Raw genomic sequence first — 53979 nt, 5'->3', positions numbered from 1 at the left:
AGCGTTGTGAGGCGTTGAGCTAACTTGTACTAATGACCCGTGAGGCTTAACCATACAACCCAGATGGGTTTTACTGATACTTAGTATTAGAATAGAGCACTTAGATAGTGTGATAACTCAACAAAGCGAGTCTGAAAGACGACTGCATTAGCTTTCTGAATTAACTAAATTTTGGTTATTAAGACGCAGGAAATTGTTAGGCTAACAAAGCCGTGACGAGCGAAGCGCGGAGTGTAGTTTACTACATGAGCACTAGAGCGAGGAGACAATGCCGTTAGACGGATAATTAACCAGTCTTTAGACAAAATTTGCCTGGAAACCATAGAGCTGTGGTCCCACCTGATCCCATTCCGAACTCAGAAGTGAAACACAGTATCGCCGATGGTAGTGTGGGGTCTCCCCATGTGAGAGTAGGTCATTTCCAGGCGCCTAATTATCTCGAAAGAGAAGCTCAAAAGAGCAAGTCTTATAGTGCTGACACACTAGCGACTTAAAAAGCATTTAGCATCCTGCGTAAGCAACTTGCTAAAGGAGCGGTAGTTCAGTTGGTTAGAATACCGGCCTGTCACGCCGGGGGTCGCGGGTTCGAGTCCCGTCCGCTCCGCCAACTTAAGATGAAGGCCTTTGCAGTAATGCAAAGGCCTTTTTCGTATTTGAAATTTGAAAATCTAATCAGCGTGGTAATGCCGTTTGCTGCACTATATGTACCGCAGAGGGCTTGTCATGCCTCACCTCCCGCGATTACTTGTATCAGCTTAAGCAATGACAAAAAGCCTCGTCATTTAGAGGAAGCTTTTTGTTGTATAGAACTTGATATCAATCATTTAACTGATCTCGATATGGGATACTGCTTTGTGCTCCATGACGGGTAACTGCAATCGATGAGGCTTTATTTGCAAAAATGACCGCCTCTTGCAGACTTTTTCCTTCATCTAAAGCCACCATCATAGCACCATTAAATGTATCACCTGCTGCGACAGTGTCGATAGCTGTAACGATTGGAGCGGGTATGATTTTGCCTTCGCCTTTACCTTGTTCGCTAACATAAGCCCCTTTGCTGCCAAGGGTAATAACAACACTATTGACACCTTGTTGATGAAAATAGTCTGCTGCTTTAGAGGCACTTAATTGATCGTTAACTTCGACTCCTGTTAATGCCAATGCTTCTGTCTCATTTGGCGTGATAATGTCTACTAAGTTAAGTATTTCTTTACTTAATGCTGTTGCTGGAGCTGGGTTTAGTATGGTTGTACAGTCATATTGTCTGGCAAGTTGCAGTGCCGATTGAACACTGTCTAAGGTGGTTTCGAGTTGGATTAACATGTAATTCGCTTGCTCAAATTTAGCATGCTGTTGCTGAAAATGCTCTGAGCCGAGGCAGGTGTTTGCACCAGGGACGATTCCGATACTGTTTTCACCTTGTTGATCAACAAAAATCATTGCGGTTCCGGTGCTTTGATTTGCTATTTGATAGCACCCAGATATATCGATATCGTCTTCTGACCAAGCTTTGCGCATCATATCAGCATTATTGTCATCTCCTAACGCAGCGATGAAGCAAACGGTTTGCTGTGGATTTCTTAAGCGTGCCGTAGCCACTGCCTGATTTGCTCCCTTACCACCCAGTTCAAGGCGATATTGTTGACACAATAAGGTTTCACCGGCTTGAGGAAGATTTTCAAACGTTAATACATGATCGGCATTAGCGCTGCCAACGATGAGTAAAGTACTCATGTTTCTCCTTTATTGTTTGTCGTTAGATCCATCGGCATAAAATAGATGAGTTAGTAATCGTTTAGACGCTCTACGATAAAGTCGACAAACCCTTCACGGTTTATAGTAAACAGCACTTTGGCATTGTGTGGTTTTCCAGTTAATTGATAACGATCCACAACAGTCATTCCTTGCGTGTGCTCACCTTTTGTTTCAATGCCAACCCAGCAATCAACGGTGGTAAATAATGACGGGTTTAATAACCAGGCAATAGTACAAGGGTCATGCAGTGGCGCACCAGTAAAGCCCCATTTAGGATCTCGATGATAAATCATAAAGAAGTCGAGCAGTTCGGCAACGCATAGGGCAATAGGATTGCTGATAGCCCTTATGCGCTCGATATCTTCATCCATGATTTGCGCTTGATGAGTCACATCAAGCCCGCACATTACGATAGGTATACCCGATTTAAACACCATGTCAGCCGCTTCTGGGTCGACAAAAATATTAAATTCAGCCGCTGGGGTCCAATTGCCGACACCAGCAGCACCTCCCATCATTACGATGCTGTCAATATTATGGTGAAGCTCAGGGTGCGTTGCTAAAAAAAGTGCGATATTGGTTAATGGACCTGTGGGGACAAGTGTTACTGGTTGTGGACTGTTTTTTACTTTTTGTGCCATTAATTCAATGGCTGTTTGGTCGACTGGTGCAAATGCAGGGTCGGGTAACTTAGGGCCATCAAGACCTGATTCACCATGGACGTTATCTGCAATAATTAAATCGCGCGCTAAAGGTTTAGGTGCTCCTGCGGCAACGGGTATATCATGTCGACCAAGTAATGTGAGCACGCGTAAAGCATTATTTAAGGTTTTATCAGGAGTTTGATTGCCTGCACTTGTTGTTACGGCAAGCACATCTAGCTTATTTGAGCTTAATGCTAAAATAAGAGAGATGGCATCATCATGGCCTGGATCGCAATCTAATATGACAGGGCGTTTCATTGGTAATATCCTTATTTCTGCAAGAGTGTTAAATGTACCACTCTGACTGGTGTCGGTTTAATGCCTAATGGCCAAAGTGTGATCGAAAATACGCCGCAGTTTAGCTAGGTAAAAGTCATTGACATAAGGCGTCTGAGGTTGGCGAGTGTTTCAAGCTAAGTGAGCATTATTAATGTTATGAAATGTGTCGGCATGGTGTTGTTTTATTTATATAAGATTTAGTTATTATAAGCAGGATTTTTTATGGATTGTCGCTTAGGCTGCGGCGCATGTTGTATTGCACCTTCAATCACTAGCCCTATTCCTGGAATGCCAAATGGTAAGCCGGCTGGTGAGCGTTGCATTCAATTGAATGACGACAATTTATGTATGATCTTTGGTCAGCCAGATAGGCCTGATGTTTGTAGTGGATTTGCAGCAAGTATCGATGTTTGTGGCACAACAAATGAACAAGCTTTATGGTTGATCACTGATTTAGAGTCTTCAACATGTTAATCTTTGCCTATTATTTATTTTGAGTGATTAAAACCATGCAACTGACACGATATACAGATTTTGGTATTCGTATTTTAATGTATCTTGCAGTGCAACCTGAACGAGAAAGTTTGTTTCGGATTGCAGAGGTCACCTGCGTATTTGATTTGTCGTCTAATCACGTTGCAAAAATTATTCATCAGCTAGGAAGGCTGGGCTACTTACAAACTGTTCGGGGGAAAAACGGTGGCTTTAGACTGGCCAAAACAGCGGCTGAATTGAATTTAGGTCAGTTGGTACGTAATTTAGAGCATTCGCTCGCGCCGATTGACTGCGAGTCGCCCTATTGCCGTTTTACCCCTATTTGCAAGTTAAAAGGTGTGTTAGCTCAAGCTGTTGCGGCATACCTTGCTGTACTTGATAACTATACGCTAGCAGATATTGTTGATAACAAAGAAGATATTCTTGCAACCTTGCCTGATTTATCTATTTCAGTGTTGCAGTTGGATTAGTGTGACTTGAGGTGGCAAGATGAATGTCATCAAACAATTGAGACGCTTGTACTAACACAATACCGTTGTCTGCTAAACGATCTAGGTTGGCGTGTAAATAGCGTATTGTTTCAGGATATGGATGCGCTATAGCAACCAGTTTTTTCTGTTGTTTAGCTTTTTTGATCATTGCAGTAAATTGCTTTTCTAACCCGTGCTGGCTTACATCATTATCTAAGAACACTTCCCGTCTCAACAATGGCACACCTAATTTATTGGCCGTATCACTTGCCTTGGTGTATTTAGTGGTGACACTGTCAACAAAAAACAATTGTTGCTGCTTTAGGCTTTGCATAACCCAAAGCATCGGGTCGTCCATTTGTGTTAACAGACTGCCCATATGATTGTTAGCACCTTTAGCAAAAGGAATACTTTTAAACGCAGATTGCAGTTGTTGTTTTATTTGCGACTCACTCATGTCGTTGGTTAATCCACCAGGACCTAACGCTTTGCCGTTTAATGCCTGCATAGGAAGATGCAACATAATTTCGTGGCCTTTTTTATACCCATCATTAGCCAGTTTTTGGCCCAGTGGAGTATGGGGTAATACTGACAACGTAATGTTTTGAGGGAGTGTTAATGCGGCTTCGTCGGTTAGCCTGTAACCAATATCGTCGATAATAATGGCCAGTTTGGCGGCGTTTGCAGGTAAAATGATGCACAAGCAAACTAAGATGATGATTACGTTTCGCACGAGTTAAGTTTATCTTTTTATGATTTATCGTTTTAATTTAGTTGGCTCGATTATAGCCAATATCGACGTTATAAATACAGTGCTAGTCGGCACTCAATTTAACGGCAGTAATACGCTGGGTCGACGGCTTTTCCCTTGTTACGTATTTCAAAATAAAGCCCAGGTTCACTCTGTCCTCCAGAGCTACCAACAAGAGCTATTGAATCTCCACTTTTAACCATATCTCCTGGTTCTTTAAGCAGGGTTTGCGCATGGCCATATAAACTCATGTAGCCTTTGCCATGGTCAATAACTAATACCATACCAAACCCACGTAGCCAGTCAGCATAAATGACTTTACCTGATGCCACAGCATGAATGTTTTGTCCTTCCGGCGCTGCTAACACACTGCCTTTCCAGACGATTTGCCCTGATCGGCTACTGCCAAAGCGTTTACTCATACGGCCTTTAGTAGGCCATTTTAACTTGCCGCGTTGATTAGCTAAACCGTCCATTGTTGGGTTAGCCTGTGACGCTACCATGGCTTGTTGCACGATTCGTTTTAAGCTGGCTTCTTCAATTTGAAGCTGTTCTAGCTCAGCCCCTTTGCTTGATAACGTTCGTTGAAGCTGTGTTAGGGTTTGTTTACGTTGGCCTTGTTCTTTAGACAGTTGTTGTGCCTGCTTTTTTTGTTCAATCACTAACGCATTGAGTTTTTGTTGTGAAGCCACTTGCTGTTGTTTCACTTTGTCTAAATCAATACTGGTTTGTTTTAACTGTTTAATGGCTTTAATACGGGCATTATTCAAAAATTGGTAGTAGGCCAACATGCGCTCGACGGTTGCCGGGTTTTGTTGGTTTAGCATCATTTTTGTATAGTCATGATTACCGGCAAGGTATGCGCTAGATAATTGTTTTGATAAAGTTTCTTGTTGAGTGCTTTTGAGGCTTGCGAGCTCGACTTGTTGTTTGTCCAATTCGCGTAATTTTGTGTTAACCGCAGCGAGTGAGGCTTGCGATTGATTGACTTTTTGGGCGGCTTTAGCAATGGCTTGCTCATCACTTTTTAACAGTGCAACCAGCTTCTCTCGTTGTTTGGCGGTATCTTTAAGCGAATTTTGCTGCTGGTTTATTTGTGCTTGAATAGACTTTAATGCCGATTGACGAGAAGCCAAATCAGCGCTGTTTGCCATAAATGAAAGGATTAGAAAGCCAGCAACAATGCTGGCTTTAACAAATAAACGAGTCATCACGAGTTAATGTTTACTCTTTAAGGTCAATGATACAGCGTCCACTCATTTCTTTCGGGATGCTTTGGCCCATCAAGGTTAACATAGTTGGCGCGATATCGCTCAAGCGTCCACCATCTTTTATTGTGGCGTCACGGCCAACATAAATAAATGGTACTAGTTCGCTGGTGTGTGCGGTATGAGCTTGCCCTGTTGATGGGTCGGTCATTTGTTCAGCGTTACCGTGGTCAGCAGTAATTAAACATTCACCGCCCACTTTAGCTAACGCCTCAACCACTCGGCCAATACAGGCATCAACGGCTTCACAGGCTTTAACTGCCGCATCAAAATTACCTGTGTGGCCAACCATGTCGCCATTAGGGTAGTTACAAATAATCACATCGTACTGACTTGATTCAATCGCTTCGACTAGCTTGTCAGTGAGTTCTGTTGAGCTCATTTCTGGTTGTAAGTCGTAAGTTGCAACTTTAGGTGATTGAATTAAAATGCGATCTTCACCTTCGAATGGCTCTTCTTTACCGCCATTAAAAAAGAACGTGACGTGAGCATATTTTTCAGTTTCTGAAATGCGCAACTGAGTTTTACCCTGGTTTTGCAGCGTTTCACCAAAGGTGTTCACTAGGTCTTCAGACGGGTAAGCTACTGCTGCATTGATGTCTGCTGCATATTCGGTGAGCATTACAAAATCGATTTTTGGGGTTTTATTACGAACAAAACCGTCAAAATCGGGGTTAACAAAACAGCGCGTAATTTGACGAGCACGGTCGGCACGGAAGTTCATAAAAATGAGTGCATCGTTATCGTTTAATTCAGCGGCTTGGCCTTGGCTATCAACAATGGTTGATGCCGACACAAATTCGTCGTTTTCGTCACGGGCATAAGCGGCTTCTAGTGCTTCAGGTGCACTGCTATAGCTAAATTTTCCTTTGCCTTGCGTGATGAGTTCGTATGCTTGTGATACACGATCCCAGCGGTTATCACGGTCCATTGCAAAGTAGCGACCGATAATTGATGCGGTACGACCATGCCCTAGTGACGCAAACAGTTCATCAAAATGCACTAAGCTGTTTTTAGCACTGCGTGGCGGAGTATCGCGCCCGTCTAAAAATGCGTGTAAGTACACTTTAGTTGCGCCACGTTCAACGGCCATACGGCACATGGCTTCAATGTGCTCTTCGTGGCTGTGTACGCCACCTGGAGACAATAGCCCCATAATGTGGACAGCACTGTTGTTAGCAATGGCTTTGTCTACTGCATTACACAGTGCATGGTTTTTTTCAAACTCATGATCGTCAATGGCTTTGCTAATACGAGTCAGTTCTTGATACACAATACGGCCAGAACCGATATTAATATGGCCAACTTCAGAGTTACCCATTTGGCCGTCTGGTAAACCCACATCAATACCAGAACCTGAAATTAAGCTGTGAGGATATTGGGCATTTAGCTTATCTAGCACGGGAGTGTTTGCATGGAAAACCGCATTGTCTTGCGGATCTTCACGGTAACCCCAGCCATCGAGGATAAGTAATGCTAAAGGACGTTTTTTAGTCATTTGCAAGTACCTTTTAAGTTAAAAATAGAAGTGTTATAAAATTTCAATTGTATGAATATTACTACTTATCGATAGCATGCAAAAGGCATATAACTTTCAAGATGCAACTAAAGCATTCATTAAAGCGGTGTGGGTCACGAATAAACACGTTATTTAAGTGTTTCACTAATGAAAACTACCTAGCAAAACGATATACTCGTTGGCATCTCATCTTAGTCATTTTCAGAGAAATCAGTAATTATGCAAGAGTACATGGAATTTTTTAAAGCTAATCCTATGTTAAGTTTAGCGTGGGTCGGTTTGTTTGTGGCGCTAGTAGTGAGTGTCATTAAGTCGAGCACATCAAAAGTTAAAAACGTCGGTAATCAAGAGTTAACGATTATGGTTAACAAGCAAGATGCCAAAGTGATTGATGTTCGCGGTAAAGAAGAATTTAAGAAAGGTCATATTGTAGATGCGCTAAATGTAACCTTGTCTGAAATTAAAAATAATCAAGTATCAAGCCTTGAAAAGTATAAAAACAGCCCCATTATAATAGTATGTAACTCAGGTATGACATCGTCACAAGCTGCTCAACTCCTTATTAAACAAGGTTTTGAAAACGTGTTTAACCTTAAAGGTGGCATGGGTGAATGGCAGGGTGCCAATTTACCCGTAGTTAAAAGTAAGCGTTAATACATCGCTTTACATATGCAGTGTTAACAAATTGGGTATGCGTTAATACTGCTTATAAACCAGATTTTGTTGAAGAGTTTAACAAAGTCAACTTTACGGGATAGCACTAATAATGGGTCACATGATTGTTATTAGTTGCGAAAGCCCAACACAATTAGCTGCACAGAAAAGCTAAATAACACATATATAGGTAGGAAATTATGGCTGAAGTCGCAAACAACGAAGCACAAGCACCACAGTTCAACATTCAGCGTATTTATACAAAGGATTTGTCTTTTGAAACGCCAAACAGCCCTTCTGTTTTTCAAAAAGAATGGAACCCAGAAGTAAAATTAGACCTAGACACTCGCAGCAATAAATTGTCTGACGACACGTTTGAAGTGATTCTATCACTGACTGTTACGGCTAAAAATGGCGAAGAAACAGCATTCTTATGTGAAGTACAGCAAGCAGGTATTTTCTCCATTTCGGGTTTAACCGAGCCACAACTAGCACACTCTTTAGGTGCATACTGCCCTAACGTGTTGTTCCCATACGCACGTGAATTAGTGGGTAATTTAGTTGGCCGTGGTACGTTCCCACAATTAAACCTAGCGCCAGTAAACTTTGATGCCCTATTTGCTCAGTATGTTCAACAGCGTCAAGCTGCTGCAGCTGAAGAAGCAACAGCATAATTTATGAGTAACACTGCCGAAATTACGGTATTGGGGGCGGGGTCTTATGGCACCGCCCTTGCTATTTCTTTGGCCAGTAACGGCCATAAGACGTTGCTTTGGGGACATGATCCTAAAAGCATGCAAGTATTAGCAGATAACCGTAGCAACGAACGATTTCTACCGGGTATTGCGTTTCCTGATTGTTTAGCAATCGAACCTGATTTAGGCAAAGCGCTCGCAGCAAGTAAAAATATCTTAGTGGTCGTGCCAAGCCATGTGTTTGGTGATGTACTTAAACAGGCTAAGCCATTATTACGCGAAGATGCACGTATTGTGTGGGCTACAAAAGGGCTAGAGCCTGAAACTGGCCGCCTACTACAAGATGTTGCCCGTGAGCAGTTGGGTGAGCAATACCCATTAGCGGTATTGTCTGGGCCTACGTTTGCAAAAGAGCTTGCAGCAGGTTTACCCACAGCTATTTCGGTTGCAGGTACCTGCCCACAGTTCACTCACGATTTAGTTGAATTACTTCACAGTCCAAAGCGTTTACGTGTTTATGCGAATGACGACTTTACAGGTATTCAGCTTGGCGGCGCAGTGAAAAACGTGATTGCCATTGGTGCAGGCATGTCAGACGGTATCGGCTTTGGTGCTAATGCTCGTACCGCATTAATTACCCGTGGGCTCGTTGAATTAAGCCGTTTAGGTGAAGCGCTAGGTGCTGATGCGTCTACCTTTATGGGGATGGCTGGTTTAGGTGACTTGGTACTAACATGTACTGACAACCAGTCGCGCAATCGCCGTTTTGGTTTGGCATTAGGCCAGGGTAAAGATGTGATGACGGCGCAAGACGAGATCGGTCAAGTCGTTGAAGGTTATCGCAATACTAAAGAAGTGTTTACTTTAGCCAAACGTCTAGGGGTAGAAATGCCCATTACCGAGCAAATCTATCAAGTGCTTTATCAAGGAAAAGCGCCAGTTGAAGCCGCAAAAGAGTTACTCAGTCGAGATAAAAAGTCAGAGACACTCAAAAAATAGTATGACAACACGATTTATATAACCGTGAATACATAATCAAAAGGATGCTAAAATAGCGTCCTTTTTTGCATTTATGCGCAACGTAAATCATCAATTCAAATTGTGTGGAGTAAAGCGTGAAACATCATGACGTAATCATCATCGGCGCAGGCGCGGCAGGGTTAATGTGTGCTGCCACTGCGGGTTATCGCGGTCGTGATGTGTTAGTACTCGACAATGCCAAACAGGCTGGCCGAAAAATTTTGATCAGCGGCGGCGGGCGCTGTAACTTCACCAATCAAAAGGTTGAGCCGCATCAGTTTATTTGCGGTAATCCACACTTTGTAAAATCGGCATTAGCACGTTATCGCCCCAGTGACTTTATTGAGTTGGTCGAGCGCCATGGTATTGAATACCACGAGCGCGATCATGGTCAGTTATTTTGTAATGATTCCGCCAAAGACATTGTCACCATGTTAATGACCGAGTGCGAATGGGCAGGCGTTAAGGTGAAGCTGCGTACTGACATTTTATCGGTTAATAAAGTCGACAACGGCTTTGTGTTAACGACCAGTAATGGTGATCTAAGCTGCCAGTCTTTAGTGGTGGCCACCGGCGGATTATCTATGCCCAAATTGGGGGCCACGCCATACGGTTATAAACTTGCCGAACAATTTGGTTTAACCGTGTTACCGACCAGTGCTGGGCTAGTGCCTTTTACTTGGCATGCAGAGCAAAAAGCGCGCTTTGAAGCCTTGTCGGGTATTGCTGTGCCTGCAACTATTACCGCACAAGATGGCACCCAGTTTAGCGAAGCACTATTATTTACCCATCGTGGACTGTCTGGCCCAGCCATACTGCAAATTTCAAACTATTGGCGAGCTGGCGAAGCAATATCAATTAATTTATTGCCAGGCGAAGACGCGTTAGAAAAAATCGAACTTGCACTTAAAAATCACCCTAAACAAAGCTTACGCAACACCCTTAGTCATTGGTTGCCAAAACGTCTAGTCGAAGCCTTATTTGAAGAAGCGCAATTAGATAAAGCCTTAAATCAACTTGGCCACGGCGAGCGTGAACAACTCGCCCAACGTTTAAATCACTGGTCAATTATTATGAATGGTACAGAGGGGTATCGTACCGCAGAAGTGACCTTAGGTGGGGTTGATACTAATGAGTTGTCATCAAAAACCATGGAAGCCAAAAACGTTCCTGGGCTGTACTTTATTGGTGAGGTTATGGACGTAAGTGGCTGGTTAGGCGGGTTTAATTTTCAGTGGGCCTGGGCATCTGGTGTTGCCGCCGGGTTGGCAGTTTAATTGAAATGATGAAATTAAAACGAAGACTATTTGAACTCAACGAAGACAATCTTTTTGTGAAACTGTTTAATTTCAATCGATGGACTCTTTAGAAAGTAAGGTAGTAAAGCGAGACATTCAAGACTTAAATGCTTGCGAGGGACCAATGTTTGATCATATTTTTGAAGTTATAGATGAGGATAAAGCGATTTTTCTCAAAGATAGCTCAGATATGTGTACCGTTATGAGGGAAATATTGACAGCAAATAAGATATCGAATTCTGCCGAGCATAAGCTAGCTTTGAAACGGATAAAGTAATGCAGAACTTGATACAGAGTTGAGAAATGAGCTAGATGATTCAGGTGGAATTGTTTGCCAGTATGAAGAGCAATTCTTGAACTAGTTGTGCTTTTAATTCAATGTGAGCTTCCTACAACAATGACTTGATATGTTGATTGAATTTATTTTGTGTTGCTTCAAGCCGTGTAACTATAGTGTCGAATGGATCTGGCTCGGTAAAAAACATGCCTCCAGCAACAGCCTCGGCATGATCATGTCTAATACCCTTTAACCTTTTAACTTTTGGGATCAGTTTTAGTTTGCCTTGAAGTATCTCTTCGTAGTCAACCCCAAGGCTGGCCCAACGGTGCTTTTTCATTTCAATAACGGCAAGCATGGCTTCAGAGGTATTTAGGGGATCGTCAAACTTCATATTTAAAAGGCAATCGACATCGTACCAATGTCGAGCGAGTCTATTTGGGTTGAGGGCTTTTTCTTGGGTTGAAAATTGGTGTAATGCCGTTAATTTCTCCCAGAGAATAAAATCCCTCTGATATGCCATTACGCTAGCTTTTGGTAGTGCTAGTGATGTGAAATCAGGAATGCTGTTCATATAGCAATCAATATCGATGATTTCAGTTGGCTTGCCTCTGTTCCTTCCGCCAAATTCCAATAATATATGATCAAGCTGGTAGTCATTATCGCTGTGGGTTACACGTGGGAAATGGATATCAATTTTTTCACCATGAGAGTCAGGTTCAAGCTCGGCAGTCAGCCCTTCTATGTTGTACTGCACAAGACGATGATTCAGCTTGTCAACTAAGTCGTTGCTCCACTGCATAAGACGTTTCTGTTGCTCATCTCTAAACTTCTTATTTTGGCTATTGCTCTGAATGCTCTTTTGCCATGCTGCAAGCTCAACATCTTCTGACAATCCAGACAGATCGGCCCAATGAATAGATAAATCAATATCTTCGGAGAAACGCTCAATAGCACCCCAGCATTTACTGAGTGCTGTTCCACCTTTAAATGCTACCGAGCAGTCACCGAGTAACTTTTCGTCGTATAGTAGGCGAAGAATTTCAGTAACCCAGATATCTTTTTCCAAAAAGTTAGCCACTAAACCATGCTCATGTTGTTGGGCGGCATATGAAAATATGTTTGCAAGGTCTTCATGTTTAGATTTATCGGCGTACAGGTCAAAAATATTCATGATTGAAGACTGTTTTCTAGCTGATTTAATTTAGATTTCCATATTACTAATTCTGGACTATTACTCAACTTTCTAATAACCCTAACAGCTTCTTTTTCTTGTAAATTTAAGCGTTTTATAGCCATCAGCAAGGTAGATACTGGGGTGTGTTCAGGCGAAAGGGAAAGTAACCCTCTAAATAAGGCTCCCTCAGGTTTGTTTATCCACTGCAACTTGGTTTCAGTCGTGTGTTTTACTTGGACAACTTCATTGCCAACATGAAACTCACGAGATGGTCCCGTTGTCCAATATACGGTTTTAACAGGTGCCTGAGTTTGCAAACCGAGCCGATAAGCCACTTCTAGCCCTTGAGGGGTTATTTTATACTTGTTACTCCGTGCCCATGTCTTCGCTACTTCTTCAGCTTTTGCTATAATTTTAATCGAAGGGATACTGGCTAAGGGTTTTGGACGAGAATAAATGCCTTTTGCTAAACGAGCAACTTGGCCTTCCTTGGTTAATCGGCTCATAGCCTTTTGAACAGATGTCGTAGTGCCTAGAGAGTAAAAACTCTCTATGGAAAATGGAACTCCTCGTTTCATTCGAGATAATCTATTGGCAACTAACGCTGAAACAGACACTGTTAACATCCTGACAAAATGTGATGTGTGTGATTTAATTGTACCTTAGTTAGAATAAGGTTTGTAGCTATATTTGTGTCAGGATTAATAAAGTTACAATGGGGTTGTATGCTAAGGGTTGTGTCTTCAAATGCTGAACTAGAAATCATAGATAAAAGACTTTCTGAACTAGAAAGTGAGCGACAAATCTTGCTCGCAAGACGCTCATTTTTGCTGAACTCTAATCTTACGGTGTTACGCTTAAACACTGCTCAGAAGATAGATATCTATATGGGACTTTTTCGTGGACGAAAAGATATTTATGCTAATCGCTGGCAAAGTAAGGAAGGACGTTGCGGCTACTCGGTTAGTTGCCATAATGAATGGCAACAAGGCATATGTTTTAAACCGAAAGTAAAATGTACAGAATGTGTTAATCAAGCATTTAAGTTGTTAGACCGAAGCGCCATATACGGCCACCTTTCAGGCAAACATACTATAGGCTTATATCCACTTTTAGAGGATAATTCTTGTTGGTTGCTTGCTGCTGATTTTGATAAGTCAGATTGGCAAGTTGCTGTACAAGCTTTTAGAAAAGCGTGTAATGAACTGAATATTCCTTGTAGTGTGGAGCGTTCGCGCTCCGGTAATGGAGCCCATATCTGGGTGTTTTTTGAGTCTCCAGTATTAGCTAAAGAAGCCAGGCTGTTAGGTTTTATCTTGCTCGATAAAGCAATGGAGTTTCATGCAGGTCTATCATTCGAGTCTTATGACCGACTGTTTCCTAATCAGGATCTTCTGCCCATAGGAGGCTTTGGAAACTTAATTGCACTTCCTTTGCAACATGCTCCTCGTCAGCAAGGTAACAGCGTATTTATTGACGAAAATTTATCCCCTTACTCTGATCAGTGGGGTTACTTATCATCGGTTAAAAAGCTTGCGAGGCAACAATTAGAAATTATTCTTAGTTATCAATCACAAGATGTGAAGCAAGATACAGAAAGAAAGCCTTGGGAGCTAAACTACGCCAGAGACTATGAAGTCATTACAGGCTGTCCTGAAAAGTTAACTCTAGTTCTGGCCAGTCGTTTATACCTTAGTATAAGTGCCTTACCGCAGGCGTTGTTGGCAAGGTTAAAGCGAATTGCTAGTTTTTCTAACCCAGTATTCTTTAAAACTCAGGCGTTACGTTTTTCAACCAATGGGATCCCGCACTTTATTTGCTTGGCGGAGGTTGATAATGGCTACCTAGCTTTACCTCGTGGTTGCTTTGATGAAGTATCTAGTCTGTTGGAAAGCAATGGGATTGAGATCGAGTTGGAGGATAAGCGCAAGCAGGGGACTCGTTTAAAAGGGTTAATGTTCAAAGGTGAGTTGAGGAAAGATCAAAAGAAAGCTGTAGCGGTATTGGCAAAGCATGATACTGGTGTGTTACATGCGCCGACGGCATTTGGCAAAACAGTCGCAGCAATTGGCCTGATCCATCGGCGTAAAGTTAATACTCTGATTTTGGTTCATAGTCGCCAGTTATTGGATCAATGGAAAGAGCGTTTAACTGCATTTCTTGATGGTTGCGATGTGGGGTTAATAGGTGGTGGTAAACGAAAGCCTACAGGGCAAGTAGATATTGCCACTTATCAAAGTCTGATTAATCGAAAAGATAACAGTGTCGCTCCGCTGTTGTATGACTATGGCCAAGTTATCATTGATGAATGCCATCATATTTCTGCACCCAACTACGAAAGGTTGTTGAATGAAGTTCATGCAAAATACATCTTGGGGATCACTGCTACTCCAGATCGTCAGGATGGTCATCAACCGATAATATTTATGCAAGCAGGGCCAATAAGGCATGTCGTGGCTAATGAAGGTAATAAGTTTATTCAGCAAGTTAAGCTCTCTAGACTACAATTTGAACTTCCATTAGAGTTGCGAGGTGAGGAAGGTCGATCGCACATAGCGGATGTTTATCGCTGGTTAATGAATGATGATAAGAGAAACGCCCTTATTATTTCTGATATCTTATCGGTTGTTGCACAACAAAGGCATCCTATAATTCTAACTGAGCGCAGAGAACATGCTGAATTGTTAGGCGAGTTATTGTTAGAAAATGGGATTAGCTTTGTGCTTCTGCGAGGTGCGATGAGCGCTAAAGAGCGAGCGCTTTCAATGGCGGCCTTGGATGATACTCAAGTCATAGTGGCGACAGGAAAATATATTGGTGAGGGTTTCGATTTACCAAAGTTAGATACTTTATTTCTTGTCTTACCTATCTCTTGGAAAGGCTCACTAGTGCAGTATGTTGGTCGAATACAAAGACAGTTTGAAGGAAAAGATAAAGTGATAGTGTTTGACTATCTCGACTCTGCTTTGCCAATGCTGCAAAGAATGTATCAAAAGAGAGCTAAAGGCTACGCTGCTATGGGGTACACTATTACCGAAAAAGCTGAAGAGTTATTGCAAGCTCAATTGGACTTAGATACATAAAGTATTGGGCACTTTTCCCATGGCCATAGGAACTTCACTGGCAGATATGACCCTTGCAACCTGTCTACTCAATGAGTCATTTCTACGCAATGAGTCATTTGGGGTTGTTTAGCTTTTAGGAAGGTAAACACCAATTGATAATCTAAATCAATGCGTTACAAATGTCTTCGTTTTAATTCCATCTTGGGGGCGAAAAGTGCCCCCATGCTATGTGGGTTACAGCTCAGCTTTGTCTTCGTTTTAAATACACGGATACGTAATTGTAAGCATGGAACTCAACGAAGACAATCTTTTTGTGAAACTGCTTAAAAATAATCTATAGCATTGATTATTAAGCTTAAAAGATTGTCTTCGCGCTATTGTATATTAAGCATGTTATGGTTTATGACGTTTGAACAAAACGGCTGGGTTGTTTCTAAGTAACAGTAATACAAAGAGCAGTAATAACAAGTTAATGCCTACGCTACCGCCACTTGAGCCACCTTCAGCACCACTGCCATTAACTTCTACTTCGAGATAAAACTTAAGTACGCCACCCTTACCATCGTTGGCTGTAACGCCTATGGAGTATTTTCCCGTTTGGGCTGAGATGATTTGCAACAAACCATAATCATCTCCTTTAGAATTTGGGGGAAGGTTGGTATATGTATAACTTATAGGGCTATCGTAATCGGGGTCCCATACCAAATCATTTAAGAATAATTCGTATGAACCACCTTTTTTCAAATATTCTTTGCTAAGTGGGCTAATTAATTCAGGCGCATCATTGATATTGATAAAATCGATGGCGAAATTGGTGAGCAACTTTGTTCCTGAATAGACTTGAACCCTAGACCTGTCTATTTTTTCATAGTTACCAGCACTGGATAGAACAAATATGTCTTTTTTCCCTGGCTTTCCTGTTATTTTTTCACCATCAAACGTTAATGGTGCTGGCAGCCCTTTTATTGTCAATAGACTTGGGTTGGTATAATAGTTTTTGAGGTTGATTTCACTGTACTGATCTTGTGTCCATTGAAAACTAAAACTATTTAGAGAGTCTAATTTCGTAATTGGTAATGTGTTAGCCAACTGAAAAGATTGAATTACTTTGTCATTCCGACCTATGCTTAATCCATATTCTGCATCGATAAGAATACAGTCATCTATCGTAAGTAAATTTCGGGTCTGATCTGTAAAATGTAACGATAACTTTTCTTTACTGTAAATGATGGCCCTACATTGAGGCCCTAACCCATAATCTGTATCAGCTACAAATTGCACTGATAAATTGGTATCCTCTACACCACTCCCAGGAGCGGTCCCTGAGTCTAACCACTGATCGTTTTCATAAATGTAATGTTTGTCTGGGTATAAATTTACATTACCAGAGTAGATAAATAATTCTGATTTAGCACTGAGTGCAGTAATCCCTTTCAATCTAACATTACTTGGTAAACTAATATCATTTAGTAAAAAAATATTACCGAATTCATCGAAGCGGATTATGTATGCCTTAGCTACGCCTGTGTTGCTATCAGATATTTCAAACAGAAATTGATTAAAACCAGCTAGGAAATAAGTTCGGTAAAAAGGTGATGTTGTGAAATTTGATAAGTCAGGTAATTCACCTTGAACATCTTGGCAAGTGATGTCTGTAACATTCACGGTGCAGTGTGTCGCGATGATGGTATTTTGAGAATATATAAAGCTAAATATAGTGTTTTCAGATGATTGAGTAACATTGATATACCCCCCCATACCAGGGAAAAGCTCTACTTCTTTGACCAGTTTAAACCCATCATTTAAATCAATACTTGAAAGATAATTACTGGAGTCGAGGTTGTTTTGATTACTGATAATTAATTTATCGTCAATTTTTGCGATAATCTTGAAGTTAATGTATTCATTATCCGCGAAATCGAGTACGACTTTTTGATTGAATTCAAGTAAATGCGATGTTGGCTCATATTGCCAAATATAAAGTGTCTGTACAGTGTCTGAGTCGAGATTATTGCCAATTAAGTAAAGCGTATTTGTTGATTTATCAAAGTGATATGTTCTTACGCTGTCAGGGTATAGCTCTTGTTGTTCTTCCCTGTAATCAAGCGTTTGCAAGATGTTAAAGGCATCTTCTGCGGTACTTGAGAAACACATAAAGCTCATGCCGGCTAGGATTAACCCTCGACAAAAAACCACAAACTTATTCATTGAAAATCCGTTATCCAATAGTTATTTGCCGTAATCTATCCGACATCTATAAATGTTTCAAGTATGTTAACAAGCACGCCATATAATGAGCCTTTTGTTTTTTAATTGAATGTTTAAGGCTTAGACTTGTATATGTAAAAAAACGTATATACAATGTTTTTACACATTCAGTCGAGTCCATTATCTATGAAAAAGAAAAGCGTCTTGTTTTTATGCACAGGGAATTCTGCTCGCTCACAAATGGCTGAAGCATTATTAAGAAGTAAAGCCGCCGAGCAATTTGATGTTTTTAGTGCTGGAACTGAACCGGAGCCCGTTGATGTTAGGGCTCTTGAAGCAATCGAGCGGTTTGGTGTCGACACGAGTCACTTAGTCTCTAAACATGTACAAACGTTTGATGGGCAACAGTTTGACTACGTGATTACGCTTTGCGATAAAGCCAATACAGAATGCCGAAGTTTTCCTGGTGCCGGCAAGCAGCTGGCCTGGGATTTCCCTGATCCTAAAACCCGCAAAGGTAATCATCCTTTTTCTAGCACCTTAACCGAGTTAAACAATCGCTTATCGATGTTTTTGCTGGTGGAAAATAAGGTATCAGCCCCTGCAGCCTTAGAAGTAACTGCTGAAGAGGAGCGGCTCGCCGAAGAAGCATTAACAGATGTCGATCCCATCGCATTTTATAAATGCTTAACCGACGATATCCGCCTAAAAACTTTAATGCTTACTCATTACCATGGTGAGCTATGTGTGTGTGAGTTAATGCAAGCGCTTGATGAAGAAAGCCAACCTAAGGTGTCGCGTAATTTAGCCTTACTGAGAAAAGCCAATATTCTCAGTGATAGAAAGCATGGCCAATGGGTGTTTTACCGCATTAATTCCGCCTTGCCATTGTGGATTAAGTCGGTTATTGCACAAACAACAGAAAACAACATTACATTCATTTTACCGGACCTTGACCGTCTCAACAGCATGAAAAACAGACCCGACAAAGTGAGTTTTTGCCGTTAGATAGTGCCGTATTTCAATATAAGATTTGGGAGTTAATCATGTCGCCGCACCCGTTTGATAGTTTGCCATTAGACCCGCTCAATGAACATAGCGCTAAATTAATATTTACCCCGTGCCCAGGCACCAAAGAGCAAGGATTAGCCGAGTCGTTAAGCACATTAAAAGCGGCTGGTACGCAAATGTTACTGACCCTGATGTTTGACGACGAAATGGCACGTAATGATGTGAGTGATATGGCCGCGCAGTGCGCGAGTCAACACATCACTTGGGTGCAATTGCCTATTTTAGATGACGCCGCACCAGGGGCCGAATTTGAAGCCAGCTGGTTAGCCAATAAGGCACAAATTATAGCTGTACTTGATCGTCAGGGCACAATTGCAGTGCATTGCAAGGGCGGGTCTGGGCGCACAGGGTTAGTAATTGGACTCATTTTAGCCAGTTTGGGTTGGCCAAAGGACAAGGTTGTCACTGCGGTGCAAGCATTGCGACCTAAAGCATTAGCGCACCCTGTACAGCGTGAATATTTTGATGGCTTTACTGTGTGATCTTGTTGATTAAAGCAAGCCAATTAGCTTGCATAAGCAACACAACATTATTTAGGACAATATTATGACGATTAAAATAGGTATTAACGGCTTTGGCCGCATGGGACGTTTATCAATGCGCGCAGCATTTGATTGGGACGACGTAGAAATTGTTCACATTAACGATCCTGCGGGCGATGCTGCTACGTTAGCCCACTTAATGACCTTCGACTCAGTCCATGGCCGTTGGCATCACGAGGCGACACACCAAGGCGATGCGATTGTGATTAATGGCAAAGCTATTCCATGTACTCAAAACAAAGCCACTCAAGATACCGATTGGTCACACTGCGATGTGGTGATTGAAGCGTCGGGCAAAATTAAAACCAAGGCTTTGTTGCAAGCATACTTAGATCAAGGTGTTAAGCGTGTTGTGGTCACCGCACCCGTAAAAGAAGAGGGCGTGCTCAATATTGTGATGGGCGTGAACGACTATCTCTATGATAAAGCGATTCACCCGATTGTGACTGCAGCGTCTTGTACCACCAACTGTTTAGCGCCAGTGGTCAAAGTGATCCACGAAAAAATCGGCATTAAACATGGTTCGATGACCACAATCCACGACATCACTAACACTCAAACCATTTTAGATGCACCGCACAAAGATTTACGCCGCGCACGTGCTTGCGGCATTAGTTTAATTCCCACCACAACGGGGTCAGCTACCGCGATTACTCATATTTTTCCTGAGCTTAAAGGTAAGCTAAATGGTCATGCTATTCGTGTACCGTTAGCCAATGCTTCAATTACCGATTGCGTATTTGAAGTGGCTCGCGGCACCACAGTAGAAGAAGTGAATCAACTGCTTAAGCAAGCCGCAGATACTGAGCTTAAAGGCATTATGGGCTACGAAGAGCGCCCACTGGTGTCGGTGGATTATAAAACCGATCCGCGTTCAAGCATTATTGATGCTTTGTCGACCATGGTGGTTAACGACACCCAGGTGAAGCTATACGTGTGGTACGACAATGAATGGGGATACGCTAACCGTACCGCAGAGCTTGCCCGCAAAGTCGGCCTAGCAGATAAGGAATAACCCACTATGGGGCTGTTATCACTGAGCGCATTGCCGCCACAAATTAAACAATACCTGATTATTACCGGTAATTATTGGGCGTTTACCTTAACCGACGGCGCACTGCGTATGCTGGTGGTGTTGTACTTTCATCAGCTTGGTTACAGCCCGCTTAACATTGCCATGCTGTTTTTGTTTTATGAAATCTTTGGTGTGGTGACCAACCTCGTTGGCGGCTGGTTAGGTGCAAGGCTGGGGCTAAATAACACCATGAATATTGGCCTTGGGCTGCAAATTGTCGCCCTTGCCATGTTAACCGTGCCAGCAGATATGCTGACGGTAGTGTATGTGATGGCGGCGCAAGCCTTGTCTGGTATTGCCAAAGATCTTAATAAAATGAGCGCCAAAAGCGCCATTAAAATGCTGGTGCCAAGTGATGCTCAGGGTAAGTTGTATCAGTGGGTGGCGATTCTTACTGGGTCTAAAAATGCCTTAAAAGGGGTTGGTTTCTTTTTAGGTGGCTTATTGCTCACGCTACTTGAGTTTCGCGGCGCCGTGATCGCAATGGCAGTCATGTTGACTATTGTGTGGCTCATGAGTTTGCTCAGCTTAAAGGCCGATTTAGGTAAAGCTAAAAACAAGCCTAAATTTACTGACATCTTCTCTAAAAGCCCGGCGATTAACATGTTGTCGGCGGCGCGAATGTTTTTGTTTGGTGCTCGCGACGTGTGGTTTGTGGTGGCATTGCCAGTGTTTTTAGCGGTCACGTTTCAGTGGGACCATTGGTGGGTTGGCGGCTTTATGGCCAGCTGGGTAATTGGCTATGGTATTGTGCAATCATTTGCGCCGTATTTTACCGGTAAAAAACAAGGCAAAGTTCCTAGCGGACAGGCCGCGTTTATGTGGGCTGGGTACTTGTTACTCATTCCTGCAGCGATTGCATTAGCACTGCATTTTGACTTTTATATCCAGCAATCATTAATTGCCAGTTTATTGTTATTTGGTGCGGTATTTGCGATTAACTCATCGCTGCACAGTTACCTTATTGTGAGTTATGCCGGCAATGATGGTGTGTCACTCGATGTTGGCTTTTACTACATGGCCAATGCCATGGGGCGCTTAATTGGTACTGTGTTATCGGGGTGGGTATATCAGCAATATGGCCTTGAGGCATGTTTATGGATCTCAAGCGCATTTGTGACATTAGCGGCGGTGATATCACTTAAATTGCCAAAATAAAGCGGCACAAAATCGTAAAGCTTAATCAACCTCAGCTCTGGATAACAAACGCCTTTCAAGCAGTCCTTTGCCTTCCTCACTGCGTTGAATTAACTTGCAATAGGCTAGCTATTGACGCGTTAATTCGCCTTGTTAGCAAAACAAATCACAAGCTTGACAGTTGATTTTAGTCAATCTATTGATTTATATCGTTATCAATACATCTCTTATCCAGAGTTGAGGTTAATCATTAAAAGGGTTGTCATTGTTGGCAGCCTTTTTTTTACCTTAGGCTTTGCGCCTGAAACTCTTACCGAATAGTCGGTAAAAATTTCTTATGTCGCATTGGCTTTATGGTTTTGGTTTTAACTAAAAAAGTTTTTATTTGATTAATATCAATAGATTAAAGTAATTTTTTAAAGTTGGCACGATGCTGGCTTTAGTTAATATAACCTGAGTTTGGGATAAGGGATGAACTTATGATATTTAAAATCAACATGTTACCTTTTATCACTTTCAAGCTTGTCATTTGTTCTGCTAACAAGGCTAATTGACGCAGTTAACAGGGCAAAGGACTGTTTGAAAGGCGTTTATTATCCCGAACTCAGGTTAATTACATTTGATGACAAGTACACAAAACACAGACACACCCAAACAAAGCATGTACGGATACCGTCTATTTATATTCAGTACATTGAAGACAAACCGTAAACCAAGGAGGTTTTTATGTTGGGCTGGACATTAATGTTTTTAGTGATAGCCGTTATTGCAGGTTTATTTGGATTTACCGGTATTGCAGGGGCAGCAGCGGGGATCGCTAAAATTATTTTCTTTATCTTTATTGTGTTGTTGCTGATTTCACTGGTGTCGAATGCATTGCGTGGTAAGTCACCTCGATAAATTAATCTAAAAAAATAATCACGGCACATTGATTCATTAAGCGTATGTCACGCTAATTGGCATGTTAACCGTAATGAGCTTTTTACCATGATCAGGAGATGAATTATGAAATTATTAAAATTAATCACAATGGCAAGTTTAATGGTTCTACTTACAGCAGGCTTGTCTGCATGTTCAGATAACAAAGCCGAAAATGCAGGTGAGAAGGTCGATGAGATGATCCAAGATGCGGGTAATGCTGTTGAGGATGCCTGTGAAGATGTTAAAGAAGGCATGAAAGCAGAAGACCCTGACTGTTAATGATATTACGGCACTCATGCACTTGGCATGAGTGCCGCTTTGGTTATTTTACTTCAGGAGGACCAATTATGCCGATCCAAATCCACATTAAATATTATTACACCCTTGGGGCTTTTATCGCGTTGTGTTTGTGCATAGCCATACCCAATGTCGTGCTACAAGTGGCGTTTGGCTGGGTGGCATTGTCATTAGGTTTAGTAAGCTCAGCTTACTGGTTTAATAGCGCAGGGGTTTTTCGTAAAAGTCAGGATGGCAGTATCCCTTGGTATATTAGCTGGAGTTTTGTGCCGTTTTTAATGGGCTGTCAAGCGTATAACGCGTGGGCAAGAAAGCACGATAAAGTGCCTGCTATTCAACAAATCGATAAACAATTGTATTTAGCGTGTCGCTTGTTTCCAAATGACGTTGAACAACTTAAGCGTGAAAAAATCGGGGCTATTTTAGATGTTACCGCTGAGTTTGATGCACTTGAATGGACCTTAGTCGATGAGAATATCGAGTATTTAAATATTCCAGTATTAGACCATAGCGTACCCACGGTGGCGCAAGTTAATCAGGCGGTAAACTGGCTACATAATCAGGTGCGCAAAGGTAATAATGTGGTAGTGCATTGTGCCTTAGGTCGAGGTCGCTCGGTGCTTATGTTGGCCGCTTATTTAGTGTGCCGCGATAAACAGCGCCAGTTTAGCGATGTGCTTAAAAGCATTAATGATATTCGTCAAACTGCCAGGTTAAATAAATGGCAGTTAACGGGCGTTGAAACCATGTATCAACAACAGCAAATTACTATCCATAAGCAAGCCTGGTTAATTGTGAATCCGGTATCGGGTGGCGGTAAATGGAGTGATGAAGCCGATCATATTAAACAAACCTTATCGCGGTATTTTCAGCTTAAAGTGTTATATACCGCCAAAGATAAGTCTGCGGTGCAGTTGGCCGAGCAAGCTAAAGCGCAAGGCGCCGATGTCATGATTGCCTGCGGCGGCGACGGCACGGTTAACGAGGTTGCCTCGGTGTTGGTTGGCAGCGATATTTATTTAGGCATTATCCCCATGGGCACAACTAATGCGTTAAGTCATACCTTATTTGGTGCGACGAGTAAGTTAATCCCTGTGTCGCAGGCGTTAGATATTTTAATTCAAGGCCACCATCAACGTATTGATACCGCAATGTGTAACGACACCATTATGTTGCTGCTGGTGGGGTTGGGGTTTGAGCATAAAATGATCCAAAAAGCCGATCGTGACACCAAAAATGACATGGGTCAGTTAGCGTATTTAACCGGCTTATGGGAAGCCATCGATGAAAATCAATCGTTATCGATTTGCATGCAATTAGATGATGGTGAAACCCACAAGGTCGATACCACCAGTTTAGTGATTGCCAATGCCGCGCCATTTACCAGTGTGTTAGCCCAGGGTAATGGTGAGCCGATTATTAATGATGGCTTACTTGATATCACCTGGATTGACGCAAGTGACTCATCTTCACCGCCATTACTGAGCATGACCGAGTTATTGATTGCAGGCTTAACAGGCGGCCGAGATCAAAACGCTGCAAACAGTGCGATTCATCATCAGCAGGCCAAAAAAGTCTATTTAACAACGGATAAGCAGTGCCAGTATGTGATTGATGGCGAGTTGTTTGAGGCTGACGATATGCGTATTGAGGTGAAACCCAAGTCGTTGTCTGTGATGATTCCACAGAGGTAATCTTTTTTACAGGCTCGAATAGTCTGGCCTAATTAGTATTGATTCAGCTTAATCTATACCAATGATTCATCGGTATTAATTGCCTGCCGCAGGCTGCGTGCAGATGATTAAGCGAGACGCCACAAGCACATCCATGTGGGCTTAACCAAAACATCCATGTTTTGGACACTCGCTGACTCATCTGCACCTGTCATTATCTCTCTTCGATTTAGCCTCTTTGTTGTCTGAAGGTAAGCTAAAAGCACAGATTAAAAGCTTTTGGTGGAACATTTAAGGTATTGAATTTGATGTAAATGTTTTTAAATGATTTGTGTGATGATTCCACAGAGGTAATCTTTTTTACAGGCTCAAATAGTCTGGCCTAATTAGTATTGATTCAGCTTAATCTATACCAATGAATCATCGGTATTAATTGCCTGCCGCAGGCTGCGTGCAGATGATTAAGCGAGACGCCACAAGCACATCCATGTGGGCTTAACCAAAACATCCATGTTTTGGACACTCGCTGACTCATCTGCACCTGTCATTATCTCTCTTCGATTTAGCCTCTTTGTTGTCTGAAGGTAAGCTAAAAGCACAGATTAAAAGCTTTTGGTGGAATATTTAAGGTATTGAATTTGCAGTAAATGTTTTTAAATGATTTGTGTGATGATTCCACAGAGGTAATCTTTTTTACAGGCTCGAATAGTCTGGCCTAATTAGTATTGATTCAGCTTAATCTATACCAATGATTCATCGGTATTAATTGCCTGCCGCAGGCTGCGTGCAGATGATTAAGCGAGACGCCACAAGCACATCCATGTGGGCTTAACCAAAACATCCATGTTTTGGACACTCGCTGACTCATCTGCACCTGTCATTATCTCTCTTCGATTTAGCCTCTTTGTTGTCTGAAGGTAAGCTAAAAGCACAGATTAAAAGCTTTTGGTGGAACATTTAAGGTATTGAATTTGCTGTAAATATTTTTAAATGATTTATGTGGTGATTCTGCTTTATTAAAGTTGACCCTGACCCAACTAAATTGAAGGCATGGTTATTTCTAACTTTGCTTTCATCAATATCTCAGATTCAATCTCATTATGTAACCATAGTGCTTTCGGTCACTTATTCATCATCTTGATTCAACTCCATTCTTTAAAATCTGCAGATTAAGTCAATATCTATAGGGTCATCATGGATATTTGCGAGCTGACCGTCCGACCCATGGACGGGTCGGCCGAGCTACATGGATGTACTTGCTGCGTGTCAGTGAGTGAATGCCATGATGAAACCATTACAGTAAACGTTACAGATACATTCTTTGTTGTGGGGCGAAGCGCCGCGACGTTAGTGGCCGCAGGCCATAGGTACAAAACAACAAACACCTGGATCCCGGCTCAAAAGCATTGCCGGGAAGACGATATTGGTGCGTCCCGGCTCAAAGCACTGCTGGGATGAAGATATTGGTGTGTCCCGGCTCAAAAGCATTGCCGGGATGCTTTGGTTAGTGGGTTCCAACGCAGAAGCACTGCTGGGATGATGAGCTTCTTAATCTTCTGAGCTGGTTTGATCTTCGTATTTACTCAATTTGTTGTACAAGGTTTTGACACTAATGCCGAGCTGCTTGGCTGTGTCATTTTTATTGCCGTCGGATTGTTCCAGAGCCTGATAAATGGCGACTTTTTCAAGTTCATCTAAGCGCATGCCGGTGGGGATTTGTACATCGTCTTCTGTTTGGTCGCTCGATGGTTCTAGCGAGCTAATATTGATATGGCTTACATCAATCACATTGTCGGCGAGAATATAAGCGCGTTCGATAGCATGTTTTAACTCTCGCACATTGCCTGGCCACTTTTGTTGTTGAATAAGCGCCAAGGCATCGTCGCTAAAGGTTTTGCTGAGCTTTTCTGCCGAGTTACGATATGCCAAAAAGTGCTGAGCTAAGCCGCTAATGTCATTGCCTCTGTCACGTAATGGCGGTACGCGGATTGGGAAGTGGGCTAAACGAAAGTATAAATCTTCACGAAAATGACCATTTTCAATCGCCATCGCAGGATCGCGGTTGGTGGCCGCCACAATACGCACATTGGCTTTTTTTACCTGTGGGCTACCGACTTGTCGATACTCGTTATTTTCGAGCACCCTTAATAATTTAACTTGATGCTCAAGTGGCATTTCGGTTACTTCGTCTAAAAACAGAGTTCCACCTTCAGCTTGTTCAAACACGCCAGCGTGCTCTCGGTGTGCCCCTGTAAATGCCCCTTTAACATGACCAAACAACTCGCTGTCGACTAATTCTGGGCTTAATGCGCCGCAGTTGATGGCAATAAAAGGCTCGTTTACTCTGTCGCTGGCTAAGTGAATTGTATTTGCGACCAACTCTTTACCGGCGCCGCTCTCACCAATAATTAATACGTTGCTGTCTGTTACTGCCACTTTACGGACGGTTCTGTATAGCTTGTGCATGGCGCGCGATGACCCCACCAATAAACCATATTGATCTAGCTCGCTTGAAAATGGCTGATTTCTTTTGCCTGAGTTGACCACTAAGTCTTGGGCAAAATCTTGTAGGGTGTCGTCAATCAGCGTCATATCGTAAGGCTGGCGAAAATGATAACCCGCGCCTGTGGCCATCAGCTTATCGAGATTAGGGTTGGGTTTGCCTTCGCTTAAAAAGATAAATTCGATATCTGCCATCAGCTCACTGTTGGCAATATCAACATAATCTTGTTGGCTTAGATTGGCGAGTTCGATAATGGCCACATCGACGGCGTTGTCTTCAAGTTGAGCCAGCCAAGGTTGATCGACGCTACTGGCGATTTTATTGAAATGTTGGCACCCAGGCACCTGTAAGAGCTGAGATTGTGTTTGCGGTTGGCGCAAATGGTAAAACAGTACTGGACGACCCATGCCGATATTACTCCCTGTCTATTAATACTCAATGTCAGTCAATGGTGTAAGTTTGACAATCAAAGGCGGTAATTTTTTCCTGTTCGGCGTTTGTCCCGAGAATGAACGATTAGCATAACAATTTAAAATCAACAGTTTAATTAAATTTTGTCAATGTGTATGAATTATGCAAGCCACCATAATGACTCAATATTACATTCATTAGCAAGTCATCAAGCAGGCTAACAAATTCTGTTAGTTGATGATAAGGAGATAGAGCCTTGAATATAAAGCGATCACATGAAGTCACTCACGATGGCAGCGACTTATGGTTATTAAATGAAGCGATTGATTTATGCCAGGCAGGACAACAATTTTATAGCCAGGCTACAAAAGGGGCTGACGACTATAATATCAAACGTATTTTTAGTCATATGGCAGAGGTTAGAAAAACGATTTTAAGCCGGTTAGCAGCACTGTTTAAACAGGTTGAACCGCGATATCCGCAAACAATTGAGCGTATTGAGACATTAAGACCGTCGCTGAGCCCCTATTATGCCGAAGCAGAAAAAGCCATAGGGCAAAAGCGAGTTGCTAAAGCCATTAAGGTGCTGATTACCGCTGAGCAATACGTGCTAAGCAGGCTCAAACTTGCCGCTAAGCGTGCATCTAGCCAGCTTGTGACCCGCCAACTAGCCGAGGGTATCGCATCGTTGCAAATCAGTTGCGACAGCATGAAAAACTTATCGCTTAATAAGCAGGGCTAATCACAGTGAAAAATTTACATTAGGCCGGTAAAAAAGTCCGACGTTAAGCTGTAATCACCAATGGGTTTTAAGTGGGTATTTTAATAAGCTAATTTAAAACAGGTAGTTATAAAAGTTGGCATGATTGGCGCATTACCTAACTATGTAAAACAGCATTAACACTAACAATGGAGAGTATTTTTATGAAAAAGACCACATTATCAGTATTAACAAGCATCGTTCTTGGTTCAATGGCATTCAGTGCAAACGCAGCTCAAGATTGGCAGGATGATGCAAAAGATGCATGGATTGATGGTAAAGCTGAAACCACGTTATTGTTAAACACTAACCTTAACTCTTTTGATATTAATACCGACGTAACAGACGGTAACGTCACCTTAACCGGTAAAGTAAACAGCAGTGTTGATAAAGCGCTGGCTGCAGAATTAGTCAAAAGTGTTGACGGCGTTAACGAGGTTAATAACGAATTAACTGTGATGACGCAGCATCATGAGAAAGATCATGACAGCGAAACATTCGCCGATACGTTAACCGACTCAAAAGTGGCGACAGTGGTGAAAACCCGCTTATTATTTTCAACTGATATCTCGGGTACCGAAATTGATGTTGATGTTGAAAATGGCGTCGTGACCCTAGAAGGTACGGTATCAAGTGACGCTGAGCGTGATTTAGCCCTAACCATTGCTAAAAATACCGACGACGTTAAAAAGGTTGTCGATGAGTTACGCATTATTGGGTAATCGTGATTGATTAGCTTATTATTAACCAGCCTTCGGGCTGGTTTTTTTATGGGTCACATTTATTGGGGAGTCTGGTATGCATGATAACGACATAAGCCGCGATGATTTGGCGGTATCATCGAGGTATTTTCCCGTTTTAGTTGTGTCAGTGAGTGTGTTGTTAAGCGGATGCAGTAGCGTGTTATGCCAGGCTCAAACAGATAGAGCCGCCGATCCTTTACGCCAATATGACCAACAAAAACAATGTGAGCAATTGGTTAATCAGCATATCGATGATGAACGTCGTCAACAGCGTGCAGACACCCAACAACGGCTCGATGAGTCTATTAAGCAAAACACCAGCTAATATTCTTCCCGCGGCTCAGTTTGTCACTTGTTGTGAATGGCCTGTTGTGAATGTCTAGTTGTTACTAATGGGCTGACTTTTTATCTAACTGCTGTTTACTTAGCTTGTCCTTAAGTTCATTTCCTTTTGCGCTGGCCTCACCAGTTTTGCAGCCTTTATCGCACTTATACTTGCAGCGAGCTCCAATGTTAGCAATAAACTGGAAACAAATAGACGACTGGTCTATTTTTGGTTATCGTAACGGCCAACAGGGAGAGCTTATGAACAAAAATACCAGCAGTAAACAGTCGATTTGCGCCGTCGGTGAAAAGCTATTTGCTTTACACGGATACAGCGCCGTGGGGATTAAACTGATATTGGATGAAGTGGGCATTCCTAAAGGCTCGTTTTATCATTATTTTGCCAGTAAAGAAGCGTTTGCCGCCGAAGTCGCACAATACTATTTTGACCAACGTATCGCGCCGATTGCCATGGAGCCTCAGGCAAACTTTAAAACTAACGTTACAGCGGTATTGAGTGGCTACCATCAACTGATTGACTTTTTATTTAGCGACAATCAGCCCCGTGGCTGCTTAATGGGCAACTTGATGGTTGAAGTGAATCCGCAGATGGTGATTTTGCACCAGACACTGAATCGCCTTTTTGACCAGTGGTTGAGTCAGTTTAATGCGCTTATTGAGCAAGGGCAGCAGCAAGGATTTATTAAAACAGAATTGAGCGCGAGCGTGTTATCGAACATTTTTTGGTCAAATTGGCAAGGGACTATGTTACGCTGTCAAATTAAAGCAGATAAAACCGCAGCAAAACGCGCCATTGTGCAATGCATGCAACTGATCACCCGCTAAATTAAGCTTTATCGCATTACTCAGTGGCTTATGACGTATTTTGATTGTGTATTTATCTAAAGGTCTTTATATTTCGGTGATTTTTTTCGGGTCTTGGAGTGGGTCGAATTGGCTAAAAGAATATTATTTGCTTGTTTAGTGGTGTTGTTGTCTGCGTGTGCGTCTAATCCGCCTGTGGTGGTTGCACCTAAACCTGTGGTGGTGCCACCTATGCTTAAGCCAGAGCCGCCTAAGTGGAGTGAGTCAAACTTACTCAGTTTTCATGATCAATGGAAAGGCACACCGTATCGCTTAGGTGGTTTGAGCCGTAATGGCATTGATTGCTCGGGTTTTGTTTACTTAGCTTACCTTGATATTGTGGGTGAAAAATTACCACGCTCGGTTAATGCACAGCGCACTTTAGGTAAAGATGTTCCAAGGCATCAGCTTGATATCGGTGATTTGGTGTTTTTTAAAACCGGTAGAACAACCCGTCATGTAGGGATTTACATGGGCCAGGATAAGTTTTTACATGCATCTACCAAAAAAGGCGTGAAAATTTCTAGTTTAAATAATGTGTACTGGAAACCCCGTTATTGGTTTGCTAAACGTTTAACCAAACCAACAGAACAGCAAAATATGTCGCTGGCCAGTTTAGTTGATTACGCGAAGCAATATAATCTACAAGATTAATCGTTAATATTTGCCTATTTCGTGCCCTGCGTTTTATTTGGGCACGTTTTATCCCCTTTGTGACTTTGCCTAGATTGTTTTCAATGTCGGGCATCGGTATATTCATGTTATCTACTGCTCACAGAGCGCGGTAACGCATTAAACGGACCCACATGTCAGACTCTAAACATTGGACCTTAAAAAGTATCGCTAAAGAATTAGGCGTATCGAATGCAACTGTGTCTAATGCGTTTAATCGCCCAGACCAGCTGTCGGAAAAGCGCCGTAAAGAAATTTTAGAAGCGTGTAACGTACTCGGTTATTTTGGCCCAAACAAAGCTGCACAGTCTTTAAGACGCGGTAAATTTGATACGGTAGCATTGGTGCTGTCAGACAGTATTGAATATATGGTGTCAGATCCTGTTGCAAGTCGATTTATGAAAGGCGTCGCGGCCGTTTTTGAGCAGCATAAACTCAATTTATTGTTGTTTTCAGGCAGTGCTGAGAGTGTGAATAGCATCAATGATTTTGTTGATGGTTTTATATGCTATGGTCGCCCACGAAATCGTTTACTGGCCGAACAGTTTAAAAAAATTCGTAAAAAAGTGGTTACTGTCGACTTTAATATTCACCGAAGCGCGTCTGTGAGTATTGATAATAAAGCCGGTGCCTATGAGGTTGCAAAACTGGCAATTAAGTCGCCAAATGACCATGTTGCCATTCTTGGGTTACGCTTGCTAGACACCCATTTAACCTGTCGTGTGTATGATATTCACTCGATGGAAATCGACACATCTGTTGCGCATCAACGCCTGCAAGGGTACTTAGATGCCATCAGTGATACGGGGGTCACGTTAGGTGATGATCGTATTTGGAACATCCCTGAAAGTAACTCAAACCTTGCCAGTATTGCAGCTAAAGAGGCGTTAAATAGCGTGCCTCGTCCTAATGTATTTTTGTGCATGAGTGACCTCATTGCACTGAGTTTGATGCGCGAAGCCCTTCAACAAGGATTAAGGATCCCTGAGGATATTCGAGTTGTCGGCTTTGATGGTATTGATGAGGCTGCACGAATGCTGCCGACTTTGACGACGGTATACCAACATTCTGAACAAAAAGGCCGTAAAGCAGCAGAGATGTTTATTGCAGATGCCCATCATGCTGAAGTGCTAGGTTATGAGTTGTCGCGAGGTGGCAGTTGTTAGAAAGTGTTAATGCGGTATTTCAGCTGAATTTCAAGCAACAATAAGGCGCATATTATCGGCGCCTTATTGTTATTAACCCGTATGGTTACAGCTTGTGTTTGGCAAGTAACTCAGTAAGTACGATACGTTGAGATTGCTGTTTATTGGTGACACTTATTTGAGCATCTTTAATTGCAAAATCAACGATTAAATTTGCAGTGTCATCGCCATTTTTCCAGGTTAGATGTAACTGCTGGTTGTCATAGCTCATACTAAACTCACCATTAAATGCCTGTTGAGTATTGCGAAGCTTAATCAGTTCGCATAATGCTTTGACCACAGGTTTTTGCATAGATGTTTGAATATCACTCACATGCAAATAAGGGCGGTTAATATCGCGTCCTACTTGAGTCTTGTTGAGTAATTCCATTGCGTTGGTTTCGGCCAGTAAACCTGTGTAATACACCTGCGGTATGCCTGGAGCAAAAAACTGAATACTGCGTGCAATTAAGTAATCTACATCATTTTGAGCAAGGGCATCGTAATAAGTACAATTTACTTGGTAAAGGTCTACGTTGCTTGCTGCAGCGCCAGTTGCCTGTAAGCTTTCACCTTTACTGTTGCGGTGAATTTGATTAACAAGGTTGTCAATTTCGGCTGGCGTTAATAAACCAGCTTTATTGCCAACAGGCCCTGCATCGATAATACCAATGCCATCGTGAGTATCTAGCACGGTAACGCAGTTGCGAGGAGCAATTGATAACCAGTGAGTTAAGGCGCTCGCATCTTTGCTAAACAAACTGTGTAAAATTAATGGCGGCAGTGCAAAGTCATACACCATATCAACCCGCTTAGCGATGTCGATTTGTGTCATGTAGTGCGAGTGAATTTCTGCCAATGTGGTCATGCCGAGGCTGTTGGCTTTTTTTGCTAATTCATCTACAAAGGCAAAAGATTCATCAATCATAAAGCAGCTAGTGCCCGGTTTTTTTATTGCATAGCCCGCAGCGTCAAGTCTGATGAGGTCGACTTTACTTTCGTGAAAGCGATTCAGTACGTTATTTAGATGAGCTTGTCCGGCTGCGGTGTGAACATTAATGTCGATTTGATTTGACGTGAAAGTCGTCCAAAACTCGACTTCAGTTCCGTCGGCTAATGTGTAAGTGGTAAAGCAGCTACCTGGGCGAGGGCGATAGATTTTGGCCTGATCTTCTGCACTTAGCCCATTTGGGAATACGCTTTCTTTGGTTAAAAACAGATCCCAATATGGAGATTGTTTACCCTTGGCAAGCACATCTTGAAACTCTGTCGATTCGGCAGACATATGGTTAACGATTAAGTCAGCCATAATGTCGTATTGCTGGCCAATTTGTTTTACGTCGTTCCAATCACCTAAGCGTTCATCCACTTTGCCGTGATCGATTGGGTCAAATCCGGCATCGCTACCATCTATAGGGTAGTAAAAAGGCAATAGATGTACGCCACCAAAAAGATCATGCAGTTCTGTGTCTAGAACCTGTTTGAGTCCTTTTAAATCTGAGTGAGCTATACGATCTACGTATGTAATCAGCTGAACATTATTTTTCATTTTGGCGACTCTTAAAATAGATTTCTAAAAAAACTTAATCGATTAAGTTGTATATTTAACCAAGATGAAACATTATTCAAGGGCTTTGTTTAAAAATTGAGTTCGTTTTCTGTGGGAGAAGACGAATGTGAGCGTAAAAATCGACTCATAAACCACAAAGAAAAGCATATAAAAAGAAGGTGGATGGTATGGTTAGTCATTTGAATACAAATGAAAATAGCGGTAATGCACGGATTAGAATGCTGACATATTTGATGTTTTTTATGTTTGCAATGACCTCTGATGCAGTTGGGGTGATTATCCCAGAATTAATTACAACGTTTGATTTATCAATGTCACAAGCAAGCGCTTTTCATTACATGCCAATGTTATTTATTGCATTGAGTGGACTATTTTTAGGTTTTTTAGCCGATAAGCTAGGTCGTAAAACCACAATCTTAATCGGATTGTTATTGTTTGCCGCTGCGAGCTTTATGTTTGCATTGGGTGAGTCGTTTTACTACTTCCTGTTTTTACTCGCCTTAGTGGGGATTGCTATTGGTGTATTTAAAACAGGGGCGCTGGGGCTGATTGGCGATATTTCGACGAGTTCAAAACAGCACTCAAGTACCATGAATACCGTTGAAGGCTTCTTTGGTGTGGGGGCAATGGTTGGCCCTGCCATTGTGAGTTACTTGCTTGTTACTGGCGTGTCGTGGAAGTACCTTTACTTTGGTGCTGGGGTCTTTTGCTTAGTATTGTGCTGGTTAGCATATCGAGCGCCATACCCACAGATTAAGCGAACATCGACCCAAGAAATTAACTTAGCCAGCACCTTTAGGATGATGAAAAACCCCTATGCATTAGGGTATTCGTTAGCCATAGGACTGTATGTTGCAACTGAAGTGGCCATTTATGTATGGATGCCGACACTCCTGCTAAATTACGAGGGGAATTTAGTCTTGGTTGCCACTTATGCACTCACCATCTTTTTTACCTTACGTGCAATTGGGCGCTTTTTGGGCGGCTGGATACTGAATCGGTTTAGTTGGCAGCAAGTGATGTTTTGGTTCAGCTTGGCGATTAGTCTGTGTTACCTAGGTGCAATGTTGTATGGCATATCTGCCGCAGTCATCTTATTGCCATTGTCGGGCTTATTTATGTCGATGATATACCCAACGCTAAACTCTAAGGGCATAAGTTGCTTCCCTGTTGAACAGCACGGGTCTGTTGCTGGCGTTATTTTGTTTTTTACTGCGTTATCGGCGGCGTTAGGACCGCTATTGATGGGGTTTGTAGGTGATATGTTTGGCCATGTTAAATATGGTTTTTACCTGGCGACAGGTTTTGCCTTTTTATTATGTTTTATGGCGGTTTATAACCTGCTACGCGATCCATCAGGGCACCTGCTCACAGCCAATGTTGAATAATTAACCACATTGTTAAAATTATATTTAATTTAATAAACATTTACTTAAGTCATTTTTGTTAAATTTTGCTTAACTTTGAACATAAATTGTACTTGCAATTATTTAATTAGTTGCTAACTTGTAACTTAATCGATTAAGTTGGGTTTTTATTTACGCGTTAGCTTAAGTGAAACCTCACGTTGATGTTGGGCTTAAACATGGGATTTAAGTCTGTGTGCAACACAACTGATTGGCCTCAATAAAGTGAATAATTTAATTCAAAACACATTTCACAATTTTGGCGTTGATGAGCTTAACTCGATTGAGATGAAAAATAATAACGATGCTGTAATGGGGATGTTCAGCAGCATCAATACTCTTTATGTGGGGACATAAAAATGATAAACAGCACATCGAAAAAGTTTGTACTTAGTACGCTTGCAATGATGGTTAGCTCAAGCCTATGGGCCGCTGACACAGAAACAACCGACACGCAAAAAGATGCTATTGGCCTTGAACGTATTACCGTCACTGGGGTTGCACGCGGTACTCGCGTAATGGACTCGAGTGTGTCTGTCAGTAGCTTATCTCCAGACGATTTGGCGGTCAGCTCGCCACGCTCATCTGCTGAAGCATTTCGAATTATTCCGGGGATGAAAGTCGAGTCAACGGGTGGTGAAGGCAATGCAAACATCGCAGTGCGTGGTTTACCTGTGGCTTCAGGTGGTGCTAAGTTTTTACAAATTCAAGAAGATGGTTTACCCATTTTACAGTTTGGCGATATCGCCTTTGGTAACGCAGACATCTTTTTACGTATTGATTCGACAACGCAAACTATCGAATCAATACGTGGTGGTTCAGCATCAACCGCGGCCAGTAACGCGCCTGGCGGTATTATCAACGTCATCAGCAAAACCGGTACTAGCGATGCGGGCAGTGTGTCATCTACTGTGGGTGTCGATTACGACACGCTGCGTACCGATTTTGAATATGGCGCAAGCATTAACGATTCAATGCGTTTCCATATTGGTGGGTTTGTTAGAACCGGTGATGGCCCTCGCGAAGCAGGCTACACAGCCAACAAAGGTGGCCAGGTTAAAGCTAATATTACAAAAGAGTTTGACAGTGGCTATGTGCGTTTGTACTTCAAGCATTTAAACGATAAGAGCATTGGTTATTTACCTATGCCTATGTACTCAGACGGCAGCTCAATTGCGGGTTTTGATGCAAAATCTGACACTGTCCATTCTGCCAATTTGTTATCAACATTGCGCTTAGATGCCGACGGCAATATCAGCCGCGGTGACATGCGCGACGGCATGAACCCTGTTGTTAACTCTGTGGGTTTAGAGGCGTCATTTGATTTAGGTGAAGATTGGTTAGTTGAAAACCGTTTCCGAGTGTCTGATGTGAGCGGCAACTTTATGTCGTTGATCCCTGCTGAGGTGGGCAGTAGCTCAAGCATAGCAGACAGTATTGGGGGGGCAGGTTCACAATTACTTTATGCCAACGGCGCCAATGCTGGTGAGGTTTTTCAAAGCGACTTAGCGATGCGAATTCATAGCTTTGACGTGACCATGAACGACTTTGGTTCGATTGTAAATGACATGAAGTTAACCAAAACGTTTGACGACTCAAACGTGACATTTGGTTTTTATACCGCCACTCAAAACATCAATATGACGTGGATGTGGAACTCATACTTAATGGAAGTGAAGGGCGATAATGCTGCGCTTCTTGATGTGGTTGCTGCAGACGGTACGTCGTATTCTGATAACGGTTTATACGCTTACGGCGTGCCATATTGGGGTAATTGCTGCCAACGTAATTACGATTCAGACTACACCATTAAAGCACCGTACATTGCGGCGTCGACTAAGTTTGGCGATTTATCATTAGACGGTAGCGTGCGTTATGACTCAGGTGATGCCAGTGGTTATTATGCCGGTAATGTGCAATCTCAAGTTGATATGAACCGTGACGGTACCATTTCACAGCCAGAATTGAGCGTGTCGTCGATTGATAATGCTAACCCACAACTAGTGAATTACGACTGGGGTTATGCCTCATATTCATTAGGTGCAAACTACCAAATTTCTGACGATTTAGCAGCATTTGCTCGCATCAGTCATGGTGGTCGTGCCAATGCTGACCGCTTACTATTTGGTAAAGTGCGTGCCGATGGCTCGGTGGCAGATGAAGATTCTGTCGACGAAGTGGATCAGTATGAGATGGGTGTTAAATATCGCTATGACAGCTTGTCATTGTTTGCAACAGGGTTTTACTCAGAAACTGAAGAGCAAAACTTTGAAGCCACTAGCCAAAACTTTTTTGACCGTAAATATGAGGCAAAAGGGATTGAGTTAGAAGGGGCTTACTATGTAGGTGACTTTGATTTTCGCGGTAACGTGACCTGGACAGATGCCGAGATTGTTAAAGATGCGCTTAACCCAGATGTCATTGGTAACACACCTCGTCGTCAGGCTGATTTTATTTACTCGCTAATGGGTCGTTATAACTTTGATAAAGGCTCTGTTGGTGTCAATTTAATTGGTACTACCGACACCTACGCACAGGATAATAACGACTTAGAATTTGACGGTTACACTCAGGTTAATGCATTTGCGTCATACCAGTTAACTGACGCATTATCGTTAGCATTAAACGTAAACAACTTGTTTGACACCGTTGGTATTACTGAAGCTGAAGAGGGGTCTATTCCTGATAACAACATTATCAGAGCACGAACCATTAATGGCCGCACTACCACAGCGACAGTTAAATATGAGTTTTAAGTGCTGACTTAGTCTGCACAATAGTTAAGACGCTCCCCGTTGACAAGCCCATGAAAGTGGGCTTTTTTTTGGAAAAAAATATGACGACATTATTGAGTTTTGGTGAAGTATTGGTTGATTTACTTCCTGTAGATAATCTTGGTTTAACCCATCAACCGATTGCCGGTGGTGCGCCGGCAAATGTGGCAGTGGGCTATGCCAAATTAGGCAGTCGAAGCTACTTTGCTGGTGGCATCAGTGCTGATGAATATGGCGTCATGTTAACGCGAGAGCTGGCAGAACAAGGTGTCGATGTTAGCCATTTGGGGTTAATTCCCAATGCACCCACTGCCACTGTACTGGTAAGTTTAGATGCTTGTGGCGAACGTTCATTTAGTTTTAATCGTAAAGATACGGCAGATATGCTTTTTAGCTCGGCTAACTTTGATGCAATAAATTGGTCTGCCGTGGATATATTCCATTTATGCTCAAATACCTTCACTGAAACGGATATTTTTAACAGCAGTTTATATGGCCTACAACAAGCTTATGCTCAGCAAAAACTGATTAGTTTTGATGTTAATTTACGCTTATCTTTATGGGATGATGTAAGCCTGTTATCACGCCGTGTTGAGCAATGTTTGCCTTATACACACGTACTTAAAATGAGCCGTGATGAAGCTGAGTTTTTGGCCAGTGATCGTGGTGTTGCTGTTGAAGAGTATTTGCAGTTTTGTTTAGCACAAGGTGTCGCATTGGTGTTGATCACTAATGGTGCTGAGCCGGTACACTGTTTTAGCAAGACATTTTCTTTTGAAGTGGCGGTTCCGCAAATTAAGCCTGTTGATACAACCGCTGCCGGTGACAGTTTTGTTGCTGGTTTTTTATGGCAGCTTGGCCAATGTTTTGAGCATGAAAATGCTCAAGAGTATCACACCTTGATTGACGTGTTATCTGATCAGCTGTCGGTGCAGCAAGCGGTTAAGTTTGCGATAAAATGCGGTGCAATGACGTGCAGTGTTAAGGGCGCGTTTCCTGCGTTACCGAGTTTGGCACAAGTGTTTGCAGTTAATGAGTAACATGCAAATAAAAAAAAGAGGCAAACCTGGTGGCTTACCTCTTTTTGTTGTTAGCTTAATGGCTTAGCTAACGATTATGCTGCTACTGTTTTAGCGCGTTTTGCTAATGCGTAGTAAAACAGTGGTGTGAGCAGTAGACCAAATATAGTCACACCAATCATACCGGCAAACACTGCTACACCAATGGCTTGACGCATTTCTGCCCCCGGGCCACTTGAGAATACCATTGGCACCACGCCCATAATAAAGGCAATAGACGTCATTAAAATGGGGCGTAAACGTAAGCGGCCCGCTTCAAGAATGGCTTCTAACGGCTCCATGCCTTTATCTTGCAGTTCTTTAGCAAACTCAACAATCAAGATGGCGTTTTTGGTCGCCAGTCCCACCAGAACAATGAGTCCGATTTGGGTAAAGATGTTGTTGTCGCCACCGTAAATCAGTACACCACTGATTGCCGACAGAATCGTCATCGGAATAATCAAGATAATCGCTAACGGTAAACTTAAGCTTTCATACTGCGCGGCGAGTACCATAAACACTAATAAAATGATTAATGGGAAAATATACACGCCTGCGTTACCGGCCAATATTTGCTGGTAAGTAATTTCGGTCCACTCGTAAGTCATACCGTTTGGTAAGGTTTCGGCCAGGATTTTTTCAATCGCAGCTTGTGCCTCGCCACTACTAAACCCAGGTGCTGCACCGCCATTAAGCTCGGCGGTGGTAAAGCCGTTGTAGTGCATCACACGGTCTGGACCTGCCACATTGGCCACGTTAATAAATGAGCCAATAGGCACCATTTCACCTTGGTTGTTGCGCACCTTGAGTTGAGCTATTTGCTCTGGTGTTTGTCTAAACTGCTCGTCTGCTTGCACGTTAACCTGGTATGTGCGACCAAACTGGTTAAAGTCGTTGGCGTAAACCGACCCCATGTAACCTTGTAGCGTGGCAAACAATTCGTCTAACGACACGGCTTGTTGTTTGGCTTTGGTGCGGTCAACTTCTACTTCAAGTTGTGGCACGTTAACCTGATAGCTTGAGAACACACCGGCTAACTCTGGTGTTCCCCAGGCTTTTTGCATGACCTGCATGGTGACTTTATATAACTCATCGTAACCGTGGTTTCCTCGGTCTTGAATTTGTAATCTAAAGCCGCCAATGGTCCCTAAACCTTGTACCGGTGGCGGTGGGAAAATGGCAATAAATGCACCATCAATAGCGGCAAACTTTTGGTTTAACGCGGCTGCAATGGCCCCTGCAGAAAGCGATGGGTCTTTACGGTCGGCAAAGTCATCTAGCGGGGTAAACAAAATGGCGCTGTTAGTGCTGTTAGTAAAGCCGTTAATGCTTAAGCCAGGAAACGCCACAGCATGTGCAACGCCGGGTTGGTCTAGCGCAATGGATGACATTTGCTTCACGATGACTTCGGTGCGATCAAGCGATGCTGCATCGGGTAGTTGTGCAAAGGCAATTAAGTACTGTTTGTCTTGCCCTGGTACGTAACCTGTTGGCGTACTGGCAAATTGTAAACCTGTTACCCCGACTAAGCCGACATACAACACACCCACAACAGCACCAAAACGAATCACTTTTTTAACGACCCAGCCGTAACCGTCAGACAGTTTTGCAAAAAAACGGTTAAACGGGGCAAATAACCAACCGCCAAGCATTTTGTCCATACCACGGGTAAGGAAGTCTTGCTTGTCGTGATGACTTTTAAGTAACAATGCCGATAACGCAGGGCTTAAAGTCAACGAGTTTATCGCCGAAATAAAGGTCGAAATGGTAATGGTTAAGGCAAACTGCTTATAAAACTGGCCGGTTAAACCAGACATAAATGCCGTTGGAATAAATACCGCAGCCAGTACTAACGTGGTGGCAATAATGGGGCCGGTCACTTCTTTCATGGCTTTTTGCGTTGCCTCAAGAGGTGATAAGCCTTCTTCGATATTACGCTCAACGTTTTCCACCACGACAATGGCGTCGTCGACCACAATACCAATCGCCAGTACCAGACCAAATAACGACAAGGCATTAAGCGAGAAGCCCATCAAGTGCATAAAGGCAAAGGTCCCCACTAACGACACAGGTACCGCCACTAATGGAATGATTGAGGCGCGCCAGGTTTGTAAAAACAGCACCACGACCAATACCACCAGTAAAACGGCTTCTAGCAAGGTTTTTACTACCGCTTCAATCGAGCCGCGTACGAATACCGTTGGGTCATAAACGATGTCGTAAGTTAAGCCTTCTGGGAAGGTGGCTGATATTTCTTTCATTTTGGCGCGAACGTCGTCAGAAATCTGAATCGCGTTAGAGCCAGATGCCTGAAACACCGGCAATGCTGCAGCATCTTTATTGTCTAGCATTGAGCGTAGTGCATAAGTGGATGCGCCTAGTTCAACACGTGCTACATCTTTTAAGCGGGTGATTTGGCCTTGAGAGCCCACTTTAACGATGATGTTTTCAAACTCTTCAACGTTGGCCAAACGGCCTTTTACATTGATAAGTAATTGGAACTCACTTTCGCCACTAGGCTGCGCGCCTAGGCTACCTGCGGCGGCTTGTTGGTTTTGCTCACGAATGGCAGCAACCACATCACTAGGTGATAAACCAATTGCAGCGACTTTATTTGGGTCTAACCACACACGCATGCTGTAGTCGCCGGCGCCAAATACTCGCACCGCGCCCACGCCTTCAATACGGGCAAGTTCGTCTTTAACCTTTAACACCGCATAGTTAGACAGGTACAGCATGTCATAACGATTGTCGGGCGAGGTTAAATGCACCACCATGGTTAAGTCTGGTGATGATTTTTCGGTAACAACACCTAAGCGCTGTACTTCTTCTGGTAAGCGTGGTTTTGCACGTTCAACTCGGCTTTGTACCTGGGTTTGTGCTAAATCAACATCGGTACCAATGGCAAAGGTGACGGTTAATGTCATGCGGCCATCAGAAGTGGCTTGAGATGACATGTAAAGCATGTTCTCAACGCCGTTGATCTCTTGTTCCAATGGTGATGCGACTGTTTCAGCGATAACTTTTGGGTTGGCGCCAGGGTAATTGGCGGTAACCACGACCGTTGGTGGCACCACTTCTGGGTATTCGGTGATCGGTAATTGCCAAACAGCTAATGCGCCCGCGATAAAAAACAATAGCGACAGCACTGCGGCAAAAATCGGTCTTTTAATAAAAAATTGCGACAACATGATGGGGGTGTTCCTTAGCCTTGGGTTGCTTCATCAGCAATTTGTGCTGTAAGCGGCTGATTATCAATTAGTAACTGTGCTTGGTGCAGCGCTTCTATTTGACTGCTATCGGCCATATCGGTCAATTTAGGGGTAATGGTGACGTTAGGACGCACTTTTTGCAGGCTGTTAACCACAATTTTATCGTCTGGTTGTAAGCCGGCAGTAATAATGCGTAACCCGTGAATTTTTTCGCCTAAGGTCACACCGCGGTATTCAAGGGTGTTTTGCTCGTTTACCACTAAAACGTACTTGTTGCTTAGGTCGGTAAAAATGGCTTTGTCGTCAACCAAAATACCTTGGTAAGACGCGCTGCCCGCAATGCTAATACGTGCAAATAAGCCAGGCATTAAGATGTTGTTTGAGTTTGCAAAGGTGGCTCGTACGCGAATAGTGCCGGTTTGTTGGTTAACGGCATTATCAACAAAGTCGATCACCCCCTGGTGGGTAAACTCAGTTTCATTGGCGAGCGCCATTAATACAGTGTTGTTGCCTGAGCGTGGGTCCTGGCGCTTGTTTTCACCCGATAGCGAGGCATATTTAAGATAGGTTTGCTCGTCGATATCAAAGTAAGCATGCATATTTGCCGTTGATACCAAGCTGGTTAGCTGGGTTTGTCCCGCTGTTACATAGTTGCCTGCAGTTTCAATAGCATAAGATACGCGGCCAGTAATGGGCGCGGTAACCTGGGCGTATTCAAGGTTTAATTTTGCGCTGGTTAATGCCGCCTTTACCGATGCCACAGCAGCAGCGGTTTGGTGCATAGTGCTACGGCGAGTGTCAATAAGCTCTTCAGACACGGCTTGTTGGCTAAATAATTTATTGGCACGCTCAAAATCGTTTTTCGCCAGTTCATGGGCCGATTTTGCACTGGTTAGCTCAGCTTGAAGACGCTCGACTTCAGCGGTAAAGACTTTTGCGTCAATGGTAAACAGCACATCGCCTTTGTTTACAAGTGCGCCTTCTGTAAAGTTTACTGACTCAATGTAACCCGAAACGCGCGGTACCAGGGTGACTTCTTCTGGAGCTTGTAAGCGTCCGGTAAATTGATCCCATTCGGTAATGCGCTCGTGCAATACGTTAGCAACATTCACTTCTGGGGCAGCAGGCGCAGTACCAGCTTGTTGTGCTGCAGGTTGTTGCCCACAAGCCACTAGCAGTACTGCCGTTAGGCTTACTAACAAAGTAGATTGAATTGATTTAAACATAGTCATGTTGCTGTCCTCTAATCAATAGCATTTACATTATTTAACGGGCTATTGGTTGCGTTACTTTTTGTCTGTGGCTAGAGTTTTGTACCGATTGGTAAAAATTGTTCTGTACCGAACGGTAATATATAGATTAAAATAGCCCTGTCAATGAATTTTGTACCGATAGGTAATAAATTGTTTTGACAGCGGGTTCAATTCGCAAGATGATGTCTTATCGGCAGGTGTCAATGGCTGATAACCTTACGATAATGCGGTTAACTAGCACATTATTAGGCCTTTAAATGGTTGAATTTTGTGCTAAAATAGGCGGGCGATTTAACATAAAGTGACAGTTAAGCTTATATCAGTTAACTGGATAGTCGTTAGTGGCTCGCTAACATAAGAGGTACGATTTATGACAACAACAAAAGCAGCTTGTGTCGGTCGCCCGCGAGGGTTCGATATCGACTTGGCATTAGAACAAGCGCTTAATGTGTTTTGGCGTAATGGGTATGAAGGGACTTCTTTAAACGAGCTCACAGAAGCGATGGGCATTAAAAAACCCAGTCTTTATGCTGCCTTTGGTAATAAAGAACAGTTATTTTTTAAAGCCATCGACTTATATGAAAATCGACCAGACTCGCTATTTAATATTGCGTTTCAGCACGAACATGTAGCCGATGTTATTCGTGGACTATTGCTTGGTGCTGCAACCCAGTTTACTGATTGTAGCCATCCACAAGGTTGTGCGTTAATTAACAGTACGCTGTCGTGTAGTGAGGCGAGTGAGTCAATTAAACAAACGGTGCTTGCCCGCAAAGCCAAGCATAAACAACGATTAGTGGATCGATTTGCGCAGGCAAAAAACAGCGGCGAATTACAAGAAGGGTGTGAGCCAGTGGTATTGGCTAATTTGATGACCACCTTGTTTCAAGGCTTGTCGATGCAGGCGTCTGAAGGCGCAAGCGTTGATGAGTTGCAACAAGTTGCGGCTATGGCTGCCGAAGGTATTTTAACGGTCAGTGTTAAGCGTTAGTGCTTTTTATAAGTTTTAAGCATCTATAAGCATAAAACATAAGCATGGTTGTCAACTCAACATAAGCACTGATACTGCCCAAGTTATGGCTGGCGGTATCAATGTTAAGCGCTTATTTTGTCCTTCAATAGGGCTAGGGAAATTAACAGCCGCTGGTGGTCAGGTTGTAAAAGGCTGGTTCGGTTTCAGCCGAGTCAATATTGTATTGCAAGTTGCAACTACTGCTTATGTTGTATCCCTGTGGAAAAATGAATGTTCCTGTATTTGGAATATCATACAAACCCCAGTCAGCGCTAAACTCACTCGTTGCACCAGCCATTGTCTCAAATGATCCTTCTAACGCTAATGGCAGATTGTCTGGTGAAGAAGTTATGTACCCCACAGTTGTACTCACGGCGTTACCATTTAGGGTCACCGAACCCGGTTCGAGTTTTTCCAGACCAGCCAATACGGCTTTTGAATACACCAGAGTTTTAGCCGATTTTAATGCACCTTGTAAGCCATTTAAATTGGCAATAAGCGCATCACTTTTTAAGTTTATAAACTTCGGCGCGGCGACTACCGCTAAAATCCCTAAAATAATAATCACGACCACTAATTCAATGAGGGTAAAACCACGTTGTTGTTTTTGCATAGTAAAATCCAATGTTTGACCGTCAATGTCAGTATAAATAACCCCATCACAGATGTCATTTTTTGAGTCGGTTTGCATTTATGGGTTTGTAATTTTGTGATGTCGATGTTTTTTGGTAGATTAACTGCCTATAGCCAAATTATTGATTTAACCTCCATGCGAACCGAGGCTAATGACCCCACATTAGGGAAAAATTACCATGAGCAAAGCTAAAATCGGCATCGTGACAGTAAGCGATCGTGCCAGCGCTGGCGTATATGAAGACTTGTCTGGCAAAGCCATTATTGATGTATTAAATGAGTATTTAACCTCTGAGTGGGAGCCTGTGTATAAGGTGATCCCAGACGAGCAAGATGTGATTGAAGCGACCTTGATCGATTTAGCCGACAATCAGGAGTGCTGCTTAATTGTCACCACAGGTGGCACAGGCCCAGCAAAACGCGATGTGACCCCTGAGGCGACCGAAGCCGTGTGCGATAGAATGATGCCTGGCTTTGGTGAGTTGATGCGCGCCGAGTCATTAAAGTTTGTACCAACGGCTATTTTGTCGCGTCAAACTGCGGGGCTACGAGCCGACTCATTGATTGTAAACTTACCGGGTAAGCCTAAGTCTATCCGCGAATGTTTAGACGCGGTGTTTCCTGCCATTCCGTATTGCATCGACTTAATGGATGGCCCATTTTTAGAGTGTGATGAAGCGGTCATTAAGCCGTTTAGACCGAAAGCAAAGTAAGCGTTAGCAGATATTGCTGAGACACTATTTTAATAACCACAGCTTTATATCAAAAAATGCCGTCAAAGATGACGGCATTTTTATGTCTGGATGTACTTGTTGGCAAAAGTTGGTATGAGTAGCCCTGTAGCAACACTACAAGTTTTTAAACTGTTGCTTGAGCTCAAAATCACTTTCAGTTACTAGTTTTTCAAGCACTTGTATGCGTTCAATCAGTGCCTGGTTTTGTGCTTTTAAGTCGGCTAGACCATCAACTTCAGCTTTTTGCTTATGCTTTAAATATTGCTTAAACATTTCTGATGCTGTGGTGCCGACAATGATGATAAATACCAGTGCGATAATCGCCATATCTTCGTTCATAATCACTCCTTAATTTATGCAGTTGTGGGTTGTTTTCTCGCCTTAATTTACGTGGTTAAGGCGAGAGGATGTTTAACGGATGCTTTTACTAGGTGCTAACAATGTTGGTTATGTATGACTTTGACACACAGTGTTATTAACACTGGTTTATAAGCCAAAAACCACTTTTTCACTTTTTAATGATTTTTCTAATCCTACTGCCAGTGCGACAGCAATAATTAACGTGGCTACCGATGACACGATTAACTGCATCATGGGTATGTCGCGGCCTTTAATAAAGTCCATTAATGCTTGCTGTTGACCCGATACCGGTAACCACTGCAAAACGTCTGGGGCAATGTTGTAACTGGCTGCCATCGACAGTGCCAGCGGCACAAATAACACCATGGTTAAGTATGACTGCGCTTCTTTAAAGGTTTTGGCCATAAATGACACGTACAATTGCAAGGTTGCAGCCATTAACGCCACAGGAATACCCACTAACAGCATTAGCCCCATAAAGTCCTGGCTAATGTTGACGGTAAAACCGATTTGTTGCCAAGGCACAAACGGATATGCCACCTTTGACACCAATAAGATTAAGACTAACCCTAGCAGTGCAAAGCAGGTCACGGCGATAATTTTGCCTAATACCAGTTGACGGGTGCTCATTGGGTGGCTGAGCAGTAACGCAAGTGAGTTACGCTCACGCTCGCCAGCACTGGTGTCGATTGCCAGGTTCATGCCCGAAATAAACACCGAGTACATCATGGTGAAAATGGCGAGGCCTAAAATCATTCCGCCTTTTGAGTCGGCGGTGGCCTTGTCTTGCACATTGATTTTAATGGGCTGAGTAATGCTCGGATTAATGCCTCTGGCAATCAGTCGAATACTGCCCATTTCTGAGCTGTATGCTTGTAGTTGACGCTCGAGTCGATTAATCGATTTTTGCAGCTTTTCATCTGAATTATCAGCAACTAATAATACTTCGGCTTGTTTGGCTTTCGCCATATTAGCGGCGTAATCGTCACTAATGGTTAAGGTGATTTTGTTTGCTTGCTCATCATCTGCGTGGTTGATGCCGTTATTGCTTAAGTAACGCACGAGATCGGGGGCGTTATTGGCATTTTTGATGTGAATATTTAAGTCTTCAGGGCTAGATAATTGGCCAATCAGTACCATAAATAAACCACACATGATAAGTGGCGTACCAATGGCATAATAAAGCCCTGCCATAACTGAACGTTTGTCGCGTGCCGCATCGATTAACTCTTTGCGCACCATTGTGAATATCATTTTCATTATGCTGCAATCCCTTCGTCAGTACCGATAAGTTCGATAAATGCATCTTCTAGTGAGTCTTTGCCCGTTTGCTGACACAGTTCGTCTGGGCTACCAATGGCGACCACTTTGCCGTTTGCCATTACAATGACGCGGTCACATAAGGCGGCAACCTCTTGCATAACATGGCTTGAAAACAACACACAATGCCCCTGTGCTTTAAGCTGCAATAAGATGTCGCGCAGTAAGCGGGTGCTCATCACATCAAGCCCACGGGTGGGTTCATCTAAAATGATATTACTTGGCTGATGCACAATGGCTTGCGCTAAAGCGGTTTTCATCCTCTGGCCTTGTGAAAAGCCTTTACAACGGCGGTCGCTAATGTCTTCTAGCTTTAGCTGGGCAATCACATTGGCGGTGGCTTCTTTGGCTTGTTTGCGTGACATACCGCTTAACTCTGCAAAAAAGCAGATATATTCACGCGGTGTTAGGCGTTCATATAAACCAAATGGGTCGGGGAATAATCCTAATTGCTTTTTGGCGCCTATTGGGTCAATCGCGACGTCAATATTGTCTACCATGGCGGTACCTGAGTCGGGCTTAAGTAAGCCAAACAGGGTGCGTAAACAGGTGGTTTTACCGGCGCCATTTGGGCCGAGTAATCCGGTAATCTGGCCGTTTTCAGCACTAAAACTGAGATTGTCTAATGCCTGCACATCGCCAATTTTTTTGGTTAAGTTTGCAACAGTAATCATGACTATTCCTTATCAGCAGCGGTATTTGCTGGTGCTGTTGTTTGTATTGCGTTTGGTGTATTAACCGTAGGCAGTGCTTCTACGGTATTGGCATTAAGATAAAAGCTGCGGCGTACGTCTTTTTGTAAACAATCGCCATTAATGTCTTTTAATGAGCCTTGATCGACTAATTGTGCAATTAAATCATTGCCACAACTTTGATAGGCAACCCCGTGGGTGGCGTAAGGTGCAATAAAATGTTTTGATTTTGTTAGCTTTTCCTGTGCCATGGCTCCCCAGTTAGGCGGTGTAGCAGGATCGAGTTCACCAGAGAGTAAGAGTGTAGGGATATCGCTATCGATTGGCTGGCCAAAGCTGTCATCTTCTGGTGGGATTGGCCAACCCTCACAGGTTTTGACCAGGCCATCTAGCATGCTACCGGCGATGTAAGATTCTTTAGCATCTTTACGCATTTGCTCAGTGATGCGGTGAATATCTTCACCACAGACTACCGACGAATGCATGCCTAAGGCGATGTCTGTGCTGTCGGCTGTTAATGTATAAATACCAAGTATTGGTTGATAATTACCTTGGGCGGCCTGATGAATCGCATGTGGGATCAGCGCGCGAATGTTGGGCATATACATGGCCATACGAATCGCACCAGTAAATTTACCGCGTGTCAGCATAAATTCTGCTAACTCGTTTGTTCGAGGATCGCGAACTTGCTGACTGATTGGGGCGGTTGCGAGCAACTGGTCTACTGTATTGTAGTTGTTCACTAAATCAGGAAAATGCTGTTGGCATTCTGAGTTGCTTTGACAGTCACGCCATAGCACATTTAAACCACGTTCAATGGAGCTACCAATGGCGACTAAACTTTGTTGCATTGGCACAACGCCATCTAAGGTGACTGTGGCAAGTGCTTCAGGGTAACGGCGCATGTACAACTGTGCCATACGAGAGCCATACGAAATACCGTAGAGGTGCAGTTTTTGGTAACCTAAAAATTGACGCACTGCTTCAAAGTCTTTGACGGCGTTATTGCTACCATATTGAGTGACATCGGCATCAATTGAGGCGAGACAAGCTTCGGTCATCGCGACTGTGTCCAGTTCGCTATCATTGATGCTTAGAACCGACATATTTTCATCATCGCAAGATAACAAATTTGATTGGCCTGTACCGCGTTGGTCAATGAGCAAAATATCGCGTTGTTGGCGTACTTTGGTCAGCATACGGTTAAACCCGGCTGCATTTTCAATTGCCGATTGGCCAGGACCACCAGAAATGGCGAGTAATGCTTCATCTGGATGGGTATTTTTTATTGCAGGCAAAATGGCAAAGTGAATATCGATTTGCTTACCGTCAACTTGCTTAGGGTTTTCAGGTACAGTGATTTTGCCGCACTGAAACTGTTCGTCTAGGCCGTCTAAATAACATGTGGTTGTTTTAGCGGGCTCAGCCACGAGTGTGTCTGTGGTTTCTGCACTGCTGTAATTAGCCACTAATATCGCAGCTGCCACAGCGACCCAGCGACTCACTCGAGTGACCGATTGGCATAGACCTGTAGCACGCAATTGCGCTGTTGAGGTTGAATTGACAAACTTCCTGTTGATCATCGGAACGTTTCCTTTTTGCATTTCATGACGATTATGATACCTTAACACTTAGTGTATGAGTGTATCAATGTATTAATACAGTTGCTAAAGGCTAATGTTAGAATTACTAAATGTCAACCCCAGTAGTGGCGAACCTATTTATCGACAATTGCACGATCAAATTGTGCGCTTAATTGTTGGCGGACAATTGCAACCTGAGGATGTACTTCCTTCAGTGCGTCAATTGGCCGAACATTTGGCGGTCAACCCCATGACAGTGTCACGTGCAATGCAGCAACTTGTTGATCAAGGCTGGGTTGAGCGGCGTCGTGGTCAGCCGTCATGCGTTGCCGCCAGAACGTCTGCAAATACAGCGTCTGGCAGTAGTTTATTAGCGCCGCAACTCAGGGCATTAGTTGAGCAGGCACAACAGTTAGGTGTTGATTACGATGAGTTACAACAGTTGCTCAAGCAATCTTGGCATCAAGAATAGCCGTTATTTAAGCTAAATTTTGGTAGGAATGTCGAACATGGAAGCCGCAGAACAACCCGTTTTACAGTTTAATTTAGTTAATAAAGTCTATGCAGCAGCAGACAAGTCTGCGGCAGGGCATAAGGTATTAATTGATTTGTCGATGACGCTTTACCCTGGGATGGTGGTGGGATTATTAGGCCAAAATGGCGCGGGTAAATCGACCCTAATGCGCTGTGCGTTAGGCATTGTTGATATCGATAGCGGTAACATCAATACCCTAGGCGAGTCGCCTGAAAACCTTTCTAACGAAGCTAAACAGCGCATTGGCTACGTGCCACAACAGCCTTTTGGCTACGAAGGTTTCACTGTCGATAAGGCGTTAGAATTACATCGCAGCTTTTACCCCAATTGGGACACTGCCTTAGAACAAGATTGGTTAAAACGCTTTGATTTAGATGTCACTCAAGCGGTGCAAAAATTGTCAGTGGGTCAGCGTCAATCGTTAGCATTGATCATGGCGATGGCGTATCGACCAACGCTATTGTTGCTCGATGAACCCGTGGCCAGCCTTGATCCTATTGCTCGTCGCCAATTTATGGGTGACTTGTTTGATCTCGCGCTTGAGTCAGGTTCGGCGGTATTATTTTCATCGCACATTACCTCAGATTTAGAGCGTGTCGCCAGCCATGTAGCGTTAATTAAAAAAGGCGAGTTAGTGCTGTTTAAAGAAATTGATGCCCTGCGTGAAGAAGTTAAATTGCTCACTATTAGTGACGACACCCAGCTACCTGCAAACTACACAATATTGAGCCAAACGGGGCAAGCTGTGCTGGTAGACACCCAAGGTAACGCAGAAGTTGTTGTGGGCGTACAGCTTGAAAAATCATTGAATCTAGAACAGCTGTTTATGGAGCTGCACCGATGAGTATTGAGCAAACCAGACCACCGCTCGCCACTTGGTGTAAACCATACCAAGGTATGTTACGCCTGTGGTTATATGATTTAGGCTGTGTCAGCTTTTTAGGCACAAGCTTGCTTGGGCTAGTGCTTGGGCTTGCGTTGTTAATTAGCGGAAAAACCGACGTGGTGAGTTTGGTTTTTGCTATGTCGACTGTTTCGGCTGCTGCAGGTATTGCCTGGCAGTTAAATCGGTTAGTGGCGACTGAGACCAGCCAATTAATTCCAGGTTATCAAGCTAAGGTATTGCAACAGGCGCTGACCATTGCCATTACGGTTATAGGTTTTCAGGTGTTGGCCTGTGTGATTTTTTCGGCATATGAAGTGATAGCGCAATTATGGTTGGCCGTTGCGGTAGGGCTTGGTTTTGTGTGGTTATGCCTATGGCGCAGTCACTATTTTCATTTATCGTTTGCGCTGTTTATTGCGGTGCCATTTTTAGATGAGCTATCTTCTCGTTTGTCACAGTGGGCCAGTTTAATTATTGTTGCCATGCTGTTTTATCGTGTGGTGGGGTTATGTCGGCAACTGAGCTGGAACAGTGACGCACGAGTGGTGTACCTCAATGCTGTGCAAATGGGCTGGATGTGGTTACCGAGCATTAAAGGCGTGGCGTGGGTAGCTAAATTTGAGCGCCTGTTTCATCCAATGAATTTCTTTATTGGCCCAGTATTGACCATGATGATGTTGGCCTTGCCTGTTATCGCAGTCGGATTAATGTTGTTTTCGTGGCTGTTTGATATTGATCTGCCTATTGTATTTTTAATTGCTCAATTTTCAGTGATCAGCTGTGCTGTGATTCATTGGAGCCGCATTCAACGTTGGCGTGCAACCGAAACCTTATTTTTATTGCCTAGTTACAGTGGTTTAAAGGGGATGAAAGACGCCTTTTTCCGCAGTCAATATCGTTTTATTGCAGCGATGGTACTCATTGTGACCTGTATAGGCTTATTAAATGCTTCATTTAAACCAGAGCTTAGCCTGCTGTTTTTACTTCATTTAGGGTTAAGTACCTTTTGGGGCTGTGCAATTATGCTTGGTATTGGATCTGCCTGTCGAAACAGTCACCAAGCTACCGCGGCAATGTTAGTGGTATTTGCACACTCTATCATCGTGTCTATGAGCTTTGCTGCGCTAAGAGATCACGACAGCATTACTCCTTGGCTGCTGCTGGATATTCCGTTAACCCTGCTTGGTGTGCTGGCATTAAGGTGGGGGCAGGGGCAACTCTGGAAATTTGGTGTTACCGCACCGTAAATGCTTATTATGAGGCTTTATAGTCGATAAGTATGGTGCGTAAAAGTGATGTTAATCGCACAAATAGAGCAAAAGCTCTTATGATTTTTTTTAGCTTCAGGTAGAATACAAAAGCGGAACACTTGTAAGCTAAAAGGTTATGGTTAAATGTCATTAAATCAGTATCACGTGGTTAGACTCCTGCAACAGCAAAGTCAGTCTTTAGGTAACAATATTGCCCTAGAAGGCTTTGAAATGCCCGCACCTTGGCATACTGTGACTTGGCAGCAATTTAATGCATTAACCGATTCAGTTGCCCAATTACTGATTGAGTTTGGCTTACAAGTGCAAGACAAAGTGGTGATATTGTCACAAAACTGCCCACAATGGACTTGTGCCGATATAGGTGCACTTAAAGCGCGTAATGTGGTGGTGCCAGTTTACCCAACCAGTACACTGGAACAAGCGGTGTTTATTGTTAACGATGCCCAAGCTAAATTAATTTTTGCCGGTAATCAGCAGCAATATGACATGGCGTGTGACATTGCCGAGCAAGCCAGCAGCGTGCAACATATTGTGGTATTTGATGCCAATGTAACCTTAAAAGCCGACAATCACCTGCACTTTGACTCGCTATTAACCGCCCAATTTAACCCAAGCGTAACTGATGAGTTAACCCGCCGATTAGCCAATACTAATCTCGATGACTTACTGACGCTGATTTACACCTCAGGCACCACTGGCAACCCAAAAGGGGTGATGATCGATTACCGCAATTTTGCGTCGATGATCAGCCAGCATGACCAAAAACTGCCTTTTACCGTAGGCGATGTGTCATTAGCCTTTTTGCCGTTAAGCCATGTATTTGAGCGCGGTTGGAGCATGTATGTATTGTGCCGTGGCGGACATAATGTTTACTTAAACGACACCAATAAAATTAAACACGCTCTCGTTGCCGTTAAGCCACACACTTTGTGCGCAGTACCGCGCTTTTTAGAAAAAATTTACAGCGCCGTACATGACAACGTCGGCAAAGCGCCTAAAACACGCCAAGCATTATTTGCCTGGGCGATAAACGTTGGTCAGCGTCAGTTTGACGTCAGCCAAGGCCGCGCTAAGCCGAATTTATGGCTAAGTGCCCAGTGGAAACTGGCTAACAAACTGGTTTACAGCAAATTACAGCAAGTGCTTGGCGGCCGGCTTAAGTTTATGCCAGTGGGCGGCGCAGCATTAGATGTTAATGTGGGCAGTTTTTTTCACAGTATTGGTGTGCCAGTATTGTGTGGGTATGGCATGACCGAAACTTGCGCCACAGTGACCTGTAATACTTTGGACAATCGTGTACCAGGCTCAAACGGTAAGCCGTTAGAAGCTATGCAAATTAAGCTGGGTAAAGACGATGAGATTTTAGTGCGTGGTGACACCGTCATGCGCGGTTATTACAATCGCCCAGATGACACCGCCGAAGCCTTTGAAGATGGCTGGCTAAAAACCGGTGATGCAGGGCGTATCGACGAGCAAGGTAACTTGTACATTACTGACCGCATTAAAGAGTTAATGAAAACCTCTAACGGTAAATACATTGCCCCGCAGCGCGTTGAAGGTAAGGTTGCCTGTTGTCCGTTTATTGAGCAAGTGGCTATTGTTGCCGATGCTCGCAATTACGTGTCTGCCCTTATTGTGCCAGCATTTGAAGCGTTAAATACCTGGGCCACTGCGCAAGGTATTCATGTCGAAAACCCGATTGAATTATTACGCCACTCACAAGTTATCGCGCATTTTGAGCAGCGGTTAATTGAGCTGCAACATGAGTTAGCGGGCTTTGAAAAAATTAAAAAGTTCACCTTATTGCACGAAGCATTCTCCATGGAATCTGGACTGATTACGCCAACTTTAAAGTTGCGTCGTAAAAT

Annotated in this window: 47 protein-coding genes, 1 tRNA gene and 1 rRNA gene (1 of these 49 cut by a window edge); 32 read left to right on the top strand and 17 right to left on the bottom strand. The window is 43.2% G+C overall.

Annotation, left to right across the window (positions count from 1 at the left end):
* Positions 1-311 precede the first annotated feature (311 nt).
* Both rrf and L2703_RS01830 read left to right on the top strand, forming a co-directional pair.
* Positions 312-427 (top strand): 5S ribosomal RNA (gene rrf / locus L2703_RS01835).
* Between the two features lie 103 nt (positions 428-530).
* Positions 531-607 (top strand) — tRNA-Asp (locus L2703_RS01830).
* Between the two features lie 209 nt (positions 608-816).
* Here L2703_RS01830 and rbsK read toward each other — a convergent pair.
* Together rbsK and rihA are read right to left on the bottom strand one after the other, a co-directional pair.
* Positions 817-1734, bottom strand: coding sequence for a ribokinase (gene rbsK, locus L2703_RS01825; RefSeq protein WP_248969439.1), 918 nt, complete (start codon positions 1732-1734; stop codon positions 817-819).
* Positions 1735-1784: 50 nt separating this feature from the next.
* On the bottom strand, positions 1785-2717 hold the full coding sequence (gene rihA, locus L2703_RS01820) for a pyrimidine-specific ribonucleoside hydrolase RihA (RefSeq protein ID WP_248969438.1): 933 nt from the start codon (positions 2715-2717) through the stop codon (positions 1785-1787).
* A gap of 243 nt (positions 2718-2960) precedes the next feature.
* On the opposite strand from rihA, the gene L2703_RS01815 reads away from it, so the two are divergent.
* Both L2703_RS01815 and L2703_RS01810 read left to right on the top strand, forming a co-directional pair.
* Complete coding sequence (locus L2703_RS01815; RefSeq protein WP_248969437.1) at positions 2961-3212, top strand: YkgJ family cysteine cluster protein; 252 nt, start codon at positions 2961-2963, stop codon at positions 3210-3212.
* A gap of 35 nt (positions 3213-3247) precedes the next feature.
* Positions 3248-3703 carry an Rrf2 family transcriptional regulator gene (locus tag L2703_RS01810; RefSeq protein WP_248969436.1) on the top strand — a complete coding sequence of 152 codons (456 nt, stop codon included), beginning with the start codon at positions 3248-3250 and terminating at the stop codon, positions 3701-3703.
* On the opposite strand, the gene L2703_RS01805 is transcribed toward L2703_RS01810, so the two are convergent.
* The 3 genes from L2703_RS01805 to gpmM form a co-directional block, all read right to left on the bottom strand.
* Complete coding sequence (locus L2703_RS01805; RefSeq protein ID WP_248969435.1) at positions 3678-4436, bottom strand: divergent polysaccharide deacetylase family protein; 759 nt, start codon at positions 4434-4436, stop codon at positions 3678-3680. The genes L2703_RS01810 and L2703_RS01805 overlap by 26 nt on opposite strands.
* 98 nt (positions 4437-4534) lie before the next feature.
* The gene (locus L2703_RS01800; protein WP_248969434.1) at positions 4535-5668 is read right to left on the bottom strand and encodes a murein hydrolase activator EnvC family protein; all 1134 of its coding nucleotides are present in this window, start codon (positions 5666-5668) and stop codon (positions 4535-4537) included.
* A gap of 10 nt (positions 5669-5678) precedes the next feature.
* Entirely contained in the window at positions 5679-7220 is a 1542-nt protein-coding gene (gene gpmM / locus L2703_RS01795) for a 2,3-bisphosphoglycerate-independent phosphoglycerate mutase (RefSeq protein ID WP_248969433.1), read from the bottom strand.
* 240 nt (positions 7221-7460) lie between these two features.
* On the opposite strand from gpmM, the gene L2703_RS01790 reads away from it, so the two are divergent.
* The 4 genes from L2703_RS01790 to L2703_RS01775 all read left to right on the top strand — a co-directional run bounded on the left by L2703_RS01790 (position 7461) and on the right by L2703_RS01775 (position 10887).
* Positions 7461-7895 carry a rhodanese-like domain-containing protein gene (locus L2703_RS01790; protein WP_248969432.1) on the top strand — a complete coding sequence of 145 codons (435 nt, stop codon included), beginning with the start codon at positions 7461-7463 and terminating at the stop codon, positions 7893-7895.
* A gap of 200 nt (positions 7896-8095) precedes the next feature.
* Positions 8096-8569: a protein-export chaperone SecB gene (secB, locus tag L2703_RS01785; protein ID WP_248969431.1), complete on the top strand. Its 474-nt coding sequence runs from the start codon at positions 8096-8098 to the stop codon at positions 8567-8569.
* Between the two features lie 3 nt (positions 8570-8572).
* Positions 8573-9589 (top strand): NAD(P)H-dependent glycerol-3-phosphate dehydrogenase, encoded by a 1017-nt coding sequence (gene gpsA, locus L2703_RS01780; RefSeq protein WP_248969430.1) that lies wholly within the window; start codon positions 8573-8575, stop codon positions 9587-9589.
* 116 nt (positions 9590-9705) lie between these two features.
* Positions 9706-10887, top strand: a complete 1182-nt coding sequence (locus tag L2703_RS01775; protein ID WP_248969429.1) for a BaiN/RdsA family NAD(P)/FAD-dependent oxidoreductase — start codon at positions 9706-9708, stop codon at positions 10885-10887.
* A 410-nt stretch (positions 10888-11297) separates the two neighbouring features.
* Here L2703_RS01775 and L2703_RS01770 read toward each other — a convergent pair whose 3' ends face one another.
* Both L2703_RS01770 and L2703_RS01765 read right to left on the bottom strand, forming a co-directional pair.
* Positions 11298-12359 carry a nucleotidyl transferase AbiEii/AbiGii toxin family protein gene (locus L2703_RS01770; RefSeq protein ID WP_248969428.1) on the bottom strand — a complete coding sequence of 354 codons (1062 nt, stop codon included), beginning with the start codon at positions 12357-12359 and terminating at the stop codon, positions 11298-11300.
* Positions 12356-12988: a DUF6088 family protein gene (locus L2703_RS01765; RefSeq protein WP_248969427.1), complete on the bottom strand. Its 633-nt coding sequence runs from the start codon at positions 12986-12988 to the stop codon at positions 12356-12358. The genes L2703_RS01770 and L2703_RS01765 overlap by 4 nt, the downstream gene beginning before the upstream one ends.
* Positions 12989-13099: 111 nt before the next feature.
* Between L2703_RS01765 and L2703_RS19045 the strand changes: the two genes are divergently transcribed.
* A complete protein-coding gene (locus tag L2703_RS19045; protein WP_248969426.1) occupies positions 13100-15445 on the top strand; it encodes a TOTE conflict system archaeo-eukaryotic primase domain-containing protein in 2346 nt (781 codons plus the stop codon).
* Between the two features lie 375 nt (positions 15446-15820).
* On the opposite strand, the gene L2703_RS01755 is transcribed toward L2703_RS19045, so the two are convergent.
* Positions 15821-17635, bottom strand: a complete 1815-nt coding sequence (locus tag L2703_RS01755; protein WP_248969425.1) for a hypothetical protein — start codon at positions 17633-17635, stop codon at positions 15821-15823.
* Positions 17636-17788: 153 nt separating this feature from the next.
* On the opposite strand from L2703_RS01755, the gene L2703_RS01750 reads away from it, so the two are divergent.
* The 8 genes from L2703_RS01750 to L2703_RS01715 all read left to right on the top strand — a co-directional run bounded on the left by L2703_RS01750 (position 17789) and on the right by L2703_RS01715 (position 25809).
* Positions 17789-18643 (top strand): metalloregulator ArsR/SmtB family transcription factor, encoded by an 855-nt coding sequence (locus L2703_RS01750; protein WP_248969424.1) that lies wholly within the window; start codon positions 17789-17791, stop codon positions 18641-18643.
* A 38-nt stretch (positions 18644-18681) separates the two neighbouring features.
* Positions 18682-19188, top strand: a complete 507-nt coding sequence (locus L2703_RS01745) for a phosphatase domain-containing protein (RefSeq protein WP_248969423.1) — start codon at positions 18682-18684, stop codon at positions 19186-19188.
* A gap of 64 nt (positions 19189-19252) precedes the next feature.
* Positions 19253-20263, top strand: a complete 1011-nt coding sequence (locus tag L2703_RS01740; RefSeq protein WP_248969422.1) for an ArsJ-associated glyceraldehyde-3-phosphate dehydrogenase — start codon at positions 19253-19255, stop codon at positions 20261-20263.
* Between the two features lie 6 nt (positions 20264-20269).
* Complete coding sequence (gene arsJ / locus L2703_RS01735) at positions 20270-21481, top strand: organoarsenical effux MFS transporter ArsJ (protein ID WP_248969421.1); 1212 nt, start codon at positions 20270-20272, stop codon at positions 21479-21481.
* 705 nt (positions 21482-22186) lie between these two features.
* Complete coding sequence (locus L2703_RS01730; protein WP_238107456.1) at positions 22187-22360, top strand: DUF1328 family protein; 174 nt, start codon at positions 22187-22189, stop codon at positions 22358-22360.
* Between the two features lie 105 nt (positions 22361-22465).
* Positions 22466-22660: a hypothetical protein gene (locus L2703_RS01725; RefSeq protein WP_160056186.1), complete on the top strand. Its 195-nt coding sequence runs from the start codon at positions 22466-22468 to the stop codon at positions 22658-22660.
* Between the two features lie 68 nt (positions 22661-22728).
* Positions 22729-24372, top strand: coding sequence for a diacylglycerol kinase family protein (locus tag L2703_RS01720; RefSeq protein ID WP_248969420.1), 1644 nt, complete (start codon positions 22729-22731; stop codon positions 24370-24372).
* 1242 nt (positions 24373-25614) lie between these two features.
* Positions 25615-25809 (top strand): hypothetical protein, encoded by a 195-nt coding sequence (locus L2703_RS01715; protein WP_248969419.1) that lies wholly within the window; start codon positions 25615-25617, stop codon positions 25807-25809.
* Positions 25810-25899: 90 nt separating this feature from the next.
* On the opposite strand, the gene L2703_RS01710 is transcribed toward L2703_RS01715, so the two are convergent.
* Positions 25900-27261 carry a sigma-54 interaction domain-containing protein gene (locus tag L2703_RS01710; protein WP_248969418.1) on the bottom strand — a complete coding sequence of 454 codons (1362 nt, stop codon included), beginning with the start codon at positions 27259-27261 and terminating at the stop codon, positions 25900-25902.
* A gap of 260 nt (positions 27262-27521) precedes the next feature.
* Here L2703_RS01710 and L2703_RS01705 point away from each other — a divergent pair, with 260 nt between their 5' ends.
* The 6 genes from L2703_RS01705 to L2703_RS01680 all read left to right on the top strand — a co-directional run bounded on the left by L2703_RS01705 (position 27522) and on the right by L2703_RS01680 (position 31794).
* Complete coding sequence (locus L2703_RS01705) at positions 27522-28007, top strand: hypothetical protein (protein WP_248969417.1); 486 nt, start codon at positions 27522-27524, stop codon at positions 28005-28007.
* A 182-nt stretch (positions 28008-28189) separates the two neighbouring features.
* Complete coding sequence (locus L2703_RS01700) at positions 28190-28747, top strand: BON domain-containing protein (protein ID WP_248969416.1); 558 nt, start codon at positions 28190-28192, stop codon at positions 28745-28747.
* A 76-nt stretch (positions 28748-28823) separates the two neighbouring features.
* Positions 28824-29093, top strand: coding sequence for a hypothetical protein (locus tag L2703_RS01695; RefSeq protein ID WP_248969415.1), 270 nt, complete (start codon positions 28824-28826; stop codon positions 29091-29093).
* A 185-nt stretch (positions 29094-29278) separates the two neighbouring features.
* Positions 29279-29938 carry a TetR/AcrR family transcriptional regulator gene (locus L2703_RS01690; RefSeq protein WP_248969414.1) on the top strand — a complete coding sequence of 220 codons (660 nt, stop codon included), beginning with the start codon at positions 29279-29281 and terminating at the stop codon, positions 29936-29938.
* Positions 29939-30046: 108 nt separating this feature from the next.
* A complete protein-coding gene (locus L2703_RS01685; protein ID WP_248969413.1) occupies positions 30047-30610 on the top strand; it encodes an NlpC/P60 family protein in 564 nt (187 codons plus the stop codon).
* Between the two features lie 152 nt (positions 30611-30762).
* Positions 30763-31794 carry a LacI family DNA-binding transcriptional regulator gene (locus L2703_RS01680; RefSeq protein ID WP_248969412.1) on the top strand — a complete coding sequence of 344 codons (1032 nt, stop codon included), beginning with the start codon at positions 30763-30765 and terminating at the stop codon, positions 31792-31794.
* Between the two features lie 85 nt (positions 31795-31879).
* Here L2703_RS01680 and gtfA read toward each other — a convergent pair whose 3' ends face one another.
* Positions 31880-33361 (bottom strand): sucrose phosphorylase, encoded by a 1482-nt coding sequence (gtfA, locus tag L2703_RS01675; RefSeq protein WP_248969411.1) that lies wholly within the window; start codon positions 33359-33361, stop codon positions 31880-31882.
* A 188-nt stretch (positions 33362-33549) separates the two neighbouring features.
* On the opposite strand from gtfA, the gene L2703_RS01670 reads away from it, so the two are divergent.
* From L2703_RS01670 to L2703_RS01660, 3 genes are all read left to right on the top strand, one after another.
* Positions 33550-34770: an MFS transporter gene (locus tag L2703_RS01670; RefSeq protein WP_248969410.1), complete on the top strand. Its 1221-nt coding sequence runs from the start codon at positions 33550-33552 to the stop codon at positions 34768-34770.
* A 377-nt stretch (positions 34771-35147) separates the two neighbouring features.
* Positions 35148-37544, top strand: coding sequence for a TonB-dependent receptor domain-containing protein (locus L2703_RS01665; protein ID WP_248969409.1), 2397 nt, complete (start codon positions 35148-35150; stop codon positions 37542-37544).
* An 80-nt stretch (positions 37545-37624) separates the two neighbouring features.
* Positions 37625-38602 (top strand): carbohydrate kinase family protein, encoded by a 978-nt coding sequence (locus L2703_RS01660; protein WP_248969408.1) that lies wholly within the window; start codon positions 37625-37627, stop codon positions 38600-38602.
* Positions 38603-38676: 74 nt separating this feature from the next.
* On the opposite strand, the gene L2703_RS01655 is transcribed toward L2703_RS01660, so the two are convergent.
* Together L2703_RS01655 and L2703_RS01650 are read right to left on the bottom strand one after the other, a co-directional pair.
* On the bottom strand, positions 38677-41814 hold the full coding sequence (locus L2703_RS01655; protein WP_248969453.1) for an efflux RND transporter permease subunit: 3138 nt from the start codon (positions 41812-41814) through the stop codon (positions 38677-38679).
* Between the two features lie 11 nt (positions 41815-41825).
* Positions 41826-43064 carry an efflux RND transporter periplasmic adaptor subunit gene (locus L2703_RS01650; protein ID WP_248969407.1) on the bottom strand — a complete coding sequence of 413 codons (1239 nt, stop codon included), beginning with the start codon at positions 43062-43064 and terminating at the stop codon, positions 41826-41828.
* Positions 43065-43455: 391 nt separating this feature from the next.
* On the opposite strand from L2703_RS01650, the gene L2703_RS01645 reads away from it, so the two are divergent.
* Positions 43456-44076 carry a TetR/AcrR family transcriptional regulator gene (locus L2703_RS01645; RefSeq protein ID WP_248969406.1) on the top strand — a complete coding sequence of 207 codons (621 nt, stop codon included), beginning with the start codon at positions 43456-43458 and terminating at the stop codon, positions 44074-44076.
* A gap of 142 nt (positions 44077-44218) precedes the next feature.
* On the opposite strand, the gene L2703_RS01640 is transcribed toward L2703_RS01645, so the two are convergent.
* Entirely contained in the window at positions 44219-44710 is a 492-nt protein-coding gene (locus tag L2703_RS01640; protein ID WP_248969405.1) for a prepilin-type N-terminal cleavage/methylation domain-containing protein, read from the bottom strand.
* A gap of 199 nt (positions 44711-44909) precedes the next feature.
* Between L2703_RS01640 and mog the strand changes: the two genes are divergently transcribed.
* The gene (gene mog / locus L2703_RS01635) at positions 44910-45443 is read left to right on the top strand and encodes a molybdopterin adenylyltransferase (RefSeq protein WP_248969404.1); all 534 of its coding nucleotides are present in this window, start codon (positions 44910-44912) and stop codon (positions 45441-45443) included.
* Between the two features lie 135 nt (positions 45444-45578).
* Here the strand turns inward: mog and L2703_RS01630 are convergent, their stop codons facing one another.
* The 4 genes from L2703_RS01630 to L2703_RS01615 all read right to left on the bottom strand — a co-directional run bounded on the left by L2703_RS01630 (position 45579) and on the right by L2703_RS01615 (position 49419).
* Positions 45579-45803 (bottom strand): hypothetical protein, encoded by a 225-nt coding sequence (locus tag L2703_RS01630; protein WP_248969403.1) that lies wholly within the window; start codon positions 45801-45803, stop codon positions 45579-45581.
* Positions 45804-45950: 147 nt separating this feature from the next.
* Complete coding sequence (locus L2703_RS01625) at positions 45951-47084, bottom strand: ABC transporter permease (RefSeq protein WP_248969402.1); 1134 nt, start codon at positions 47082-47084, stop codon at positions 45951-45953.
* Positions 47084-47818: an ABC transporter ATP-binding protein gene (locus L2703_RS01620; protein ID WP_248969401.1), complete on the bottom strand. Its 735-nt coding sequence runs from the start codon at positions 47816-47818 to the stop codon at positions 47084-47086. Before L2703_RS01620 ends, L2703_RS01625 begins: the two co-directional genes overlap by 1 nt.
* Before the next feature lie 2 nt (positions 47819-47820).
* Entirely contained in the window at positions 47821-49419 is a 1599-nt protein-coding gene (locus tag L2703_RS01615; RefSeq protein ID WP_248969400.1) for an alpha/beta hydrolase, read from the bottom strand.
* 94 nt (positions 49420-49513) lie between these two features.
* Here L2703_RS01615 and L2703_RS01610 point away from each other — a divergent pair, with 94 nt between their 5' ends.
* The 4 genes from L2703_RS01610 to L2703_RS01595 all read left to right on the top strand — a co-directional run.
* Positions 49514-49891 (top strand): GntR family transcriptional regulator, encoded by a 378-nt coding sequence (locus L2703_RS01610; protein ID WP_248969399.1) that lies wholly within the window; start codon positions 49514-49516, stop codon positions 49889-49891.
* Positions 49892-49928: 37 nt separating this feature from the next.
* Positions 49929-50798, top strand: a complete 870-nt coding sequence (locus L2703_RS01605) for an ABC transporter ATP-binding protein (RefSeq protein ID WP_248969398.1) — start codon at positions 49929-49931, stop codon at positions 50796-50798.
* On the top strand, positions 50795-52087 hold the full coding sequence (locus L2703_RS01600) for an ABC transporter permease (protein WP_248969397.1): 1293 nt from the start codon (positions 50795-50797) through the stop codon (positions 52085-52087). The genes L2703_RS01605 and L2703_RS01600 overlap by 4 nt, the downstream gene beginning before the upstream one ends.
* 147 nt (positions 52088-52234) lie before the next feature.
* On the top strand, positions 52235-53979 hold the 5' portion of the coding sequence (locus L2703_RS01595; protein ID WP_248969396.1) for an AMP-dependent synthetase/ligase. Its footprint extends 49 nt past the window's final position; the window shows 1745 of its 1794 coding nt (coding positions 1-1745); its start codon is at positions 52235-52237; its stop codon lies beyond the right edge, outside the window.

It is taken from the genome of Shewanella basaltis (assembly GCF_023283885.1).
GTDB lineage: Bacteria > Pseudomonadota > Gammaproteobacteria > Enterobacterales > Shewanellaceae > Shewanella > Shewanella basaltis.
Note: the sequence above shows the minus strand (reverse complement) of the source record. Positions and strands in the feature narration are given on the sequence as shown.

What these genes read in the sequence shown, in the direction of transcription:
- L2703_RS01670 (WP_248969410.1), top strand. Translation starts at nt 33,550, where the DNA reads ATGGTTAGTCATTTGAATACAAATGAAAATAGCGGTAATGCACGGATT.
- gpsA (WP_248969430.1), top strand. Translation starts at nt 8,573, where the DNA reads ATGAGTAACACTGCCGAAATTACGGTATTGGGGGCGGGGTCTTATGGC.
- L2703_RS01750 (WP_248969424.1), top strand. Translation starts at nt 17,789, where the DNA reads ATGTTTTTACACATTCAGTCGAGTCCATTATCTATGAAAAAGAAAAGC.
- arsJ (WP_248969421.1), top strand. Translation starts at nt 20,270, where the DNA reads ATGGGGCTGTTATCACTGAGCGCATTGCCGCCACAAATTAAACAATAC.
- L2703_RS01625 (WP_248969402.1), bottom strand. Translation starts at nt 47,084, where the DNA reads ATGAAAATGATATTCACAATGGTGCGCAAAGAGTTAATCGATGCGGCA.
- L2703_RS01660 (WP_248969408.1), top strand. Translation starts at nt 37,625, where the DNA reads ATGACGACATTATTGAGTTTTGGTGAAGTATTGGTTGATTTACTTCCT.
- L2703_RS01720 (WP_248969420.1), top strand. Translation starts at nt 22,729, where the DNA reads ATGCCGATCCAAATCCACATTAAATATTATTACACCCTTGGGGCTTTT.
- L2703_RS01690 (WP_248969414.1), top strand. Translation starts at nt 29,279, where the DNA reads ATGTTAGCAATAAACTGGAAACAAATAGACGACTGGTCTATTTTTGGT.
- L2703_RS01665 (WP_248969409.1), top strand. Translation starts at nt 35,148, where the DNA reads ATGATAAACAGCACATCGAAAAAGTTTGTACTTAGTACGCTTGCAATG.
- L2703_RS01605 (WP_248969398.1), top strand. Translation starts at nt 49,929, where the DNA reads ATGGAAGCCGCAGAACAACCCGTTTTACAGTTTAATTTAGTTAATAAA.
- L2703_RS01600 (WP_248969397.1), top strand. Translation starts at nt 50,795, where the DNA reads ATGAGTATTGAGCAAACCAGACCACCGCTCGCCACTTGGTGTAAACCA.
- L2703_RS01680 (WP_248969412.1), top strand. Translation starts at nt 30,763, where the DNA reads ATGTCAGACTCTAAACATTGGACCTTAAAAAGTATCGCTAAAGAATTA.
- gpmM (WP_248969433.1), bottom strand. Translation starts at nt 7,220, where the DNA reads ATGACTAAAAAACGTCCTTTAGCATTACTTATCCTCGATGGCTGGGGT.
- gtfA (WP_248969411.1), bottom strand. Translation starts at nt 33,361, where the DNA reads ATGAAAAATAATGTTCAGCTGATTACATACGTAGATCGTATAGCTCAC.
- L2703_RS01740 (WP_248969422.1), top strand. Translation starts at nt 19,253, where the DNA reads ATGACGATTAAAATAGGTATTAACGGCTTTGGCCGCATGGGACGTTTA.
- L2703_RS01810 (WP_248969436.1), top strand. Translation starts at nt 3,248, where the DNA reads ATGCAACTGACACGATATACAGATTTTGGTATTCGTATTTTAATGTAT.
- L2703_RS01755 (WP_248969425.1), bottom strand. Translation starts at nt 17,635, where the DNA reads ATGAATAAGTTTGTGGTTTTTTGTCGAGGGTTAATCCTAGCCGGCATG.
- L2703_RS01725 (WP_160056186.1), top strand. Translation starts at nt 22,466, where the DNA reads ATGAAATTATTAAAATTAATCACAATGGCAAGTTTAATGGTTCTACTT.
- mog (WP_248969404.1), top strand. Translation starts at nt 44,910, where the DNA reads ATGAGCAAAGCTAAAATCGGCATCGTGACAGTAAGCGATCGTGCCAGC.
- L2703_RS01650 (WP_248969407.1), bottom strand. Translation starts at nt 43,064, where the DNA reads ATGACTATGTTTAAATCAATTCAATCTACTTTGTTAGTAAGCCTAACG.
- L2703_RS01640 (WP_248969405.1), bottom strand. Translation starts at nt 44,710, where the DNA reads ATGCAAAAACAACAACGTGGTTTTACCCTCATTGAATTAGTGGTCGTG.
- L2703_RS01610 (WP_248969399.1), top strand. Translation starts at nt 49,514, where the DNA reads ATGTTAGAATTACTAAATGTCAACCCCAGTAGTGGCGAACCTATTTAT.
- L2703_RS01645 (WP_248969406.1), top strand. Translation starts at nt 43,456, where the DNA reads ATGACAACAACAAAAGCAGCTTGTGTCGGTCGCCCGCGAGGGTTCGAT.
- L2703_RS01765 (WP_248969427.1), bottom strand. Translation starts at nt 12,988, where the DNA reads ATGTTAACAGTGTCTGTTTCAGCGTTAGTTGCCAATAGATTATCTCGA.
- L2703_RS01815 (WP_248969437.1), top strand. Translation starts at nt 2,961, where the DNA reads ATGGATTGTCGCTTAGGCTGCGGCGCATGTTGTATTGCACCTTCAATC.
- L2703_RS01790 (WP_248969432.1), top strand. Translation starts at nt 7,461, where the DNA reads ATGCAAGAGTACATGGAATTTTTTAAAGCTAATCCTATGTTAAGTTTA.
- L2703_RS01745 (WP_248969423.1), top strand. Translation starts at nt 18,682, where the DNA reads ATGTCGCCGCACCCGTTTGATAGTTTGCCATTAGACCCGCTCAATGAA.
- L2703_RS01615 (WP_248969400.1), bottom strand. Translation starts at nt 49,419, where the DNA reads ATGATCAACAGGAAGTTTGTCAATTCAACCTCAACAGCGCAATTGCGT.
- L2703_RS01620 (WP_248969401.1), bottom strand. Translation starts at nt 47,818, where the DNA reads ATGATTACTGTTGCAAACTTAACCAAAAAAATTGGCGATGTGCAGGCA.
- L2703_RS01695 (WP_248969415.1), top strand. Translation starts at nt 28,824, where the DNA reads ATGCATGATAACGACATAAGCCGCGATGATTTGGCGGTATCATCGAGG.
- rbsK (WP_248969439.1), bottom strand. Translation starts at nt 1,734, where the DNA reads ATGAGTACTTTACTCATCGTTGGCAGCGCTAATGCCGATCATGTATTA.
- L2703_RS01630 (WP_248969403.1), bottom strand. Translation starts at nt 45,803, where the DNA reads ATGAACGAAGATATGGCGATTATCGCACTGGTATTTATCATCATTGTC.
- L2703_RS01710 (WP_248969418.1), bottom strand. Translation starts at nt 27,261, where the DNA reads ATGGGTCGTCCAGTACTGTTTTACCATTTGCGCCAACCGCAAACACAA.
- L2703_RS01730 (WP_238107456.1), top strand. Translation starts at nt 22,187, where the DNA reads ATGTTGGGCTGGACATTAATGTTTTTAGTGATAGCCGTTATTGCAGGT.
- L2703_RS01700 (WP_248969416.1), top strand. Translation starts at nt 28,190, where the DNA reads ATGAAAAAGACCACATTATCAGTATTAACAAGCATCGTTCTTGGTTCA.
- rihA (WP_248969438.1), bottom strand. Translation starts at nt 2,717, where the DNA reads ATGAAACGCCCTGTCATATTAGATTGCGATCCAGGCCATGATGATGCC.
- secB (WP_248969431.1), top strand. Translation starts at nt 8,096, where the DNA reads ATGGCTGAAGTCGCAAACAACGAAGCACAAGCACCACAGTTCAACATT.
- L2703_RS01770 (WP_248969428.1), bottom strand. Translation starts at nt 12,359, where the DNA reads ATGAATATTTTTGACCTGTACGCCGATAAATCTAAACATGAAGACCTT.